General features: G+C 62.8%; 47 protein-coding genes, 2 tRNA genes, 3 rRNA genes and 1 pseudogene (1 of these 53 running past the window's edge). 14 read left to right on the forward strand and 39 right to left on the reverse strand.

Annotation, left to right across the window (positions count from 1 at the left end):
- Both NHH88_31605 and NHH88_31610 read right to left on the reverse strand, forming a co-directional pair.
- Positions 1-625, reverse strand: partial view of an arginine N-succinyltransferase gene (locus NHH88_31605; GenBank protein USX14132.1) — the 5' portion only. Its footprint begins 413 nt before the window's first position; 625 of the gene's 1,038 nt are visible here — the first part of the coding sequence; it begins with the start codon at positions 623-625; its stop codon lies off the left edge, out of view.
- 99 nt (positions 626-724) lie between these two features.
- Positions 725-1,969 carry an acetylornithine/succinyldiaminopimelate transaminase gene (locus tag NHH88_31610; protein ID USX14133.1) on the reverse strand — a complete coding sequence of 415 codons (1,245 nt, stop codon included), beginning with the start codon at positions 1,967-1,969 and terminating at the stop codon, positions 725-727.
- A 238-nt stretch (positions 1,970-2,207) separates the two neighbouring features.
- Here NHH88_31610 and NHH88_31615 point away from each other — a divergent pair, with 238 nt between their 5' ends.
- Entirely contained in the window at positions 2,208-2,933 is a 726-nt protein-coding gene (locus NHH88_31615) for a DUF1349 domain-containing protein (GenBank protein ID USX14134.1), read from the forward strand.
- A 21-nt stretch (positions 2,934-2,954) separates the two neighbouring features.
- Here the strand turns inward: NHH88_31615 and NHH88_31620 are convergent, their stop codons facing one another.
- Positions 2,955-3,905 (reverse strand): helix-turn-helix domain-containing protein, encoded by a 951-nt coding sequence (locus NHH88_31620; GenBank protein ID USX14135.1) that lies wholly within the window; start codon positions 3,903-3,905, stop codon positions 2,955-2,957.
- Between the two features lie 26 nt (positions 3,906-3,931).
- Positions 3,932-4,846 carry a DMT family transporter gene (locus tag NHH88_31625; protein ID USX14136.1) on the reverse strand — a complete coding sequence of 305 codons (915 nt, stop codon included), beginning with the start codon at positions 4,844-4,846 and terminating at the stop codon, positions 3,932-3,934.
- A 90-nt stretch (positions 4,847-4,936) separates the two neighbouring features.
- On the opposite strand from NHH88_31625, the gene NHH88_31630 reads away from it, so the two are divergent.
- The 3 genes from NHH88_31630 (at position 4,937) to NHH88_31640 (ending at position 6,642) form a co-directional block, all read left to right on the forward strand.
- On the forward strand, positions 4,937-5,410 hold the full coding sequence (locus NHH88_31630) for a MarR family transcriptional regulator (protein USX14137.1): 474 nt from the start codon (positions 4,937-4,939) through the stop codon (positions 5,408-5,410).
- Positions 5,407-5,691 (forward strand): hypothetical protein, encoded by a 285-nt coding sequence (locus tag NHH88_31635; GenBank protein USX14138.1) that lies wholly within the window; start codon positions 5,407-5,409, stop codon positions 5,689-5,691. The genes NHH88_31630 and NHH88_31635 overlap by 4 nt, the downstream gene beginning before the upstream one ends.
- A gap of 114 nt (positions 5,692-5,805) precedes the next feature.
- A complete protein-coding gene (locus NHH88_31640) occupies positions 5,806-6,642 on the forward strand; it encodes an HDOD domain-containing protein (GenBank protein ID USX14139.1) in 837 nt (278 codons plus the stop codon).
- A gap of 227 nt (positions 6,643-6,869) precedes the next feature.
- Here NHH88_31640 and NHH88_31645 read toward each other — a convergent pair whose 3' ends face one another.
- From NHH88_31645 to eat, 6 genes are all read right to left on the reverse strand, one after another.
- Positions 6,870-7,487 (reverse strand): glutathione S-transferase family protein, encoded by a 618-nt coding sequence (locus NHH88_31645; GenBank protein USX14140.1) that lies wholly within the window; start codon positions 7,485-7,487, stop codon positions 6,870-6,872.
- A gap of 63 nt (positions 7,488-7,550) precedes the next feature.
- The gene (locus NHH88_31650) at positions 7,551-8,246 is read right to left on the reverse strand and encodes a YafY family transcriptional regulator (GenBank protein USX14141.1); all 696 of its coding nucleotides are present in this window, start codon (positions 8,244-8,246) and stop codon (positions 7,551-7,553) included.
- Positions 8,247-8,252: 6 nt separating this feature from the next.
- A complete protein-coding gene (gene eutC / locus NHH88_31655) occupies positions 8,253-9,113 on the reverse strand; it encodes an ethanolamine ammonia-lyase subunit EutC (protein USX14142.1) in 861 nt (286 codons plus the stop codon).
- An 11-nt stretch (positions 9,114-9,124) separates the two neighbouring features.
- The gene (locus NHH88_31660; protein USX14143.1) at positions 9,125-10,516 is read right to left on the reverse strand and encodes an ethanolamine ammonia-lyase subunit EutB; all 1,392 of its coding nucleotides are present in this window, start codon (positions 10,514-10,516) and stop codon (positions 9,125-9,127) included.
- 173 nt (positions 10,517-10,689) lie between these two features.
- On the reverse strand, positions 10,690-11,502 hold the full coding sequence (locus NHH88_31665; protein ID USX14144.1) for a TorF family putative porin: 813 nt from the start codon (positions 11,500-11,502) through the stop codon (positions 10,690-10,692).
- Between the two features lie 17 nt (positions 11,503-11,519).
- The gene (gene eat, locus NHH88_31670; GenBank protein ID USX14145.1) at positions 11,520-12,899 is read right to left on the reverse strand and encodes an ethanolamine permease; all 1,380 of its coding nucleotides are present in this window, start codon (positions 12,897-12,899) and stop codon (positions 11,520-11,522) included.
- Between the two features lie 189 nt (positions 12,900-13,088).
- On the opposite strand from eat, the gene NHH88_31675 reads away from it, so the two are divergent.
- Positions 13,089-14,060, forward strand: a complete 972-nt coding sequence (locus NHH88_31675; GenBank protein USX14146.1) for a helix-turn-helix domain-containing protein — start codon at positions 13,089-13,091, stop codon at positions 14,058-14,060.
- 117 nt (positions 14,061-14,177) lie between these two features.
- On the opposite strand, the gene NHH88_31680 is transcribed toward NHH88_31675, so the two are convergent.
- Both NHH88_31680 and NHH88_31685 read right to left on the reverse strand, forming a co-directional pair.
- The gene (locus tag NHH88_31680) at positions 14,178-14,711 is read right to left on the reverse strand and encodes a chromate transporter (protein USX14147.1); all 534 of its coding nucleotides are present in this window, start codon (positions 14,709-14,711) and stop codon (positions 14,178-14,180) included.
- A complete protein-coding gene (locus tag NHH88_31685; GenBank protein ID USX14148.1) occupies positions 14,704-15,303 on the reverse strand; it encodes a chromate transporter in 600 nt (199 codons plus the stop codon). The genes NHH88_31680 and NHH88_31685 overlap by 8 nt, the downstream gene beginning before the upstream one ends.
- Positions 15,304-15,407: 104 nt before the next feature.
- Here NHH88_31685 and NHH88_31690 point away from each other — a divergent pair, with 104 nt between their 5' ends.
- On the forward strand, positions 15,408-16,295 hold the full coding sequence (locus tag NHH88_31690; GenBank protein ID USX14149.1) for a LysR family transcriptional regulator: 888 nt from the start codon (positions 15,408-15,410) through the stop codon (positions 16,293-16,295).
- Positions 16,296-16,418: 123 nt separating this feature from the next.
- Here the strand turns inward: NHH88_31690 and secF are convergent, their stop codons facing one another.
- The 5 genes from secF to queA form a co-directional block, all read right to left on the reverse strand.
- Positions 16,419-17,441, reverse strand: coding sequence for a protein translocase subunit SecF (gene secF, locus NHH88_31695; protein USX14150.1), 1,023 nt, complete (start codon positions 17,439-17,441; stop codon positions 16,419-16,421).
- 14 nt (positions 17,442-17,455) lie between these two features.
- Positions 17,456-19,363 carry a protein translocase subunit SecD gene (secD, locus tag NHH88_31700; GenBank protein USX14151.1) on the reverse strand — a complete coding sequence of 636 codons (1,908 nt, stop codon included), beginning with the start codon at positions 19,361-19,363 and terminating at the stop codon, positions 17,456-17,458.
- An 89-nt stretch (positions 19,364-19,452) separates the two neighbouring features.
- On the reverse strand, positions 19,453-19,785 hold the full coding sequence (yajC, locus tag NHH88_31705; protein USX14152.1) for a preprotein translocase subunit YajC: 333 nt from the start codon (positions 19,783-19,785) through the stop codon (positions 19,453-19,455).
- A gap of 126 nt (positions 19,786-19,911) precedes the next feature.
- Positions 19,912-21,051 (reverse strand): tRNA guanosine(34) transglycosylase Tgt, encoded by a 1,140-nt coding sequence (gene tgt / locus NHH88_31710; GenBank protein ID USX14153.1) that lies wholly within the window; start codon positions 21,049-21,051, stop codon positions 19,912-19,914.
- 13 nt (positions 21,052-21,064) lie between these two features.
- A complete protein-coding gene (gene queA, locus NHH88_31715; GenBank protein USX14154.1) occupies positions 21,065-22,090 on the reverse strand; it encodes a tRNA preQ1(34) S-adenosylmethionine ribosyltransferase-isomerase QueA in 1,026 nt (341 codons plus the stop codon).
- A gap of 138 nt (positions 22,091-22,228) precedes the next feature.
- Between queA and recG the strand changes: the two genes are divergently transcribed.
- The gene (gene recG, locus NHH88_31720) at positions 22,229-24,307 is read left to right on the forward strand and encodes an ATP-dependent DNA helicase RecG (GenBank protein USX14155.1); all 2,079 of its coding nucleotides are present in this window, start codon (positions 22,229-22,231) and stop codon (positions 24,305-24,307) included.
- A gap of 241 nt (positions 24,308-24,548) precedes the next feature.
- Here the strand turns inward: recG and NHH88_31725 are convergent, their stop codons facing one another.
- The 4 genes from NHH88_31725 to pyrC form a co-directional block, all read right to left on the reverse strand.
- Positions 24,549-25,766, reverse strand: a complete 1,218-nt coding sequence (locus NHH88_31725; GenBank protein ID USX14156.1) for an MFS transporter — start codon at positions 25,764-25,766, stop codon at positions 24,549-24,551.
- Positions 25,767-25,837: 71 nt separating this feature from the next.
- The gene (locus NHH88_31730) at positions 25,838-26,833 is read right to left on the reverse strand and encodes a Gfo/Idh/MocA family oxidoreductase (protein USX14157.1); all 996 of its coding nucleotides are present in this window, start codon (positions 26,831-26,833) and stop codon (positions 25,838-25,840) included.
- A gap of 52 nt (positions 26,834-26,885) precedes the next feature.
- The gene (locus NHH88_31735) at positions 26,886-27,683 is read right to left on the reverse strand and encodes a DUF3025 domain-containing protein (GenBank protein USX14158.1); all 798 of its coding nucleotides are present in this window, start codon (positions 27,681-27,683) and stop codon (positions 26,886-26,888) included.
- Positions 27,684-27,686: 3 nt separating this feature from the next.
- Positions 27,687-28,739 carry a dihydroorotase gene (pyrC, locus tag NHH88_31740; protein ID USX14159.1) on the reverse strand — a complete coding sequence of 351 codons (1,053 nt, stop codon included), beginning with the start codon at positions 28,737-28,739 and terminating at the stop codon, positions 27,687-27,689.
- 137 nt (positions 28,740-28,876) lie between these two features.
- Between pyrC and NHH88_31745 the strand changes: the two genes are divergently transcribed.
- Entirely contained in the window at positions 28,877-29,026 is a 150-nt protein-coding gene (locus tag NHH88_31745; GenBank protein USX14160.1) for a hypothetical protein, read from the forward strand.
- 42 nt (positions 29,027-29,068) lie between these two features.
- Here the strand turns inward: NHH88_31745 and NHH88_31750 are convergent, their stop codons facing one another.
- Positions 29,069-29,971, reverse strand: coding sequence for an NADP-dependent oxidoreductase (locus NHH88_31750; GenBank protein USX17491.1), 903 nt, complete (start codon positions 29,969-29,971; stop codon positions 29,069-29,071).
- Between the two features lie 30 nt (positions 29,972-30,001).
- Positions 30,002-31,054: pseudogene (locus tag NHH88_31755) on the reverse strand (alkene reductase).
- A gap of 105 nt (positions 31,055-31,159) precedes the next feature.
- On the opposite strand from NHH88_31755, the gene NHH88_31760 reads away from it, so the two are divergent.
- Positions 31,160-32,077: a LysR family transcriptional regulator gene (locus NHH88_31760; GenBank protein USX14161.1), complete on the forward strand. Its 918-nt coding sequence runs from the start codon at positions 31,160-31,162 to the stop codon at positions 32,075-32,077.
- On the opposite strand, the gene NHH88_31765 is transcribed toward NHH88_31760, so the two are convergent.
- The 4 genes from NHH88_31765 to NHH88_31780 form a co-directional block, all read right to left on the reverse strand.
- On the reverse strand, positions 32,048-32,740 hold the full coding sequence (locus NHH88_31765) for an amino acid ABC transporter permease (GenBank protein USX14162.1): 693 nt from the start codon (positions 32,738-32,740) through the stop codon (positions 32,048-32,050). The two genes, NHH88_31760 and NHH88_31765, sit on opposite strands and share 30 nt — an antisense overlap.
- Positions 32,740-33,471, reverse strand: coding sequence for an amino acid ABC transporter permease (locus NHH88_31770; protein USX14163.1), 732 nt, complete (start codon positions 33,469-33,471; stop codon positions 32,740-32,742). Before NHH88_31770 ends, NHH88_31765 begins: the two co-directional genes overlap by 1 nt.
- 14 nt (positions 33,472-33,485) lie before the next feature.
- A complete protein-coding gene (locus NHH88_31775) occupies positions 33,486-34,451 on the reverse strand; it encodes an amino acid ABC transporter substrate-binding protein (protein ID USX14164.1) in 966 nt (321 codons plus the stop codon).
- A gap of 90 nt (positions 34,452-34,541) precedes the next feature.
- Positions 34,542-35,267 carry an amino acid ABC transporter ATP-binding protein gene (locus NHH88_31780; protein USX14165.1) on the reverse strand — a complete coding sequence of 242 codons (726 nt, stop codon included), beginning with the start codon at positions 35,265-35,267 and terminating at the stop codon, positions 34,542-34,544.
- A 248-nt stretch (positions 35,268-35,515) separates the two neighbouring features.
- Between NHH88_31780 and NHH88_31785 the strand changes: the two genes are divergently transcribed.
- Complete coding sequence (locus tag NHH88_31785) at positions 35,516-36,778, forward strand: dicarboxylate/amino acid:cation symporter (protein ID USX14166.1); 1,263 nt, start codon at positions 35,516-35,518, stop codon at positions 36,776-36,778.
- A gap of 147 nt (positions 36,779-36,925) precedes the next feature.
- Here NHH88_31785 and NHH88_31790 read toward each other — a convergent pair whose 3' ends face one another.
- Together NHH88_31790 and NHH88_31795 are read right to left on the reverse strand one after the other, a co-directional pair.
- Positions 36,926-38,341, reverse strand: coding sequence for a M20/M25/M40 family metallo-hydrolase (locus tag NHH88_31790; protein USX14167.1), 1,416 nt, complete (start codon positions 38,339-38,341; stop codon positions 36,926-36,928).
- A gap of 38 nt (positions 38,342-38,379) precedes the next feature.
- The gene (locus tag NHH88_31795) at positions 38,380-40,239 is read right to left on the reverse strand and encodes an ABC transporter ATP-binding protein/permease (protein ID USX14168.1); all 1,860 of its coding nucleotides are present in this window, start codon (positions 40,237-40,239) and stop codon (positions 38,380-38,382) included.
- A 61-nt stretch (positions 40,240-40,300) separates the two neighbouring features.
- On the opposite strand from NHH88_31795, the gene NHH88_31800 reads away from it, so the two are divergent.
- Together NHH88_31800 and NHH88_31805 are read left to right on the forward strand one after the other, a co-directional pair.
- The gene (locus tag NHH88_31800) at positions 40,301-40,750 is read left to right on the forward strand and encodes an acyl-CoA thioesterase (protein ID USX14169.1); all 450 of its coding nucleotides are present in this window, start codon (positions 40,301-40,303) and stop codon (positions 40,748-40,750) included.
- An 8-nt stretch (positions 40,751-40,758) separates the two neighbouring features.
- Entirely contained in the window at positions 40,759-42,372 is a 1,614-nt protein-coding gene (locus tag NHH88_31805; GenBank protein ID USX14170.1) for an alkaline phosphatase D family protein, read from the forward strand.
- Between the two features lie 121 nt (positions 42,373-42,493).
- Here NHH88_31805 and NHH88_31810 read toward each other — a convergent pair whose 3' ends face one another.
- The 4 genes from NHH88_31810 to NHH88_31825 form a co-directional block, all read right to left on the reverse strand.
- Positions 42,494-44,170: a long-chain-fatty-acid--CoA ligase gene (locus NHH88_31810; GenBank protein USX14171.1), complete on the reverse strand. Its 1,677-nt coding sequence runs from the start codon at positions 44,168-44,170 to the stop codon at positions 42,494-42,496.
- Between the two features lie 2 nt (positions 44,171-44,172).
- Positions 44,173-45,861, reverse strand: coding sequence for a long-chain-fatty-acid--CoA ligase (locus NHH88_31815; GenBank protein ID USX14172.1), 1,689 nt, complete (start codon positions 45,859-45,861; stop codon positions 44,173-44,175).
- Positions 45,862-46,052: 191 nt separating this feature from the next.
- Positions 46,053-47,189: an aminopeptidase gene (locus NHH88_31820; GenBank protein USX14173.1), complete on the reverse strand. Its 1,137-nt coding sequence runs from the start codon at positions 47,187-47,189 to the stop codon at positions 46,053-46,055.
- 9 nt (positions 47,190-47,198) lie between these two features.
- Positions 47,199-49,277 carry a molybdopterin oxidoreductase family protein gene (locus NHH88_31825; GenBank protein USX14174.1) on the reverse strand — a complete coding sequence of 693 codons (2,079 nt, stop codon included), beginning with the start codon at positions 49,275-49,277 and terminating at the stop codon, positions 47,199-47,201.
- 160 nt (positions 49,278-49,437) lie between these two features.
- Between NHH88_31825 and NHH88_31830 the strand changes: the two genes are divergently transcribed.
- A complete protein-coding gene (locus NHH88_31830; protein ID USX14175.1) occupies positions 49,438-50,628 on the forward strand; it encodes a M20 family metallopeptidase in 1,191 nt (396 codons plus the stop codon).
- Positions 50,629-50,748: 120 nt separating this feature from the next.
- Here the strand turns inward: NHH88_31830 and NHH88_31835 are convergent, their stop codons facing one another.
- A complete protein-coding gene (locus NHH88_31835; protein USX17492.1) occupies positions 50,749-51,594 on the reverse strand; it encodes an NAD(P)-dependent oxidoreductase in 846 nt (281 codons plus the stop codon).
- Between the two features lie 172 nt (positions 51,595-51,766).
- On the opposite strand from NHH88_31835, the gene NHH88_31840 reads away from it, so the two are divergent.
- Entirely contained in the window at positions 51,767-52,309 is a 543-nt protein-coding gene (locus NHH88_31840) for an acyloxyacyl hydrolase (protein USX14176.1), read from the forward strand.
- Between the two features lie 114 nt (positions 52,310-52,423).
- Here the strand turns inward: NHH88_31840 and rrf are convergent.
- The 5 genes from rrf to NHH88_31865 all read right to left on the reverse strand — a co-directional run bounded on the left by rrf (position 52,424) and on the right by NHH88_31865 (position 57,558).
- Positions 52,424-52,536: ribosomal RNA gene (gene rrf / locus NHH88_31845) — 5S ribosomal RNA — on the reverse strand.
- Between the two features lie 133 nt (positions 52,537-52,669).
- A 23S ribosomal RNA gene (locus NHH88_31850) occupies positions 52,670-55,542 on the reverse strand.
- A gap of 232 nt (positions 55,543-55,774) precedes the next feature.
- Positions 55,775-55,850, reverse strand: a tRNA-Ala gene (locus tag NHH88_31855).
- A gap of 24 nt (positions 55,851-55,874) precedes the next feature.
- A tRNA-Ile gene (locus NHH88_31860) sits at positions 55,875-55,951 on the reverse strand.
- Positions 55,952-56,029: 78 nt separating this feature from the next.
- Positions 56,030-57,558: ribosomal RNA gene (locus tag NHH88_31865) — 16S ribosomal RNA — on the reverse strand.
- Together the 16S, 23S and 5S rRNA genes with 2 tRNA genes alongside form the textbook arrangement of a ribosomal RNA operon.
- Positions 57,559-57,671: the final 113 nt, after the last annotated feature.

Below are 57,671 nucleotides of genomic sequence, written 5' to 3' on the forward strand. Positions count from 1 at the left end.
TCAGCTCCACGATCAGGGTGCGGTTGCGGGCGCCGCCGATCACGCGTTCGGCGTCGAGGAAATCCATCTGGAAGAACTTGCGGCCCAGCGCATCCCAGAACGGCGAGCCGCCGGCGTCGTCGGTCACGCCGGCCAGCGGCACGAAGAAGCGGTCGGAGAAGCGGTGCGGCGCCAGCACGGCGAACATCAGCCGCGCGCGCGACAGCAGCGCCGCTTCCGGCGTGCCATATTCGCGCTCGCCGACATAAAAACTGGACAGCTGCGAGTAGCCGGTCAGCTCCGAGCAAAGCGTCAGCGCGTGCACGCTGTGGCTGATATTCAAGTCGCGCGACACCTGCTGGATCACGTCGTTGCGGAACGAGAAATAGGTGCCGTTGGAACCGGCGGCGGCGAAGATGGCGGCGGTGCCGACGATGGTTTTATCGCCCAAAGACTCAAGCACCAGCAGATACGCCTCTTCGCTCGGGATATCCACGTGGGCGGCGAACGACGCGATCGAACGCTCGATCATGGCGAGGATTTTCTCGCGCGTCTTCGGCAGGGTATGCACTCCCGGCATGGGCACCGCGGCCAGCGCTTCAAGGGCAGCGATATCCGCAAGTTCGACCGGACGGACTACATACATGGGAACTCCTTCGGTAATTCAACGCAAGCGACCCGGCGCATCGGAACGCGCCGGGTCACAAATGAAAAGCGGCGGAACCAGGTCCGCCGCGATTACTTCTTAGGCTGCGGCGATCATGCCGTCCAGCGACAGGCGCAGGATGCGGTCGACTTCAGCGATCTGCGCGTCCGAGACGATCAGCGCCGGCGCCAGACGCACCACGTCCATGCCCGCGATCAGCACCATCAGGCCATTGGCTTCGGCGGCCTTCTGGATATCCTTCGAGCGGCCTTTCCAGGCGTCGGTGACGACCATGCCCAGCAGCAGGCCGGCGCCGCGCACTTGGGTGAACACTTGCGGGTAGTCGGCGATCAGCTTTTCCATCGTGCCGCGCAGCTTGGCGCCGGCTTCCTTCACACGCGCCAGGAAGGCCGGCTGGTTGATCGTCTCGAGCACCGTCAGCGCCACGGTCGCGGCCAACGGGTTACCGCCATAGGTGGTGCCGTGCGAGCCGACGCCCAGCGTGGCGGCCAGTTCGTGCGTGGTCAGCATCGCGCCGATCGGATAGCCGTTGCCCAGCGCCTTGGCCGACGTCAGCACGTCCGGCGTGATCCCGTAGGTCATGTAGTGGAACAGGTCACCGGTACGGCCCATGCCGCATTGGACTTCGTCGAAGATCAGCAGCGCGCCGGTCTTGGTGCACAGGTCGCGCAGTTCCTGCAGGTAGGCCTTGTCGGCCGGGACCACGCCGCCCTCGCCTTGCAGCGGTTCGACGATCACGGCGCAGACGTCGTCGCCGATGGCGGCGCGCGCCGCTTCGATATCGTTATAGACGATATGGTCGATCGACGGCGGCAGCGGCTCGAAGCCTTCGGTGTACTTCGACTGGCCGCCGACGGACACGGTGAACAGGGTGCGGCCGTGGAACGACTGGTAGCACGAGATGATGCGCGATTTGTGCGCGCCGAATTTGGTGTGCGCGTATTTACGCGCCAGCTTCAGGGCCGCCTCGTTGGCTTCCGCGCCGGAGTTGCAGAAGAAGGCGCGGTCGGCGAAGGTGGCTTCGGTCAGCGCGGTACCCAGGCGCAGCACCGGCTCGTTGGTGTAGCCGTTACCGAGGTGCCACAGGGTGTTGGCCTGGCGGGTCAGCGCCTCCACCACGATCGGGTTGCAGTGGCCCAGCGAGGCCACTGCGATGCCGGACGTGAAGTCCAGATAGTGTTTGCCATTCTGGTCCCACAGGTCCAGGCCAGCGCCTCGGACCGGAACCATCGCTGCGGGTGCGTAGGTAGGCACCAGGACTTCATCAAAAGTCTGACGAGTCACAGGACGGGTCGTTACGGTCGTATCTAGCTTGGCGTTCATGGCATTCCCTATCAATGTTTAGTGGGGCGACCAGCAGAAATCCGCTGACGTTGCGCCATTATAGGCAGGACGGCAAAACGCTTCTTTCGGATACGCGACAGGCATTTTCAAATTCGTCACGCTTCCAAGGCTGCGCCATAGTGAAGGCGGCCGTATTTTGTTGACATCACGACACTCTGCGTGTTATTTTTCTTTTAACACTATGGGAGCGCTTCCATTCCGGCAGGCGGCCCGGGGCGTGGACACGCCAACCACCACGGAAGACATCATCATGTTGCAAAATAAGAAATTCGTCCTCGGGGCGGTTGCCATGGCGGCGGCGCTGATGGCGGCGCCAACGCACGCCAGCGAGGCCACGCTCAAGGACGGCAAGCTGGCGATCGACACGCTGCCGTTCGCGCTCGAATCGCAGCTCGACCTGGGCGCGGCCAGCGTCAAGGACAAGGCGCTGGTGTTGCAGGCCAAAAAAGGCACCGATTTGTACGCCAACACGGACGGCACCGAGATCGCCGACAAAACGCCGCGCGTGCTGTTCCAGCCGGTCGGCGACTTCATCTTCTCGGCCAAGGTCACGGCCGGCGTCAACCATGCGTTCAACGGCGGCGCGCTGATCGTCTACAACGACAAGGCCAACTGGGCCAAACTGCTGTTCGAATTCGCCAAGACGGGGGCGGCGGGCATCTCCTCGACCGTCGCCAAGGGCGTCGGCGACGACGCCCACCATGGCGTGCGCCAGGGAGGCGCGGTCTACCTGAAGGTGTTGCGGCGCAAGGACATGTTCGTGTTCTACACCTCGCCGGACGGGCGCGACTGGAGCATGGTGCGCAGCTTCAGCCTGCCGGGGGCGGCCACCGCGAAGGTCGGCTTCTCGTCGCAATCGCCGGCCGGCGACGGCTTCAGCGCGCAGTTCTCCGACATCAAGTTCCGGAGCGCGACGTTCAAGGACTTCTGGCAAGGGGAATAAAGCGCGGCCCTGGCGAGCAGCTCAGGCCGGCCGATTGGCCAGCTTGCGCTGGCGTTCCTCGCGCGGGGTGTTGCCGAACAGCGCGCCGAAGGCGGTCGAAAAGTGCGAGCCGGACGAGAAGCCGCACATCAGCCCGACCTGGACGATCGAGTGGTTGGTGTCAAGCAGGAGTTGCCGCGCGCGTTGCAGCCTGAGCTCCAGGTAATAGCGCGACGGCAGGCTGTTCAGGTATTGCTTGAACAGGCGCTCGAGCTGGCGGCGCGACAGCCCGACCAGGTTGGCGATGTCGTCGGTCGACAGCGGCTCTTCGATATTGGTTTCCATCAAAGTCACCGCCTCGGAAAGGCGCGGTTGCAGGGCGCCGAAGCGGGCTTGCAGCGCCACCCGCTGGCGCTCCTCGTGGCCGCGCACGCGCTCGATGCACAGCGCCTCCTTGATGGCGGCCTGCACCGTCGCGCCGAACAGGCATTCGATCAGGGTCAGCGAGAAGTCGATGCTGGCGGCGCCGCCGCAGCAGCTCAGGTGGCGCCCGTCGAGCTCGAACAAGTGCGGGGTCAGGATCGCGCGGTCGTTGATGTGCTCGGTATCCGCGTATAGCGCCCACGGCAGCGCGATGCGCACGCCCGCCATCAGGCCGGCCTCGGCCAGCCTCAGCACGCCGGCGCCGACGCCGCCCCAGTAGTCGGCCGAGCGGCAGCGCTCGATCACGGCGCGGCTCAGCTCGGGCGCCATCGGCGCCTGGTTCTCATCGGCCACCAGCAGCGCCAGGTGATGCTGTCCGGGCCCGGCCAACACCACCTGCGCCGGGGTCATGGTTTCCAGATGCAAGGCATCCTTGCCGAGGATGGTGGCGGCCAGCCGCAGCGGCTGCACCAGCCCGGCCCAGGTGATCGCGTCGGCCTCGCCCGCGTTCACCAGCAGCATGCGCAGCGGCCGCTGCTGGGCGAGCGTGGAAAGGTTAGCGAAGGACATCGGTGGTCGTCATGTGATTATGTTGCCTACTCTGGCGCCAGCGCGGCGGCGGGACGCTCGGTGTTCCACTGGCTGACCATCATACCGGAGATCAATAGCGCGGCGCCGAGCAGGCCGTTCCACGCCAGGGTCTCGCCCAGCCAGAAGTAGGCGAAGATCGCCGCGCAGCCCGGCTCGAAGGCGTAGATCACGGCCGCCTCGTTGGCGCTGCTGTGGCTCTGGCCCCAGGTTTGCAGCGAGATGATGGCCGCCGTCGCCACCACGCCCAGGTAGGCGATGTTGACCGCGTACGTCTCCAGTCCGGTGCGGATGTAGCTCACGTAGTTGGGCAGGTCCTCGGCCCGCTCGGCCACGCCCAGCGGCACCTCGCGCAGCAGCAGCCACACGGCCGAGCACACGGCCACCGTGACGATTTGCGACGCCGTCAGCACCATCAGCTTCTCGACCTTGCGCGTGGTCGCGGCCATCAGCACCACGTAGATGCCGAAAAACACCGCGCACAGCAGCGCCAGCGTGTCGCCGCGCCCCCAGACGAAACCGCCCTCCCAGCACAGCGCGAACAGGCCGGCCAGCGCCAGCACCAGTGCGACGACGATGCGGCGTTCCAGTATTTTGCCCATCAGCACGCCGATCAGCGGCGGCACGAGAACGTTCAGGCCGGTGACGAAGGCGTTGCGGTTGGAGGTGGTCAGCGCCAGCCCCTCGATCTGGAACACGTAGCACAGAAACAACACGCCGCCGGCCAGCACGCCCCAGCGCACATCGTTCCATTTGGCGCGCCACAGGAAGGGCAGCAGCAACAGGCTGGCGATGGCGAAGCGACTCAGCACGATCCAGCTGGCGGACAGGTAGCCGGTCATGTCCTTCATCGCCGGAAAGGTCGTGCCCCAGACCAGGGTCACGATGAGCAACGCGGCGACGCCGCGCAAGTGGTGTGGCATGGTTTTTATTGTCAACTATATTAGAAATTATTGTGGCGCATAGTGTACCCGCCCGGGCCGCAAATTGCGAACCAGCTATAATCACGGTCTATGGGTGAACGCTATCTGAAAAGTATCCGGTTGCTGGCCGAGTGCATGCAGGGCTTTGAACGGCTCTCCAGCGAACGGGCGCGCCAGAGCGGTCTGACGCATCCGCAGTTCGACATTATCGCCACGCTGGGCAACACGCCGGGCATGTCGTATAAGGAGCTGGGCGAAAAAACGCTGATCACCAAGGGCACGCTGACCGGTGTGATCGAACGGCTGGAACAAAAAGGGCTGGTGGAGCGTCAGCGCAACGACTGCGACAAGCGTTCTTTCTTTGTCCGCCTGACGGCCGACGGCGAGGCAACGTTCAACGCCGCCTTTCCCAAGATGATGGAGATGGGCAGGAACCTGTTCACGGACTATCGCGAGGAAGATCTCGCGGCCCTTGAAAAAAACCTGTCCAAGCTCAAAACTGTGATCATGGCCAGCCATCCCGGATGCCCGTCCACCCCCGACCCAACCAAGGAAAACATTTGAAAACGACTCTGCTCGAAGGCAAAAAGCCAGCCAAATTCGACAAACACATCATCGGCAACCTGCTGCTCAACGTCGACACCCCGGACGAAGTGCGCAAGGAAAAGCTGCTGATCGGCGTGCGCAACGAAGACGGCGAGATCTACCGCCTGATCGGCGCCACCAAGCACAACAGCTTTATGAACGCGATCGAGGAGCTGTTCGACCTCGGCCTGACCGACGAACTGCAGGATTCCGACGATATCGTCGAAGGCTGCGACGCCATCTTCAGCGAACAGCAGTAATCCTGCGCCCGCCCAGGCGGGCGGCGGCTGGGGGCGCGTGGCGGGTGTGGCGCGGCATGAAAGTATTTTCCGAATAAGTGCTCCATGGCAATATTCGGGAGTATAATTTTTGTGATGGACAGACTCGACGCCTTCAAAGCCATCGCCGCTCAAGCGAGCCGGGGAGAACTGACGTTCCCGACCAACGTCAACGCCTCGCTGCGGCTGCAGCAGGCGCTGAGCGATCCGGACTGCCACGTCGAAGCGGCGGCCAAACTCATCCAGGCAGACCCGTTGCTGGCCGCGCGCAGCGTCGCCATCGCCAACTCGGTCGCCTACAACCGTTCCGGCACTGAAATCTCCAGCGTGCGCGCGGCCGTCCAGCGGCTCGGCGTGCGCACCTTGCAATCGCTGGTCGCGGCGCTGATCGTGCGCCAGATCGGCAGCCAGGTCACCGAGCCCGTGCTCCAGGCCAAAATCAATCAATTGTGGGAACACACGGCGCATGTGGCCGCGCTGTCGCAGGTCATCGCGCGCCGCGTCACGCATGTCGATCCGGACACGGCGCTGTTCGCCGGCATCGTGCACGAGGTGGCCGGTTTCTACATGCTGTCGTGCGCGGGCGCGTATCCGGAGGTGATGGAAGGCGAGCCGGAGGATTGGGTCGAGCATGGCGAGGTCGAGATCGGCCGTGGCGTGCTGACCAAGCTGGGCGTGCCGGACGGCGTGTATAAATCGATCGAGGCGATGTGGCTGGGCTTGCGCGCCTTGCCGCCGGAAACCTTGGGCGACACGCTGCTGCTGGCCAATGATTTGTCGCCGGTGCACTCGCCGCTGTACCAGCGGCCCGGCGCCACCACGTTGCCCGCTGCGCGCACCATCGACTTCGTCGTCGGTGAAGGCACCTTGCATCGGATCATGGTCGAGTCGGCGCACGAGGTGCGCTCCTTGTATGCGGTGCTGATGCTTTAACCCGCCAGCCTTGCCTAGACGCTTGCTGTAACGCTTAGGGGTCGGACCCGCAGGGTCCGACCCCGCATGGCCGTGCGGGTTTAGCCAACTCTACAGGCAAAAAAAAGCCCGCTTGGTAGCGGGCAAAGTCCAAAACTAGGGATCTCCTCCAGAGGAGACAGTTCAAGAATACCCGCCCCTGCCTCGCTGCTCTGTGCGCCAATTCACATAGCGGACCTATTTCGCGATCACCATACCGGTTCGGTGTTTTTCCAGGCGTCGAGCTGCCCCACGCGCTCGTACCACGCCATGATGTTGGGATACTGCTTGACCGGCAACCGGGCCTGCTCGGTGTACATCAGCGCCGGCGCGACCGCGAAATCAGCCAGGCTGAGCTTGTCGCCGACCAGCCATTCGCGCCCGGCCAGATGGTTGTCCAGCACCGTCGCGAACTGCGCCAGCTGGATCTCGGCGCGGGCGACGACGTCCGCGTCAGGGCCACCCTGGCCGATCAGGCCCTTCCAGATCCGCTCGTACGTCAGGTAGCCGATCGCCGGCGCCCAGTGCTGGCAGGACCACAACATCCAGCGGTTGATGTCGGCGCGCACCAGGATGTTGTCAGGATACAGCGTCTGGCCCAGCGTGCGGTCGGCCAGGTATTGCATGATGGCGCACGATTCCCACAAGGTGAAGTCGCCGTCCTGCAGGACCGGCAGCTTGCAGTTGGGATTGAGCTCGGTCAACCGGCGCCGGTCGTCCGGGTTCATCAGGTTGACCTCGGTCAGATCGAGCGGCGTGCCCATGGTCTCGGCGGCCAGCATCACGCGGCGCGAGTTGGAGGAGATCGAGTGGTGGTAGAGTCGCATGGCTTGCTCCGATGAGTGGGTGGATGAGGACTTCATCGTACGGCCACCGCGCGACAGTTTTTGTCAGGAGTCTTCGGGGATCGCGTGTTCCTTGCGCCATGAGCGCAACAGGTCATGGCGGCGCGCGGGATAGCGCTCGCCCGTCGTTTGCACCTCGGCGATGCGGTCGATGCGGAAGTGGCGGAACGCCATGCGCAGCTCGCACCACGCGGCCAGCATGCGGCTGCCCTCGAAGAAGGCCAGCGCGAACGGCCACACCATGCGCTCCGACGCCGCACCCTTTTCGTCGCGGTAGCCGAGCCGCAGCCGATGCTGGTAGCGGATCGCTTCGCGCACCGGCCGCACGTGGACGTCGCTGGCCTCGGGCGCGGTTTTACCCATCGGCACCCACAGGCTGGTTTCGGCCATGTCGTCGCGCAAGTCCTTGGGCGTGGCGGTGGCGATCTTGGCCAGCGCGCTGGTGGCGGCCGCCGCCAGCCCTTCGTCGCCCTGGCGGCGCACCCAGCGCGCGCCCAGCACCAGCGCCTCGAGCTCGTCGGGGCCGAACATCAGCGGCGGCAGGAAACTGCCGGCTTTCAGCATGTAACCGACGCCGGCCTCGCCCTGCAGCGGCGCGCCAAGGCTGGACAGCGTCTGGATGTCGCGGTAGATCGTGCGTTCGGAAACGCCCAGCTGCTCGGCCAGGCGGGCGGCGGTGACGGGACGGCGGTAGCCGCGCATCGCGTCCATCAGCAGGAAAAGTCGGCCGGATCGGCTCATGTTTTGTTAGTCGTGGTCGAGCAGGAAGTTGCGCTGTGGCGCGTCCAGTGCGTGGTTGTCGGTGGCCGTTTCATCCTTGAGCGCGACGCCCGACAATTGCCGTTTGCGCGCTTCGGACAACAGATAGTGAAGCTTGAACGCTGCGTCGTCGTAGGTCAAGCCCGCCGGACGCACATTCGAGATGCAGTTACGGCTGGCGTCGGTCAATCCGGTCTTCGGCGCCCACGTCAGGTACAGGCCCATGCTGTCGGGGGAGCTCAGGCCGGGACGCTCGCCGATCAGCACCACCACGGCGCGCGCGCCGAGCAGCTCGCCCACCTCGTCGCCGACCGCCACCCGCCCCTGGCCGACGATGGCCGGCGGCGCCAATGACCAACCGTCGTCGGCCAGCCGCGCCATCAGGGTTTTGATGAAGGGAACGGCGTTTTGTTCGATGGCCAGCGCCGACAGGCCGTCGGCGATGACGATCGCCAGGTCGTAGCCGCCGGGCTCGGCCTGGCGTCGCCGCAACAGGGTTTCGCGCGAATCGTCGTCGAGGCGGCGGCCGAGGTCTGGGCGTTGCAGATAGATGTCGCGGCCGGCCGCCGCGCTGTGCAGCGGCAAGCAGCGCAGGCCGCAGGCGGCCAGCAGCGCCTCGCCGAGCGCGGCCTGGTCCAGCGCCAGGTGCACCGCGTCGCGGGCGCGCGCGTGCGCCAGCTGGAACGCCAGCTGCGGCGCGGTCGGCTGGCTGACGCCGCTGCGGCCCAGCGCGATGCGCGCGGCCGTGAAGCGCCGCAGCGACTGCCAGGGGTTGGCGGTCACCACGCCGTCGGCGGCGTCGTTGGCGGCGGGCTGGCCGACAATGATGTTGATCTCGGCATCGTCCATAGAATTCCTGTTTACGTCAAACTGGCCAGCGCGCGCTGGAACGCCACCGGCATGCCGTTGCCCAGGGTGGCGCGTTCGTCGTCGGTGAAAATGTGCATCGCCTTCAGCCACGCCTCGAATTCCGGCGCCGTCTTCAGCCCCAGCACGCGGCGCGCATACAGGGCGTCGTGGAAGGACGTGGTCTGATAGTTGAGCATGATATCGTCCGAGCCCGGAATGCCCATGACGAAGGTGCAGCCGGCCGCGCCCAGCAGGGTCAGCAGCATGTCCATATCGTCCTGGTCGGCCTCGGCGTGGTTGGTGTAGCAGACGTCGCAGCCCATCGGCAGGCCCAGCAGCTTGGCGCAGAAGTGGTCCTCCAGACCGGCGCGGATGATCTGCTTGCCGTCGTACAGATATTCGGGGCCGATGAAGCCGACCACCGAGTTCACCAGCAGCGGCTGGAACTTGCGAGCGACGGCGTAGGCGCGCGTTTCGCAGGTTTGCTGGTCGACGCCGTGGTGGGCGTTGGCCGACAGCGCGCTGCCCTGCCCCGTCTCGAAATACATGACGTTGTTGCCGACCGTGCCGCGTTGCAGCGACAGCGCGGCCTCGCGCGCCTCGTCGAGCAAGGCGATGTTGATGCCGAAGCTGGCGTTGGCCGCCTCGGTGCCGGCGATCGACTGGAACACCAGGTCGACCGGCGCGCCGCGCTCAATGGCGGCGATGGTGTTGGTGACGTGGGTGAGCACGCACGATTGGGTCGGGATGCCGTAGCGGGCAATGATTTCGTCGAGCATGGTGACGATCTTGATCACCTGCGGCACGTTGTCGGTGGCCGGGTTGATGCCAATGACGGCGTCGCCGCTGCCGTACAGCAGGCCGTCGAGCACGCTGGCGGCGATGCCGGTGGCGTCGTCGGTCGGGTGGTTGGGCTGCAGGCGCGTGGCCATGCGCCCTTCGAGGCCGATGGTGTTGCGGAAGCGGGTGACGACGCGGCATTTTTTCGCCACCAGGATCAGGTCCTGGACGCGCATGATCTTGGAGACGGCGGCGGCCATCTCGGGCGTGATGCCGGGGGAGACGGCGGCCAGGGTCGCTTCGTCGGCGGCGTCGCCGAGCAGCCAGTTGCGGAAGTCGCCCACGGTCAGGTGGGCGATGCGGGTGAAGGCGGCTTTGTCGTGGTCGTCGATGATCAGGCGCGTGACTTCGTCCTGTTCGTAGGGGATCACCAGTTCGTTGAGGAACAGCGTCAGCGGCAGGTCGGCGAGGGCCATTTGCGCGGCGACGCGCTCTTCGGCGCTGGCGGCGGCCAGCCCGGCGAGGTAGTCGCCGGAGCGGGCCGGCGTGGCTTTCGCCATCAGGTCCTTGAGGTCGCGGAACTGGTAGGTTTTGCTGCCTACCGTGTGCGAGAAGCTGCTCATTCGTGTCTCCGATGCCAATTCCAATTCCGGGTACGACATAAACACGTAGGGCGGATTAGGCGGAACGCCGTAATCGGCCATCGATGGGCCGTCGGCGACTCAACCATGGCCGATTACGCTTCGCTAATCCGCCCTACGTGTCTCCGTTGATACCGGCCATTCCAGGGTGCGATTTAAAACGTACGCGTTGCCGTTACCAACAACCGCTTCTGCACCACGTTCTTGCTGCTGCCGTCGGCGTTGAAGAAGGTCCACAGCGGCGTGCCGTTCTTGCTGGCGTCGCCGCTGTTGTACACCGCCGCCGCCGAGAACGCCCATTTGTCCATCGTCTTCGTGACGCCCGCCTTCACATCATAGAAGTTGAACTCGCTCATGTGGCGCACGTTCTGCTTGCCCGCGTGCAGGTTCAACACCAGGCCCGGCGCCAGTTCCGGATTCCAGTTCACTTCGCCATACAGGGTGCCGCGCGTGTCGACCAGCTCGCCGGTGGTGGGCTGGATCGTGAAGCCGAACCAGCGCTTGTTCAAGGACACCCAGCCGTAGGCGTTGAAGGCGCCGATGTTCACACCCAGCTTGGCCTCCTGCGTATGGTACTTGATGTCCTGGCCGCCCGTCGCGTAATGCGCGCCCGGGAACCAGTACGTGACGAGGCCGGCATCGATGACGGTGTCGGCATTCAGGCTGTAGCGGTAGCCGCCGTAGACGTCGATCTCGGCGCCGGAACCGTTGTTGTAGGCCGCGTGCGAGACGCCCGAGCCGAACAGGCCGAGGTAGAAGCCGCTCGAGTGCGTGAAGTCCAGGGTGGCCTGGATGGTCGGCTTGGCCTGCGTTTGCGAGATGCCGCGGAACAGGTAGTCGGAGACGATGGTGACGTTGCCGCTCTCGGTCCAGTCGGGAGCCGGCGCCGGCGCCGGCGCCGGATCTGCGGCCATCGCGGAACTCGAGAACAAGACGGCACACGCCAGCATGAGGATAGTTTTAGACATTGAATATGCTCCAGTGGTTAGATAGGGTCCAACGCGGCGTGCTGCTGGCGGCTGTCCTTGGTGAACAGGAAGAACACATAGCCGGCCGCAAGGAAGCCGACGAACAGCGCGAAGATCAGCGGGTTGTAATAGATCATCGTTCCCATGCAGACCACGGCGCCGGCCAGCGCGATGGCCGGGAACAGTGGATACAACGGCGCGCGGAACGGACGAACCATGTGCGGCTCGGCGCGGCGCAGCTTGAACAGGCTCAGCATGCTGATGATGTACATCGTGATGGCGCCGAACACCGACATGGTGACGATGTTGGCCGTCAAGGTCAGCCCGCCGATCTTGATCAGCTCATCGCTATAGATGGCGGCGATGCCGACCACGCCGCCGGCCAGCACGGCGCGGTGCGGCGTCTTGAAGCGCGGGTGGATCTTGGCGAAGTAGTGCGGCAGGTAGGCCTCGCGCGCCAGCGCGTAGATCTGGCGCGAGTAGCCCAGGATGATGCCGTGGAAGGAGGCGATCAGGCCGAACAGCCCGAGCCACACCAGCATGTGCAGCCAGCCGCTGTTGTCGCCGACGATCAGCTTCATCGCCTGCGGCAGCGGGTCGTTGATGTTGGCCAGCTTGGTCCAGTCGCCGGCGCCGCCGGCGAACACCATCACGCCGATCGCCAACAGCACCAGGGTGATGATGCCGGTGATGTAGGCGATCGGGATCGAACGCTTGGGGTCCTTGGCTTCCTCGGCCGCCATCGCCACGCCCTCGATCGCCAGGAAGAACCAGATGGCGAACGGGATCGCCGCGAACATGCCCGGCACGGAAGCGAGGCTGAACGTATCCGAGCCCGACCAGCCGCCCTTGGTAAAGTTGGCCATCGAGAAGCCCGGCGCGACCACGCCCATGAACACCAGCAGTTCGAAGATCGCCAGCAAGGCCATCAGCAGCTCGAAGGTGGCGGCCACCTGCACGCCGACGATGTTGAGCGTCATGAAGATCAGGTAGGCGCCCACGGCCGCCAGCTTGGGGTCGATCTGCGGGTACTGCACGTTGAGGTAGGCGCCGATCGCCAGCGCGATGGCCGGCGGGGCGAACACGAACTCGATCAGCGTGGCGGCGCCGGCCAGGTAGCCGCCGGTGGGGCCGAAGGCGCGCTTGCTGTAGGCGAAGGGGCCGCCCGCGTGCGGGATCGAGGTGGTCAGCTCGGTGAAGCTGAAGATGAAGGTGGTGTACATGGCCGCGACGAACAGCGCGGTGATGGTGAAGCCGAGGGTGCCGGCCGAGGCCCAGCCATAGCTCCAGCCGAAGTATTCGCCGGAGATGACCAGCCCGACGGCGATGCCCCATAGCTGGAAGGTGCTCAGCGTCTGCTGCAGCGCGGGCTTGCCGGCCGCTTGTTTTGCGTTCATATTTTTCCCCTAATTTAGCCGCGTCTGAGGCCCGGATGGACGCTTGGTCCGGGCGGGTATGGAAGTTGCTGCGAATTTCAGTATAGAAGCGGGGTTAGGCGGGCCGTTATCGAAAATCGGCAAACTTGAGGCCGCCCAGCCCGGCGGCGACGTGAAATACAACAGCGACAACAGCGGGAAGGAACTGATATGCACCAGACTGCAACACAGTTGTTGCACCATGCGCGCGAGGTGCGCACGGTGTTGGCGCACGACGCCGATGCGCTGGCCAGCGAACTGACCAACTGGCAGCAGCGCTACGACCAGATCAGCTCGGGCCTGTTTCGCGGTGCCCTGACGGAACGTCAGTTACCCCAGCTACAAGTGTTCCGCGAACGCCTGAGCCAGTCGGTGCGGCAGTCGTGCCGCGTGTGGCCCGACGCGATCTGGTTCGGCCTGCCCGACCACGCGGCGGCCACGCGCATCAACGGCCGCCAGACCGAGGCCGATTCGATCATGGTGCAGCCAGGCAATGTTGAGTTTGAGTTGGTCACGCCGAGTGACTATAGGATCTACGGCATCGTCGCCAGCCGTCAGTTGCTGACCGACACCGCGCGGGCGCATGGCTGCCAGATCGACTGGCAGCGCGTGCAGTCGGCCGATCTGCTGCAGGTCGACGCGGCCGAGCGCGCGGCCTTTCTGCGCACCCTGGCGCGGCTGCTGCCGGATGAAACGCAGCCGGGCTCCGGCGCGGCCGAGCCGCAGTGGCAGCAAGGCGTTCTGCTGGCGTTATTGGATATGCTGGACCACCGCTGCGTGGAGCCGGAGGTCGCCGCCAGCCTGCAACGGCGGCGGCGCGTGGTGGCGCTAGCGCGCGAGTATATCCACGCGCACCGCAGCGAGGCGATCACCGTGCCGGAACTGTGCGAGCAGGTGCACGTGAGCCGCCGCACCTTGCAGTACTGTTTCGAGGATGTGCTGGGCATGAGCCCCATGCTGTACCTGCGCATGATGCGGCTGAACGGCGTGCGCCGCCAGTTGAACGACGGCGCGCCGGGCGAAGTGGCGATAGGCGATGTGGCCGACGCCTGGGGGCTGAGTAATTTCAGCCAGTTCTCCAGCGACTACCGCAAGCTGTTTGGACACTGCCCGTCGGCGACGTTGAAGGCGCGCGCTCAGTAAAGCGCGCCAACCCGCACTGCCCGGCGGTGACTCGGCGTCCCCGTCGTACCCCACTGGGTACGACCCCTAAGTGGTGACACAGGCGTATCGCTAAAAGCGGGCGGGTTTCGACTTGGCTCAGATGATTTGAAACGCGCCGGCGGCGGCGCCAAGCGCGATCAGCACCACCGGATTGAGCTTGGTGCGCAGCAGGATCAGCGCCGACAGCAAAGTCACGACATCGGCGCGCCAGTCGGTGTTGGAGATGCCGGTGAACAGCCAGGCGGTGGCGGCCATCAGGCCGATCGACATCGGGCCGAACGCCTCGCCCAACGCGCGCGACATGCGCCCGCCCGCGCGGCCGGCGTGCCAGCGGATCGCCGTCAAGGTCAACAAGGTGGACGGCACGATCACGGCGATGGTGGTCATGATGGCGCCGGACCAGCCGCCGATCAGCCATCCGACCAGTGAGATGAACAGCAGGTTGGGACCAGGCGCCGCCTGGGCGATGGCATAGGCGGCGGAGAACTGCTCGTTGGTCAGCCAGTGCTGGCCTTCCACCACGTACTGCCCCACCTGTGGCGCCAGCAGCACCACGCCGCCGCCTACGGCCATCAGCGACATCAGCGCGATATGCAGCGACAGTTCCGCGACCGGCGATTGCTCATTCATGTTTGTCTCCCAGCAGATACGCGGCGGCGGTGCCCAACGGCGCCAGCACGCAGAACACCAGCGCCAGCTGCCACTTCAATAGTCCCAGCGCGATAAAGGCGAGCACCATCATCAACAGCTTCAGTTGATCGTGCTTGCGCCGCCAGTGGGCCTTGGCGAACATCGCCGTCGCCATCTTCGCCGCCGTCGCCAGGATCAGGCCCGCCGCGACGGCGGCCATGCCGCCGATCGCGCGCCGGATGATCTCCACGTCGCCGAACTGCTGGTAGACGACACCCAACCCGATGACGATGAAGAACGGGCCGAGAATCAAGCCACCCACCGCCGCCAGCGCGCCGGCGATGCCGGCATAGCGGTTGCCCACCATCAGGCCGACGTTGCAGACCGTCGGCCCGGGCAGCATCTGGCTCAGCGCCATGCACTTGGCGAATTCTTCCGCCGTCAGCCATTTGTGCTGCTCGACCAGGGCGCGGTAGGCGAAAGGCATGACGCCGCCAAAGCCCATCAGCGCCAACCTGGAGAAGACGAAGAAGATCGTTGATGGTGACAAGTGGTCTGTGCGCTCGGTAAGCGCGCCTGCCTGGGTGTGCATGGTGTGTACTCCTGGACTCGATGGCGGAATTTTCCTCCTCCAGCAAATATAAGTACAATGAATTTATTTAGACTATTCATTCAACAAATTAATGAAAGCCTTTGATGAAGATTGATATTCTCGGCGTGCAGGCGTTTGTCGCGATCGCGGACTTCGGCGGTTTTCAGAAAGCGGCGGACACGCTGCACGTGACGCAAACCGCGGTGACGCAGCGGCTGCGCAATCTGGAGGAATTCCTCGGCGTGATGCTGGTCGAGCGCACCACGCGCACCATCGCGCTGACCGGCATCGGCAAGGACTTCCTGCCGCAGGCGCGCAGGCTGTTGCTGGAGCTGTCGTCCACGCTGACCGAAATCCGCGAGACCGGCAAGGCACAACGCGGCGACATCTCGATCGCCAGCGTGCCGACGGCCGGCATCCAATTCCTGCCCGAGATCGTCCGCGAGTACTCGGCGCGTTTTCCCGCGAACCGCGTCAAGATACTCGATCACGCATCGGCGCGCGTGGCCGAGGCGGTGTTGAGCCGCGAGGCGGAATTCGGCATCAACCTGTCCGGCAGCACTCACCCTGATTTGGTCTCGGTGCCGGTGGTGCAGGATGACTTCGTGCTGCTGTGCCGCGACGACCACGCGCTGGCGAAACGGCGCTCGCTGACGTGGGTACAGATCCAGCCTTACCCGCTGATCTTCTCCGGCGACGTCAACGGCAACCGCGCGCTGCTCGACAGCTACCTTGGCGACAAGAGCATGAATCTGAGCCTGCAGTTCCAGTACGAGGTGCAGCGCAGCTCCACCGCGATCGGTCTCGTGGCGGCCGGCGTGGCGGCGGCGATCGTGCCCAATCTGGCGATCCAAAAAGGAACGTATCCGCGCCTGCGTGTGATCAAGCTGAAGGAGCCGACCATCTCGCGCCAGCTGGCGCTGATCACCCGCAAGGCCGGCCACCTGTCGCCGGCGGCGCGGGCGCTGTACGACATGATCAAATCCGCATGACCAACGGGTGGGGGTAGAGAGCGGAACACGCTCACCGCCCCACCTCGGTTTTTCGGCAAGCCGTGGAGATAAAAAAACCCTCCCGGCGCGAACGCGGGGAGGGTTTTGGCGGAGCGGCGGCGATTACACGACCGCGCCATCCGTTTCATCTTTTTCCTTGATCGGCTTGATCAGGTCTTCGCGCTTCACGCCCAGCCACATGGCGATGGCGGCGGCGACGAACACCGACGAGTAGATACCGAAGCAGATACCGATGGTCAGCGCCATGGCGAAGTAGTGCAAGGTCGGACCGCCGAAGAACAGCATCGCCAACACCATCATCTGGGTGCTGCCGTGGGTGATGATGGTACGCGAGATGGTCGACGTGATCGCGCTGTCGATCACTTCATGCACGCTGGCTTTGCGCTGCTTGCGGAAGTTCTCGCGGATCCGGTCGAAAATCACCACCGATTCGTTGACCGAGTAACCGAGCACCGCCAGGATACCCGCCAACACCGTGAGCGAGAATTCCCACTGGAAGAAGGCGAAGAAGCCGAGGATGATCACCACGTCGTGCAAGTTGGCGATGATCGCCGAGACGGCGTACTTCCACTCGAAGCGGATGGCCAGGTAGATCATCACGCCGATGACCACCATCACCAGCGCCTTCAGGCCGTTCTGGGTCAGCTCGTCGCCGACCTGCGGGCCGACGAATTCCACTTTGCGCAGCTCGACCAGCTCGACGTTGTTCGCTCCCGTGCACGCCTGCTTGAACACGTGCTCGCCCTTGGCGTTGATGTTGTCGATCTGGGTCAGGCCGCCCTTTTCAGCAGCGCACAAGGCCTCGTAGACCTTTTGCGACGCATCCTTGGCGGTGATGTTCTTCACCACCGGCAGACGCAGCAGCACGTCGTGCGCCGTGCCGAAGCCGGCCGCCTCCGGATGCTCGTAACCGATGCCGCGCAAGGTCGAGCGTATCGCCTCGAGGTTGGCCGGTTGCGCGTACCGCAGCTCCATCACGGTGCCGCCGGTGAACTCCACCGACAGGTTCAACGGGCGATAGAACAGGAAGAACACGGCCGCGACAAAGGTCAACGCCGAGATGGCGTTGAAAATGATCGCATGCCGCATGAACGGTATGTCTTTTTTAATGCGGAAAAATTCCATGTGATAGCCTCGAATTATTTGGTATCAGGACGCGTCGCGACCTTGCCGCCGGTCGCGCCAGCCGCGTTATCCGGCCGCCATACGGTGCCGATGGCGATCGATTGCAGCTTCTTCTTGCGGCCGTACCAGAGGTTGACCACGCCACGCATGATGAACACGGCGGAGAACATCGAGGTCAGGATGCCGAGCGTGTGCACCACGGCGAAACCGCGGATCGGACCGGAACCGAACACCCACAGCGCGATACCGACGATCAAAGTGGTGACGTTGGAATCGATAATCGTCGCCCACGCGTGGTCGAAGCCGGCCGAGATGGCCGACTGCGGCGAGGCGCCGGCGCGCAGCTCTTCACGCACCCGCTCGTTGATCAGCACATTCGAGTCGATCGCCATGCCCAGCGCCAGCGCGATCGCGGCCATGCCCGGCAGGGTCAAGGTCACGCCCATCAGCGACAGCAGGCCCACCAGCAGCAACAGGTTGCACGCCAGCGCGAACACGCTGAACAGACCGAACATCATGTAGTAGGCGATCATGAAGACGGCCACGGCGGCAAAGCCGTACATCGTCGAGTGGCGGCCCTTGGTCACGTTCTCGGCGCCCAGCTGCGGGCCGATGGTGCGTTCCTCGATCACGTCCATCGGCGCGGCCAGCGCGCCCGAGCGCAACAGCAGCGCCAGTTCGGACGAGTTCTCCATCGTGCCCATGCCGGTGATCTGGAAGCTGCTGCCCAGTTCGGCCTGGATGGTGGCGACCGACAGCACTTCCGGCTTGCCTTTCTCTTTCAGCACGATGGACATCTTCTTGCCGATGCGGTCGCGGGTGGCGTCGCGCATGCGGCGGCCGCCGTCGCCGTTCAGGTCGATGCTGACGGCCGGCTGGCCGTTCTGGTCCTGGCGCGCGGTGGCGCTGGAGATGTAGTCGCCGGTCAGGATCACATCCTTGCTCAGCACGACCGGCACGCCCTTGCCGACGGTGAACAGTTCCGAGTTCAGCGGAATCGACGACGTCAGTTCGGTACCCGGCGTGATCGATTCGTCGACCATGCGGATTTCCAGCGTGGCGGTGCGGCCGATGACGGCGCGCGCGCGCGCCACGTCCTGCACACCAGGCAATTGGACGATGATGCGGTCCGGGCCTTGCTGCTGGATGATCGGTTCGGCCACGCCCAGCTCGTTGACGCGCTTGGACAGGGTGGCGATGTTTTGCTTGACGCCTTCGTCGGTGGTCTGCTTGAGCGCCGCCGGTTTCAGGGTCATCACGGTTTTCAGGTCGGTGTCGGCGCCCGCATCGGCGAACGTCACGTCCTGCAGCTGGTCGCCCAGCACGGCCTTGGCCTTCTGGCGGGTGGCGTCGTCGCGGAAGCTGATGACGATGGTGTCGCCCACGCGCTCGATGCCGGCGTGGCGCACGTTCTTGTCGCGCAGCAGGCTGCGGGCTGACGCCTGCATGCCCTGCACGCGCTTGGTCAGCACGGCCTTGGTGTCGACCTGCATCAGGAAGTGCACGCCGCCGCGCAAGTCGAGGCCGAGGTACATCGGCGTCGCGTGCAAGGCTTGCATCCATTTCGGGGTGTCCGGCTGCAGATTGAGGGCGACCAGGTACGACGGATCGGCGGGGTCGGCGTTCAGCCCTTTTTCCAGCACGGCCTTGGCGCGGAACTGGGTGTCGGGATCGGGGAAGCGCACGCGCACCGAGGCGTAGGTGCCGGTGCCGTCGAAGGTCAGCTCGCTGTGCGGGATTTTTTCCCGGGTCAGCACTTCATCGACCTTGGCGATCATGTCCGACGTCAGCTTGAGCGTCGATTTGCCACTCGTCACCTGCACCGCCGGCGATTCGCCGAAGTAGTTGGGCGCGGCGTACAGCGCACCCAGCAGGATGGAGACGGCTATGAGGATATATTTCCAGACGGGATAGCGATTCATATTGTTCAACGATCAGGGTTAGGCGTCGGATGCAATACGGCCCGCTTATCGTGCATATCGTCGAATAAGCGGGCCGGGGCCTGGGCCGGTTACAGCGCCTTGAGCGTGCCTTTCGGCAGGACCATGGTCACGGAGTTCTTCTGCACCACCAGTTCGGCGCCGCTGGAGATCTCCAGCGTGATGTACAGGTCGGAAATCTTCGAGATGCGACCGAGGACGCCGCCGGCGGTGACCACTTCGTCACCCTTGGCCAGCGCTTCCATCATGGCCTTTTGTTCCTTGGCGCGCTTCTGCTGAGGACGAATCATCAGGAAGTACATCGCCACGAACATCAGAATCAGAAAACCGTACTGGCCCAGGAAGCCGCCGGTCGCGCCGAGGGCGTCGAGTGGATTTTGGGCATACGCATTGGATATAAACACAGGTGACTCCGATAATAGTTTGAAAAAACAGCGCTGTATTCTAGCACTGGCCGGAAGCCGAAAGGACTTCCGGCTATATGGGTGGTTGAATTCTTTTTACAAGACTTGCAACAGTTGTTGAACCAATTAGATGCCGCGCGCCCGTTCCGCATGGAATTGCAGGGTCCAGGCGTGGAAGCGGTCGTCATCCAGCGCCTCGCGCATCTGGCGCATGATGTCCAGATAGTAGTGCAGGTTGTGGATGGTGTTCAGGCGCGCGCCCAGGATCTCCTGGGTGCGGTTCAGGTGGTGCAGGTAGGCGCGCGAGAAGTTGCGGCAGGCGTAGCACGAGCAGGTGCTGTCCAGCGGCTCCTTGTCATCCTTATAACGCGCGTTCTTGATCTTGATGTCGCCGAAGCGGGTGAACAGCCAGCCGTTGCGGGCGTTACGGGTAGGCATGACGCAATCGAACATGTCGACGCCGTTCGACACGCCCGCCACCAGGTCCTCCGGCGTGCCCACGCCCATCAGGTAGTGCGGCTTGTTGGCCGGCAGTTTGGGACCCACGTGCGCCAGGATGCGCATCATGTCCTCCTTCGGCTCGCCGACCGACAGCCCGCCGATGGCCAGGCCCGGGAAGTCGATCTCTTCCAGGCCGGCGAGCGACTCGTCGCGCAGGTTCTCGAACATACCGCCCTGGACGATGCCGAACAGCGCGTTCGGGTTCTCGCCGCGATGGAATTCGTCATTGGATCGTTGCGCCCAGCGCAAGGACATACGCATCGACTTTGCCGCCTCGTCAAGGGTGGCCGGGCGGTTGTCGATTTCATACGGCGTGCATTCGTCGAACTGCATGACGATGTCGGAATTGAGCACGCGTTGGACCTGCATCGACACTTCCGGCGACAGGAACAGCTTGTCGCCGTTGATCGGCGAGTTGAAATGGACGCCCTCTTCCGTGATTTTGCGCATCGCGCCCAGCGAAAACACCTGGAAGCCGCCCGAATCGGTCAGGATCGGCTTGTCCCACGCCATGAAGTCGTGCAGGCCGCCAAATTTGGAGATGACGTCGTTGCCCGGGCGCAGCCACAGGTGGAAGGTGTTGCCCAGGATGATCTGGGCGTCGATTTCCTTCAACTCCAGCGGCGACATCGCCTTGACCGAGCCGTAGGTGCCGACCGGCATGAAGATCGGGGTCTGCACCACGCCGTGGTTGAGTTTGACTTCGCCGCGGCGGGCCTTGGTCAGGCCGCTGCTATCGGTCTTGTGTAGCGTAAATTCCAACATTGAAGATTCCTTATTATGCTCGGGCTTGCGTCGTCAGCAGCATGGCGTCGCCATAGCTGAAGAAGCGGTATTCGTTGGCGATCGCGTGGGCGTAGGCCGCGCGGATCGGTTCAAAACCGGCAAAGGCCGACACCAGCATCAGCAGGGTCGACTTGGGCAGGTGGAAATTGGTGATCAGGCGCGTGACGGTCTTGAACTGGTAGCCCGGTGTGATGAACAGCGCGGTGTCGGCGCTGCCGGCCTCCAGCTGGCCGCCCTGCGAGGCCGACTCCAGCGCGCGCAGGCTGGTGGTGCCGACGGCCACCACGTCGCGGCCGGCCGCGCGGGTCGCGCGCACCGCGTCCACGGTTTCCTGCGGCATCGTGTACCACTCGGTGTGCATCTTGTGCTCGGACAGCACCTCGGCGCGCACCGGCTGGAAGGTGCCGGCCCCCACGTGCAGGGTCACATAGGCGAAGTTGACGCCCTTGGCTTTCAGTTCGGCCAGCAGCTTTTCGTCGAAATGCAGGCCGGCGGTCGGCGCGGCGACGGCGCCCGGCACCTTGTTGAACACCGTCTGGTAGCGCGTCTCGTCGAAGGAATCGGCGTCGTGCTCAATGTACGGGGGCAGCGGCAGGCGGCCGTGCGCCTCGATCAGGTCGAACACGTCGGCGTCGAAATGCAGGGTGAAGAACTCGCCGGCGCGCTCGCCGACGGTGACGTCGAAGGCGTCGGCCAGGCGGATCTTGACGCCGGGGCCGGGCGATTTGGAGGCGCGCACCTGGGCCAGCACGGTGCGGTTGTCCAGCACGCGCTCGACCAGCGCCTCGATCTTGCCGCCGCTTTCCTTGACGCCGAAGAAACGCGCCTTGAGCACGCGGGTATCGTTCATCACCAGCAGGTCGCCGGCCTGCAGCAGGCCGACGATATCGGCGAACTGACGGTCGACAATCTGCTCGCCGTCCAGGTGCAGCAGGCGGGAGGCGCTGCGGTCCGGCAGCGGGAATTGCGCAATACGCTCTTGCGGCAGGTTAAAATCGAAATCGGAAAGCGAGTACATTTTGCGGACTTCTGGAAACTGTTGAAGAAAATCGGCTACGCCACATCGTGTGGGTAGCCTTACAATACCGGCGTTATTGCCATTGATTTGTCACGGGCAACCCTCTATTTTACGCTAGTGCCCGAAAAACGCTCGAATATGCCCGTGATTCCGTCAAAACCCGCCTCAAAACCTGCCAGGAAGACCGTCAGTCCGGAAGCCAAGCTGGCCAAACTCGGCCTGCACACGGACATGGATCTGGTGCTGCACCTGCCGATGCGCTACGAGGACGAAACCCAGGTCATCACCATCGAAGAGGCGCGCCTGCACGGCGGCGACACCTCGCAGGTCGAGGGCGTGGTGGTCAAAAACGAAATCACCTACAAGCCGCGCAAGCAACTGCTGGTGCACATCGCCGACGAAACGGGCGACCTGCAACTGCGCTTCATGAACTTCTACGGCAGCCAGGTCAAGCAACTGGCCGAGGGCACGCGGGTGCGCGCGCGCGGAGAGCTCAAGCACGGCTTCTTCGGCGCCGAGATGGTGCACCCGGCCTATAAGGTCATCAACGAAGGCGCCCCGCTGCCGACGTCCCTGACGCCGGTGTATCCGTCGGGCGAAGGCCTGTCGCAGCCCATCCTGCGGCGCGCCATAGGCGACGCGATGAAACGGGTCGACTGGACCGACACCTTGCCGGCCGAGCTGCGCGCCGAAATGCAGCTATCGGACTTCGAACCGGCGGTCCGGCTGCTGCACTATCCGCCGCAACAGGTGGACGAGCACGCGCTGGCGGACCGCTCGCATCCCGCGTGGACGCGGGTGAAGTTCGACGAACTGCTGGCGCAGCAGCTGTCCTTGAAACGCGCACAGCGCGCGCGCCGTTCCAAGGGCGCCGCCGCGCTGAAGGTGGTCGGCGCGTTGTCCGAGCGCTTCCAGGCCGCGTTGCCGTTCAAGCTGACGGGCGCGCAGCAGCGCGTGCTCAATGAAATCCGCGCCGACTTGCGCCACCCGTATCCGATGCAGCGCCTGTTGCAGGGCGACGTAGGCAGCGGCAAGACAGTGGTGTCCGCGCTGGCCGCCGCGCAAGCGATCGACAGCGGCTTCCAGGCCGCGCTGATGGCGCCCACCGAAATTCTCGCCGACCAGCACTTCCGCAAGATCGCCGCGTGGATGGAACCGCTGGGTGTGAAAGTCGCGTGGCTGACGGGCAGCCTGAAGAAAAAAGACAAGCTGGCAGCCTATGAGCTGATCGAATCGGGCGAAGCGCAACTGGTGATCGGCACGCACGCGCTGATCCAGGAAGCGGTCATCTTCGCCAATCTGGGGCTGGTGATCGTCGACGAGCAGCACCGTTTCGGCGTCGGCCAGCGGCTCACTTTGCGCAACAAGGGCAACGAAGGCGCCATCCCGCACCAGCTGATGATGTCGGCCACGCCGATCCCGCGCACGCTGGCGATGACCTACTACGCCGACCTGGAAGTTTCGGTCATCGACGAACTGCCGCCGGGGCGCAGCCCGATCGTCACGCGATCGATCGACCAGAACCGGCGCGACGAAGTGATCGAACGGGTGCACGCGGCGGCGCTGGAAGGCCGGCAGATTTACTGGGTCTGCCCGTTGATCGAGGAATCGGAAGCGCTGCAACTGCAAACGGCGACCGACACGCACGCGCTGCTGGCCGAAGCGCTGCCGGATCTGAGCGTGGGCCTGGTGCACGGGCGCCTCAAGCCTACGGAAAAGCAAACGGTGATGGACGCCTTCATCGCCAACCAGATGCAAGTGCTGGTGGCGACGACGGTGATCGAAGTGGGCGTCGACGTACCGAATGCGTCGCTGATGGTGATCGAGCACGCGGAGCGGTTCGGGCTGTCGCAGCTGCACCAGTTGCGCGGGCGCGTGGGGCGGGGTTCGGCGGCCAGCGTGTGTTTGCTGTTGTATCAAAGCCCGCTGGGCGGTGTCGCCAAGCAGCGGCTGATGACGATGCGCGAAACCACCGACGGCTTCGAGATCGCCCGGCGCGACCTGGAGATACGCGGCCCGGGCGAATTCCTCGGCGCGCGGCAATCGGGGCAAGCGATGCTGAGGTTCGCGGATCTGGAGACGGACGGCTGGCTGGTGGACCAGGCGCGCGACGTCGCGCACGACCTGCTGCACGCCGACAGCGCCGAAAAAGCCGCCACGGTGGAAGCCCACCTGGCCCGCTGGCTCGGCGGCCGCGAAGAATTCCTCAAGGTGTGACGCCGTCGTGGAGACACGTAGGGCGGATTAGCGCGAAGCGCGTAATCGGCCATGCATGCGCCCCGGTAACGCAGGCATGGCCGATTACGGCGTTCCGCCTAATCCGCCCTACGTGATTTCACTCAGAAACACATGTAAAAGCGGTTCGCCAGGTCGACCACGAACTCGGGCTGCAGGTACGCCATGAACACCAGCGCCACCACCACAACACCCGCCGCCCGAAGCGCCCACGTTTTCATCGCTACGCCGCCTTCAACACGCTGCGCACCACCGGCCGCTCGTTGATCGGCAGGTTAATCAACCCCGCCATCACGCCCAGCGCGATCGAGATGCCCCAGACGATGTCGTAGCTACCCTGCTTGGCGAACAGGAACCCGCCCATCCACACGCCCAGGAAGCTGCCCACCTGATGCGAGAAGAACACCACACCGGCCAGCATCGACATGTGCTTAACGCCGAAAATCCCCGCGATGATCCCGTTCGTCAGCGGCACCGTCGACAGCCAGATCAATCCCATCGCCGCCGCGAACACGTACACCGAAAACGGCGTCAAAGGCGCCAGCAGGAACAGCGAAATCACGACCGACCGCGTGAAGTAAATCGACGACAGCAAGTACCGCTTCGGCAGCCGTCCACCCAGTTTGCCCGCGTAATAGGAGCCAGCGATATTGAACAAGCCAATCAGCGCCAGCGCCATCACCGCCACGCTCGGATCGCCGATGCCCTTGTCCTTCAAATAGGCCGGCAAGTGCACGCCGATGAACACCACCTGGAAGCCGCAGACAAAATACCCCGCCACCAGGAACAGGAAGGAGCGGTTGCGAATCGCCTCGCTCATCGCCTCGCGGATGCTTTGCTGAGGACCGTCGCCATGGTCGGCGGCCGGCTCGCGCAGATAGAAGGTCATCGGTATCATCAGCAGGAGCACCAGCGCGGCCAGCACATAGAAGGCGTTTTGCCAGCCGACCGCGGAGATCAGCTGCTGCTCGACCGGCATCATCAGGAACTGGCCGAACGAACTGGCAGCGCCTGAAATACCGAAGGCCCACGAGCGCTTCTCGGCCGGCGCGACGCGGCCGATGATGCCGCTGACGGCGCCGAACGCGGTGCAGGACAGCCCAAGGCCGATCAGCACCCCGGTGCCGATGACGAACATCGTCGGATCGGTTACCACCGCCATCCATACCAAGCCCGCCGCGTAGCTAAGCGCGCCCACCAGCACCACGCGCATGGTGCCGAAACGGTCCGCCGCCATGCCGGCAAACGGGCCGAAGGCGCCCCACATCAAATTCTGCAACGCCTGCGCCAGCGAATAGGTCTCGCGCGTCCAGCCGTTGGCCTGGGAAATCGGCTGCATCCAGAAGCCGAAGCCGTGGCGCACGCCCATTGCCAAGGTCAGGACGACGCCGGTGGCGATCAAAACGGTTTTGAGCGAGGGTGCGCGGCTGGCGACGAACATGGTTTTTCCCGGTTATCGAAACGACATCTGTCGATTTTAACCAGTTCCCGCCAACCGCGCTTGAACTCGACTTATTCGTCGGCGCTGTAACGGAGACCGATTTGCTGGCGGATCGAGTCCAGCGTGCCCATGATGTTGAGCGTTTCCTGGTGCGGCATGATCGGGCTTTCGATCAGCCCTTCACGGATGCAGCGGCCCACTTCCTGTGCTTCGTGGGTGTAGCCGTTGCCGCTGCGGGCGATCGTCATCGTGCGCTCGCTGCGCGAGGCGCCGTCGACCAGGGTGACGGTGATGGTTTCGGTGTTGTGAAAACGGTCGCTCAGGCGCACAAAGCCCTTGGTGCCGGAGACCGTCAACTCGGTCGGCGTGCGCGAACGCAGGCTGCACGCGCAGGCCGACACGCCGCCGCCTTCGTGCGTGAGCGTGAACGCGGTCTGCATATCGACGCCGGTCGGCGCCATCTCGGCCTGCGCCTTCACGCCGGTGACGGTGCCGAGGAAGAACGACGACATCGACAGCGGATAGATGCCCAGGTCCAGCAGCGCGCCGCCGCCCAGTTCAGGATTAAAGAGGCGGTGCTCCGGCCCCGCGTCGGACGTGAAGCCGAAATCGGCGGCGACATGCGCCGGCTTGCCGATCTCGCCGCTGTCGACGATGCGCTTGGCCTCGACCACGGCCGGCATGAAGCGTGTCCACATCGCCTCCATGACGAACAGTTTTTTCTCGCGCGCCCGCGCGATGATGTCCTCGGCCTGGCGGCGGTTCATCGTGAACGACTTCTCCACCAGCACCGCCTTGCCGCCGTTCAGGCACATCAGCGCGTTCTCGTGGTGCATCGGGTGCGGCGTGCCGATATAGATGACATCGACCTCCGGATCGTCGGCCAGCGCCTGATAGCTGCCGTGGAAACGCTCGGCGCCGAACTCCGCGCCGAATTTGGTAGCGCTATCTACGGAGCGTGAACCAATGGCCGCGAGTTTTGCGCCCGGCGTATCCTGCAATGCGGTGGCGAAGGCCTTGGCGATTTTGCCCGTTCCGAGTATGCCCCAGCGAATTACCTGCGTCATGGCGTGATCTTTCTGCCGCGTCGGCGGCGATGTTGGTTTTGATATCGAGATGCTATTTTACTGCGACTGGCCGTTTGGGGCGGAACACCGTTGCGTCGGCGTAGAAGGCGTCGTCCTGGTCCGGCCACCATCCGGGCACGCCAAGCGCCTGCATCGGCGTGAAGTCGGCCGTGCTGAGACCATTTTCCTCCAGGTCCCGCGCCACTTGCCGGTCCAGCCATGCGCGCCGCGCCTCGTGCTCCATCGCGAAGAAATCGTCGCCCGCCACCACCACGCGCGTGTGCGCGGTGATTGCCTTGCGAGGTGCAACCAACTTCTCCATCAGCGCGTGGCCGAACAGCCAGACCTGCGCGTCGGGACCGAAGCTGGCGCGCCGGCCGACGAAAGCGTCGTGCCAGCGATGGTCGCGCAGCGCCTCGGTCAGGCGATGGCCGTTGTCGCAATCGCGCACCACCAGCAGCGCCGCATTCTCGTCGAAGATGGTGGCGCCGTCGCGCGCCGGCCCCCGCGATTTGCCCACGCCGTCCTGCGCGATCTGCGCCGCCTGCAGGGCGTTCAGCCGCACTTTGATCAGCGGGAAGCTAAGCCATACCAGGCCGTTGAAGAAGTCGTGGAGATTGTCGCGCGTGGGCACGCCGCCGGTGGCGCCGATGAAGGCTTCATACGCGGTGCCGTCGGGCAGCGCCTCCTGCGGCACGAACGACAGCGGCAAGCCGAGATGATTGCGCAGGCCCAGTGCGGCGGCCTGCGCGCTGAAGGCGTCCCTGAAATGGACGTCTACTGTCAGCTTTCCGGCCGCGTCCCGTACCGATTCATACCAGGGGCGCGACCAGTCGATCGATTGCTGCACTGCTTATACCATTTTCCAGTTGATGGTTTCACCGGCGTTGAGCGGCACTACCTGCTGGTCGGCCATCGGCAGCGTTTCCGGCAAGGTCCACTGCTCGCGTTTGAGGGTGATGGTGTCGGTGTTGCGCGGCAGGTTGTAGAAGGCCGGGCCGTTGAAGCTGGCGAAGGCTTCCAGCTTGTCCAGCGCGCCAGCGCGCTCGAACGCCTCGGCATACAGCTCCATCGCGTGCAGCGCGGTGTAGCAACCGGCGCAGCCGCAGGCCGCTTCCTTGGCGCCCTGCGCGTGTGGCGCCGAATCGGTGCCGAGGAAGAAGCGCTCGTCGCCGCTGGTGGCGGCGGTGACCAGCGCGAGGCGGTGTTCTTCGCGCTTGAGGACCGGCAGGCAGTAGTAGTGGGGACGGATGCCGCCCTTGAAGATATCGTTGCGGTTGTACAGCAGGTGATGCGCGGTGATGGTCGCGGCGATCGGGCCTTCGGCTTCGGCCACGTACTGAGCGGCGTGCTTGGTGGTGATATGTTCGAAGACGATGTTCAGCGCCGGGAAGTCGCGGCGCAGCGGGCGCATGACGCGTTCGATGAAGACGGCCTCGCGGTCGAACAGATCGATATCCTGGTCGGTGACTTCGCCGTGGACCAGGAACGGCATGCCGACTTCCTGCATCATCTCCAGCGTCTTGTAGCAGTTCGACAGGTCGGTCACGCCGGCGTCGGAATTGGTGGTGGCGCCGGCAGGGTACAGTTTGACGGCGTGCACGATGCCGCTCTCCTGCGCGCGCAGGATCTCGTCGGGCGGCGTGTTGTTGGTCAGGTAGAGCGTCATCAGCGGCTCGAACTTCATCCCGCTCGGCAGCGCTGCCATGATGCGGCTGCGATAGGCTTCGGCGGCGGCGGTGGTGGTCACCGGCGGCTTCAGGTTGGGCATCACGATGGCGCGGGCGAACTGGCGCGCGCTGTGCGGCAGCACGCTGGCCAGGGTGGCGCCGTCGCGCAGGTGCAGGTGCCAGTCGTCTGGACGGGCGATGGTGATGCTGTCGGGGGTGTTTTCGAAGTCGGACATGGCTGCGGGCTTTCTGGCTATCAAAGTGCGGATACCGCCATTTTACCTGCTGTGGGCCCGCATCCGCAGCCAAGACGACTTGCAGGTCGATCCCGGGCTCACGGGAGTATCATCGTATAAGTTCTACGGCTCACAAGATGGATACCATGAATGCCTTAATTTCAGCAGAAGAGTGGAGCGCGATATTGGAAACCCTTTATCTTTTGTCACTGCCTGGCATGCGTGATTCGATCCGGCTCGGGATGTCCGAGCCGTTAGACAAAGGCGCGACCGAACTCGACTGGTAAATGTCACCCCAATTGGTCGGCACAGGACGGGATCCGATTTCGTCAGAGTCGGATCACCGTCCTGCCGGCGCCGTGGCCTTGTTTGTTGCGCTCGATGGCATCGCCGGCCTGCTCCGCCGTCACGACTTCGTCGATCACCACGGTGAGATCGCCAGCGGCGACTTTGGCCGCGATCTCGGCCAACTGGGCGCCGTCCGCACGCATGCGGAACCAGCCGCCGCGCCTTCCCTCCGACAATTGCGCCGCGATCTCCGGCGCCGCCGTGGTGAAAATGCGGCCCTTCGGCGACAGCACTTGCCAGGAGCGGGCCAAGGTCTCACCGCCGACCAGATCGAGCACCAAGTCGACGTTGTTGAGCACGTCCTCGAAGCGGACGTTCCGATAGTCGACCACCTCGTCGGCGCCAAGGCGCTTCAATAGATCTGCATTCTGGCTGCGTGCGGTGACAATCACGCGGGCGCCGGCCTGCTTGGCGAACTGCACGGCGAAACTGCCAATGGCGCCGGCACCGCCGTGGATCAGCACCGTCTCGCCGCGCTGAAGTTGACCCGCTTCGAACAGCGACTGCCAGGCCGTCAGCGATGCGACCGGGATGGCGGCGGCGGTGGCATCGTCGATGGCCGCCGGAATCCGCGCCAGCTTGGCGGCGCCGACCACCACATGGCCGGCATACGCTCCCAACGCGCCGAGCGCGCCGTGCACACGGTCGCCGATGGCGTAGCCTTTCACGCCCGCACCGACAGCGGCAACCTCGCCGGCCAGTTCAATGCCCAGCGTGGCCGGCAACGGCAATGGAAAAGCGTCCTGCACCAAGCCGTCGCGAATTTTCCAATCGAGGCCGTTGACACCGGCGGCGGTCACGCGCACCAGCACCTCGCCCTCCCCCGGCTGCGGCACCGGCACTTCGTCCCATCCCAAAACCTCCGGGCCTCCATACGCGTGCACACGCAGCGCGCGATTGGCACGTTCATCATCGAGCGCCGGATAGTCGATATACCCTTGTGGACCTGGAACGTAGAACAGCGCGGGATTCGCCGCGTTGAGCGGCGCGTTCAGTTCAAAGCGGCGCGGCAGATCCGGATTGGCCAGGAAGGTGCTGCCGTAGACCACGGCGTCGGCCTCTCCGGCGGAGAGGCGCTGCTCGCCGGATTCACGGCTTTGGCCACCGCCCAGCAGATAGACGCCACCAAACAATGGCCGCAGCGCGGCGTGGTAATCGTAGTTCGCTTTGAACAGCGCCACATGCAGATACGCCAGCTTCAAATGCGCCAACTGGCCCACAAGATAGGTATAGGTCTCCACCGGGTTCTCGTCGACGATGTCGTTAAAGCCCATCTCGGGCGAGATCTTGATGCCGACGCGGTCGGCGCCCGCCTCCGCGACCATCGCTTGCAGTACCTCCAGGATGAAGCGCGCGCGGTTCGCTATCGAGCCGCCATATTGGTCAGTGCGCAAGTTGGTGCCGGACGACAGAAACTGCTCCGGCAGATAACCCGACGCCGCGTGCAGCTCGACGCCATCGAAGCCCGCCTCCAGCGCGCGGCGCGTCGCGATGCGGTATTCGTCCACCACCGCCGCCACTTCCGCCGTATCCAACGCGCGCGGCGTGACGAAATCGGCCATGCCGGACATCGTGTACGCCTGGCCAGCCGCTTTGATCTCCGACGGCGCCACGGGCAGCGCGTCTTGCGGCAGCATCGACGGATGCGAGATGCGGCCGGTGTGCATCAACTGCAGAAATATCCGTCCGCCCTCGGCGTGGACCGCGTCGGTCACCCGCTTCCAGGCCTCGACCTGGGCATCGCTGTAAATGCCGGGCGTGGCGACATAGCCCTTGCCCATCGCGCTCGGGAAGGTGCCTTCGGTGATGATCAGGCCCGCGCCGGCGCGCTGGCGATAGTAAGTGACGGCGAGGTCGGACTGGACGCCGTCGGCGTCGTTGGCGCGCGAGCGCGTCATCGGCGCCATGAAGATGCGGTTGCGAAGGTCGTAAGGGCCGATCTTGACTGCGGTGGAGAGCTGGTTCATTTCAGGTTCCTCGGGAAGTGGATGACAGTGAAGCCATCATCCATTGTTTCTCCCTGTGGATAAATAGCTTAAAATGAAATCACTGATCCACCAATGGAGCAATCGATGACACTGCTGGCGAGTATGGAATTGTTTGTGGCGGTGGCCAACGCCAAGGGCTTCCGCCGTGCGGCCGAGATGCTGGACATGCCAAATTCGACGCTCTCGCGCCGCATCTCCGATCTGGAAAAGGAAATCGGCGTGCGCCTGTTCCACCGCTCCACCCGTAAAGTGGAGCTGACGGAAGCCGGCCAGGCCTACTTCCGCCGCTGCCAGGGCATCGTCGCCGAGGCGCGCATCGCACATGAATCGCTGATGGAACTGGCCGAGCGTCCCAGCGGACTGCTTCGGGTGTCGTTGCCGGTCGACCTGGCGGTCACCTACCTGGCGCCGTCGATCAAGCGCTTCGGCGACCTGTATCCGCAAATCGATTTCGAAATGGATTTGACCCCGCGCCGCATCGACCTGGTGACGGATGGTTTCGATTGTGCGATTCGCATGGGCGCGCCGCCACCGACACCGTCCACATTAATCTCAAGGCAGATCGGCCTCCTGCCGCGCTATCTGTTCGCGGCGCCGGAGTACCTGCGCGACGCCCCGGCGCTGAAGCACCCGGACGACCTCGCGCACCACGAGTGCGTGATCCAGGCGGCGTCGGGAAGGCACTCGCGATGGTCGCTCATGTCGGGAAAACAAACCGCCACGGTCGACGTCTCCGGCCGCTACTGCGCCAACAACGTCAGCATGTGCCGTACCCTGGCGACGCTCGGCGTGGGCATCGCCATCTCGGCGGGACCGGAGATGCGCGACGACGCCCTGCGCGGCACGCTGCAGCGCGTGCTGCCCGAGTGGGATGTCTCGCCGGCGCCGGTCCACGCGATCATCGAATCGCGCCTGATTCCGTCGCGCGTGCGGCTGTTCATCGACTACATGCAGGCAGCGCTGAAGGATTACTCAGCGCACGATCGCCACGCGCTTGTGTAGCTGCCGCGCTAGCCACGACAGCAGGCAGCACAGAACGAAGTAGACCAGCGCCACAAAGGTATACATCTCCACCAGCCGACCGTCGCGCTGCGCCACCTTACTGGCCGCGCCGACGAAGTCCGGCACCGACAGCACGTACACCAGCGACACGTCCTGGAACAGCACGATGGTTTGCGTCAGCAGCACCGGCAGCATGTTGCGGAAGGCTTGCGGCAGCACGATGCGCCCCATCGTCTGCCAGTAGCTCAGGCCCAGCGCCTGCGCCGCCAGCACCTGGCCGCGCGGGATCGCCTGTATGCCGCCGCGCATGATCTCGCAGTAGTACGCCGCCTGGAACAAGGTGAACGTGATCAGCGCCGACCAGAACGTGCCGACCTTGACCGGCTCCTGCGCGCCGATCACCCACGCGGCCATGTACGGCACCAGGAAGTAGAACCAGAAGATCACCAACACCAGCGGCACCGCGCGTATCAGGTTGACGTAGGCGGCGGCCACCAGCGCCAGCGGCTTGAAGCTGGACATGCGCCCCAGCGCCAGCAAGGTGCCCAGCGCCACGCCGCCGATCATCGACAGCACCGTCAGCTCCAAGGTGAACGCCATGCCGACCTGGAACAGGTAGACCCACGAGTTGGCGATGACGCTGAAGTCGAATTGGGCGAACATCAGCGGCCTCCCAGGGTGCCGGGCAGCGCGAGGCGGTGCTCCAGCCAGCGCATGGCCGCGATCACCACCAGGTTGACCACGACATAAATCAGCGTGGCGGCGGTGAAGGCTTCAAACACCTGGAAGGAAAACTCCTGGATGGCGCGGGCGCTGGCGGTCAGCTCCATCAAGCCGATGGTCAGCGCCACGGAACTGTTCTTGATGATGTTGAGGAATTCGCTGGTCAGCGGCGGCAGGATCATGCGCACCGCCAGCGGCAGCAGCACGAAACGGTAGGTTTGCGGCAGGTCGAGGCCCAGCGCCAGCGCGGCCAGGCGCTGACCGCCTGCCAGCGCCTCGATGCCGGCGGTGACCTGCACCGCCACCCGCGCCGACGTGAAGAAACCGAGGCACAGCACCGCCGTCACGAAGGGCGCGTTGGGCAGGGACTTGAGCCAGTCGCCGCCGGCCTGCGGCAGCAGCTCCGGCATCACGAAGAACCACAGGAACATCTGCACCAGCAAAGGCACGTTGCGGAATAGCTCGACGTAGCCGGTGCCCACCATCCGCAGCCAGCGGTTGGGCAAGGTGCGCATGGCGCCGACGGCGAAGCCCAGCGCCAGCGCGATCACCCAGCCGGCCAGCGCCGTCGCCATCGTCCAGGCCAGGCCGGAAAGCAGCGTGTCCCAGTACGTTTGCACGCCGTCCGGCGACATCTCCCAGAAGATGTTCCAGTTCCATTGGTAGTTCATCGCGACGGCGCCGCTTATTTCTTGGCGTCGGTCTTCTGGGCGGGCGCCGGCGCCGCCGTGACGGCATAAGCCGCCGGATCGGGCGAATCGGTCGGCTTGGCGGCGACCGCCTTCAGCGTGGCCGGCATCGGGAAGTTCAGGTTGATGCCGCGCGGCGGGATGGCGCTCATGAACCACTTGTCGTAGGTCTTGGAGAATTCCGGCGATTGGTAGAACTGCGTCAGCGCCGCGTCGACCACCGCCTTGAAGGCCGGATCGCCGCGCCGCATCATGATCGCGTACGGTTCGACCGACAACGCCTCCGGCAGGATGGTGTACTCGGCCGGATTGCGCGCGGTGGCGACCTGGCTGGCCAGCAGGATGTCGTCGTTGGCCTCGGCGGCGGCGCGCCCGGTCTCCAGCATCAGGAACGATTCGGGATGGTCCTTGCCGACGGCGATGGTCATGCCCAGTTTGCGCTCGTTGTTCAACATCGTCATCTGCTTGAGGGTGGTGGTGCCGGCGGTGGCGACCAGGGTCTTGCCCTTCATGTCGGCCAGGCTGCGGATGTTCGACGCCTTCTTGACCAGCAGCCGGTTGGAGATGACGAACATGGTGGGCGCGAACGCCACCTGCTTCTGCCGCTCGGCGTTGTTGGTGGTCGAGCCGCATTCGAGATCGATGGTGCCGTTGGCCATGAGCGGGATGCGGTTGGCGGCGGTGACGGGATTCATCACCACCTTCAGGCCGGAAAGACCCAGGTTCTTCTCGATCGCCGCCACCGCCTTCAGGCACAGGTCGACCGAATAGCCCTGGTACTGCTGCTTGTCGTCGAGGTAGGAGAAGGGAATGGAGCCGTCGCGCACACCGAGCGTGATGGTGCCGGTGCGCTTGATCTTGGCCAGCGTGCCGCCGGCTTCCTGGGCGGCGGCCGGGCCGGTGGCGAAGACCGCGCTGGCGGCGACAATGGCAAAACGATAGAGCACTCGCGGTAACGACATGATTCCTCCTAAGAAAAATACAATGAACGTCAAAAACGACCTGCCGGCGGGCGCCGGCGCATGCTATCTGTGATGCGGGTGGATGTGAAGCTAGTGGATAATCCGCGCCAGGAAATCGCGGGCGCGCTCGGAACGCGGCGCGCCGAAGAATTCATCCTTGGTGCAGTCCTCCAGTATCCGCCCCTTGTCCATGAAGACGACCCGGTTGGCCACCTTCCTGGCGAATCCCATTTCGTGCGTGACCACCATCATCGTCATGCCCTCTTGCGCCAGGCCGACCATCACGTCGAGCACCTCGTTAATCATCTCCGGGTCCAGCGCGGAGGTGGGCTCGTCGAACAGCATCGCGATCGGGTCCATCGACAACGCGCGGGCGATGGCCACGCGCTGCTGCTGGCCGCCGGACAGCTGGTTCGGATATTTGTCCTGCTGCGACAGCAGGCCGACCCGGTCCAGGTACTGCAGGCCGCGCGCGTTGGCCTCGTCCTCGCTGCGGCCCAGCACCTTGACCTGGCCCAGGGTCAGGTTCTGGCGCACCGACAGATGCGGGAACAGCTCGAAATTCTGGAACACCATGCCGATGCGCGCGCGCAGCTTGGGCAGGTCGGTGCCCTTGGCGCCGACGGAGATGCCGTCGACGACGATTTCGCCCTGTTGAAACGGCTCGAGGCCGTTGACGGTCTTGATCAAGGTCGACTTGCCCGAACCGGACGGCCCGCAAATGACCATCACGTCGCCTTTGGAGACGCTGGTGGTGCATTCGGCCAATACCTGGAACTGGCCATACCATTTGCTCAGATTATTTATCGCTATCATATTTTTGGCAAAGTTAGAGTGCCCGCGACAGGTGTGTGGACCTGCGTCCACGCGAACTTGACAGTACCCTTGACCACAAGGATACTGCGGAACTTGCTCAATGTTTCATCAGCTTACAAAGCTGCATTGGCTGGATCATACCTCCACATTGCGGGGAAATGACATTATTTTGTACGAGATTGTGCTTTGGCGGACTAATCCCGCCACAGCCAGCGTCCATAGAGACACTACCATGGAAAACAGAGAACATGCATAAACAAAGTCGTTTGACCACATACATCCTGATCGCACTGGCGCTAGGTATCCTTACGGGCTACATCGTTCATGCCAACATGGAAAACCCCGTCAGTTTCGCCGATTCGATGTCGCTGATTACGACTTTGTTCCTGCGCCTGATTAAAATGATCATCGCCCCGCTGGTGTTTTCGACCCTGGTCGTCGGCATCGCGCGCATGGGCGACGCCAGCGAAGTGGGCCGCATCGGCATCAAGACCATGGGCTGGTTCTTCATCGCCTCGGTCATGTCGCTGAGCCTGGGCCTGGTGCTGGTCAACCTTTTCCGCCCGGGCGACGCGCTGCTGGGCCATATGGCCGCCACCGCCGCCTCCAAGGTCGAACTGGCCACGTCCAGCCTGACGTTGAAGGATTTCGTCACCCACCTGGTGCCGTCCTCCATCATCGACGGCATGGCCAAGAACGAGATCTTGCAGATCGTTATCTTCTCGCTGTTCTTCGGTTCTGCCGCCGCTGCCGTCGGCAAGAAGGCCGACATCATGGTCGACGCGCTCGATGGCGTCGCCCACGTGATGCTCAAGGTCACCGGCTACGTGATGAAATTCGCACCGATCGCCGTGTTCGCCGCCGTCGCCGGCGTCATCGCCAAGAGCGGCCTGGGCGTGCTGTCGACCTACGGCGTATTCATGGCCGAGTTCTACTTCGGCATCATCCTGCTGTGGGGCTTGCTGATCTTCGCCGGCTTCCTGTTCCTCAAGGGCCGCGTGTTCGGCCTGATGAAGGAATTGCGCGGCCCTGCGCTGCTGGCCTTCTCGACCGCCTCGAGCGAAGCGGCCTATCCGAAGACCTTGGAAGGCCTGGAGCGCTTCGGTGTGCGCAACCGGATCGCCTCGTTCGTGCTGCCGATCGGCTACTCGTTCAACCTGGACGGCTCGATGATGTACTGCACCTTCGCCACCGTGTTCATCGCCCAGGCGTACGGCATCGAAATGTCGCTGGGCCAGCAGATGACGATGATGATGGTGCTGATGCTCACCTCCAAGGGCATGGCCGGCGTGCCGCGCGCCTCGCTGGTGGTGATCGCCGCCACGCTGAGCCAGTTCAACATCCCCGAAGCGGGCATGCTGCTGCTGCTGGGCATCGACCACTTCCTCGACATGGCGCGTTCCGCGACCAACGTCATCGGCAACGGCGTCGCCACGGCGGTCGTCGCCAAGTGGGAGGGCGAGCTGCTCGATCCGGGTCAGGAAGATGAGATGGTAAAAGACGCCGCGTAAAAGAGCACGCGCAAAAGCGAAGGCCACCGCGAGGTGGCCTTTTTTTTGGTCCTCCAACCCGCACGGCTATGCAGGGTCGTACCCCTTGGGGTACGACCCTTAAGTCGCGACGCACGCGTATCGCTCAAGGCGCGCGGGTGAAGGGTCTTACTGGTTGGCGTAGATTTTTACCAGCTCGTGCAGGAAGGTGCGGCCTTCCATCAGCGATTGCACGCCGATGTATTCGTTCAGGCCGTGGATGTTGCCCAGGTCCGGCGTGAGGAAGATGCCGCTGATGCCGTACGTCGGAATGCCGGCGGCGTTGAGGAATTGGCCGTCCGTGGCGCCGGACTGCAAGATCGGCATCACCGGCACGCCCGGCCACATCTTGGCCGTCATGCGCTCGACCGGCTCAAGGATCGCCTTCGTCAATGCAGGCGGGGCGGAGTTCTCGCCACGGATTTCCAGCGTTTCCACCTTCACCGCCGGGTCGCCGATCGCTTTGACCAGGGTTTGGCGCACTTCCTCCTGCGTCACGCCCGGGAAGATGCGGCAGTTGATGTTGGCGCGGGCGCGCTGCGGCAGCGCGTTGGTGGCGTGGCCGGCGTCGAGCAGGGTCGCGACGCAGGTCGTGTGCAGCATCGCGCCCCAGCTGGAGTCGGTCGACGACAGCAGCGCGACCGCCTTGGCGTCGCCCGGGTTCTTGACCACCGCCAGCATGGCGTCGGCAACGTCCTTGCGGCCGGCCGCCGCCTGGATCTTCGACATGCCGTTCAGGTAACCACGGCTGCCGTCGGCCAGCTGGATCGGGAACTCGTAGCCTTCGACCTTTTTCAGCGCGGACGCCAGCCGGTAGATGGCGTTGTCCTTTTGCGGACGCGAACTGTGGCCGCCACGATTGGTCACTTCCAGCCGGTAGTTCTGCGCGACCTTCTCGCCCGCCTGCACCGTCATCGACACGCGCTTGCCCGCGGCATTGAGCTCGCCGCCCGCGCCTTCGTTGAGCGCGTAGCCGGCGTCGATCAGATCGCGCTTGTTCTTGGTCAGCCACTCGGCGCCGTTGAAGGCGCCGGCGGTCTCCTCGCCGCAGGTCAGCGCCATCTTCAACGTATGGCGCGGCTTGAAGCCTTCCTTCTTGAAGCGGATCAGCGAGTCGGCCCAGATGGCCGCTTGCGCCTTGTCGTCCAGCGCACCGCGCGCGTAGAACTTGCCGTCTTCCTCGATCAACGTGAACGGGTCGCGCACCCAGTCTTCGCGCTTGGCCTCGACCACGTCGATGTGCGCCAGCAGCAGGATGGCCTTGGCCTTCGGGTCGCTGCCCGGCAGGATGGCGACCAGGCCGCCCTCCTTCGGAAACTGCGGATCGGCGAAGGGATGCAGGTCCGAGTCAGGGAAGCCGGCCGCTTTCAGTCGCGTGGCGATGCGCTCGGCCGCCAGGGTGCAGCTGCCCGCCGATAAAGTGGTGTTGGTTTCGACCAGCTCTTTGTAGAGGGCGCGGAATTGCTGTTCAGTGGGGTCGGCGTAGGCATTTTGCACGCACGCCACCAGCGCGGTGACAGCACCCAGGACAAAGCGAGACTTCATGGTCGATTCCTTATCAGCGGTTTAAAAGTGGGGACAACTTACTCTGTGCGCGCCTCGTCCTCGGGCGACGCGGTCAATTCCTCGTCAGCCTTGGCCTGCTGGCGCTGCCACATCTGGGCGTACAGGCCGTCGGCCGCGAGCAGCGATTGGTGCGTGCCGCGTTCGACGATGCGGCCGTGGTCGAGCACCAGTATCTGCTGCGCGTCGGCCACCGTCGACAGCCGGTGCGCGATGACCATCGTGGTGCGGCTCTTGGCGATTTCCTTGAGCTGCGCCTGGATCGCTTGCTCGGCCTTCGAGTCCAGCGCGGACGTGGCTTCGTCGAAGATCAGGATGGCGGGATTTTTCAACAGCGTGCGGGCGATCGCCACGCGCTGCTTTTCGCCGCCCGACAGCTTCAGGCCACGCTCGCCGACCATCGTGCCGTATCCGTCCGGCAGGCTCTCGATGAAGTCGTGGATCGATGCCGCGCGCGCCGCCGCGACGATCTGCTCCTTGCTGGCGCCCGGCTTGCCGTAGGCGATGTTGTATTCGATGGTGTCGTTAAACAGCACCGTATCCTGCGGCACGATGCCGATCGCGTGGCGCACCGAGTCCTGCGTTAGCGAGCGCAGGTCCTGGCCGTCGATGGTGATGCCGCCGGCATTGACTTCATAGAAGCGGAACAGCAATCGCGACAAGGTCGACTTGCCCGAGCCGCTGTGGCCCACCACCGCCGTCGTGGTGCCCGGGGCGATGGTGAAGTCGACGTCGAACAGGATCTGGCGCTTGGATTCGTAGCTGAAGTCGACGTGGTTGAAGCGCACCTGCGCGCCGTGCGTGACCAGCGGCTGCGCGTCCTTGGCGTCGGCGATCTCGCGGTTCTGGTCCAGCAGCGAGAACAGCTTTTCCATGTCGGCCAGGCTTTGCTTGATCTCGCGGTAGATCACGCCCAGGAAGTTGAGCGGAATATAAAGCTGGATCATGAACGAGTTGACCAGCACCAGGTCGCCCAGTGTCATCGTGCCGTTGATGACGCCGACCGTGGCGCGCCACAGGATCAACGTGACGGCAATCGCGATGATCATCGACTGCCCGGTGTTCAGCAGCGACAGCGATGTTTGCGATTTGACGGCGGCCGATTCGTAGCGCTGCAGGCCTTCATCGTAGCGTTTGGCCTCGTAGTCCTCGTTGCCGAAGTATTTGACGGTCTCGTAGTTGATCAACGAGTCGATGGCCTTGGTGTTGGCCTTCGAGTCCAGATCGTTCATCGTGCGGCGGAAGTGCGTGCGCCAGTTGGTGACGACCACGGTGAACGTGATATACAACACCAGCGCGACAAAGGTGATCACCGAGAACCAGATGTCGTAGTGCAGAACCAGATAGCCCAGCACCAGCGTGATCTCCACCAGGGTAGGCAGGATGTTGAACAGCGTGTACGAGATCAGCGAGCCGACCGCGCGCGTGCCGCGTTCGATATCGCGCGTCATGCCGCCGGTCTGGCGGTTCAGGTGGAAGCGCAGCGACAGCGCGTGCAGGTGGCGGAACACTTGCAGCGCGATGGTGCGCACGGCGCGCTGCGTGACGCGCGCGAACAGGAATTCGCGCAGTTCGGTGAACAGCGTGGTCGAGACGCGCAACACGCCGTACGCCACCAGCGCGGCGACCGGCAGCACCAGCAGCGCCTGCGGATGCGACGGCGTGATCGTCAGCGAATCGATCAACTTTTTCATCACCACCGGCACGCCGACGTTGGCCAGCTTGGCGCCCACCAGGCAGCACAGCGCCAGCAGCACGCGCCATTTGTAGACCCACAGGTAGGGAACCAGGGTCTTCAGGGTGGCGGTGTCGCTGCGGGTCGGTGCGGAGGCGGCGGCTGTGCCGACGGGGTCTGGCGGGGAATTCGGGTAACGGCGCATGGCGGATGTCGGCTTTTTATGGTTCAATCCCGGTAATTGTAGCCCCTGAAGAGAATTCACGATGACCACGCCCGAAAATCCAACACCCATCGCCGTCACCACGGTCAACCGCGGCCTGCCGGCCGGCAAAATGCCTGAATTGCGCATGATGCCGTCGCCGTCCGACGCCAATGTCTACGGCGACGTCTTTGGCGGCTGGATCATGTCGCAGGTCGATATCGCCGGCTCGCTGCCGGCCACCCGCCGCGCCAACGGCCGCGTGGCGACCATCGCCGTGAACTCGTTCCTGTTCAAGAATCCGGTGTTCGTGGGCGACCTGCTGTCGTTCTATGCTGATATTGTCAAGGTTGGCAATACGTCCATTACCGTCAACGTCGAGGTGTACGCGGAGCGCAACCGGCTGCAGGCCGATACCGTCAAGGTGACCGAGGCGGTGCTGACCTATGTGGCGACCGACTCGGACCGCAAGCCGCGCAAGGTGCCGCCGATCGAAACGCTGATGCACCCGTAATCGCTCGGATGGACGCGCAACGCCGCCTCCTGTTAGCAGCACTGGCCGCGTCGGTGAGCGGAGGCGTTCAACCCGCACAGCCAAGTCGAGGGGTCGTACCCCGTACGGGGTACGACCCCGGCTCCGGCTTGGGGTTGGGTGGCGCCTATCCCTTCACCCTCGGCGTCGCCTCCGGTTCTCCCCTGCCCAACGCGGTCGTCATCTGGACCCGTATCCTGCACGATCCGCTCAACGCGGCGGCGATGCCGTCGGTGGCCTTCGCCGTGCGCTGGGAGGTGGCCGAGGATGAGCGCTTCAGCCGCATCGTCGCCAAGGGCACTGCCAGCGCCGCGCCGCAGCTGGCGCACAGCGTCCATGTCGATGTCACGGGCTTGTCGCCGGCGCGCTGGTACTGGTACCGCTTCATGCTGGGCGACGCCGTCAGTCCGGTGGGCCGCACCCGCACCGCGCCCGCCGCCGATGCGATGCCGGACCAGCTCAAGCTGGCCGTGGCCTCGTGCCAGCACTGGGAGTTCGGCACCTATGCCGCGCACCGCCACATCGCCGCCGCTTCGCCCGATCTGGTGGCCTTCCTGGGCGATTACATCTACGAGTGGGGCCCGTACCAGCTGCGGCACCCGCACAAGGCCGTACGGTCCTCCGAGTGCTTCACGCTAGCCGATTACCGCAACCGCTACGCCCAGTACAAAAGCGACCGCGATTTGCAGGCCGCGCACCACGCCGCGCCGTGGATCGTCACCTGGGACGACCACGAAGTCGCCAACGACTACGCCGATGACCGCGACGAGCGTTTGAATCCGAAGTTCTCGGAGCGGCGCGCGGCGGCGTACCAGGCCTTCTACGAACATATGCCGGTGCGGCTGGTGCTGCCCAAGCCGGGCGACTTCGCCAACATGCGCATCTACCAGCGCTACGACTGGGGAAGGCTGGCGCGCTTCCATGTGCTGGACGACCGGCAGTACCGCGCGTGGCAGGCCTGCCCGCCGGCGGGACGCGGCGGCTCGTCGTCGGTGGTGCGGCGCCAGTGCTCGGCGCTGGGCGACACCGGGCGCACGATGCTGGGCGAGGTGCAGCAGCGGTGGCTGGACGATGGCCTGAAATCCTCGCGGGCGCGCTGGAACATCCTGGCGCAGCAAACGCTGATGGCGCACAACAGCCAGGTGCCGTTCAAGAGCGAGGGCGACGCGCGCATCTGGACCGATGGCTGGGATGGTTATCCGATGGCGCGCCGGCGTCTGCTCGACGGGCTGGCCATCAGCAAGGCGAGCAATCCGTTGATTTTGTCCGGCGACGTGCACAGCTTCTTCGCCGCCGAGATCAACCGCGATCCGGCGCGTCCCCGGTCGGGCGCGAACGCGGTGCTGGCAACGGAATTTTGCGGCACGTCGATCACGTCGTCGTCGCGCCCGCAGTCGCGCACGGAGCAGTATGTGGCGATGAACCCGAGCATCAAGTACGGACGCAGCGACCAGCGCGGCTTCATGCTGCTCCACATCACGCCGGCGGCGACCACCGCGCATTTCGTCGGATTGAACGATGTGCACGACGCGGCCAGCGGCATCGCGACCGCCGCTAGTTTCGTCGTGCAAAACGGCCGGCCACGATTAAATCGCGACGACTGACGCGGACGGAGAGCTGCACCAACCCGTATGATTTTAGCGATACGCGAACATTACCGCTTAGGGGTCGTACCCGGTAGGGTACGACCCCGCATGGCCGTGCGGGTTTGCCGGCCGTAGAAAATTACGCGGCCGTCTTCGGCTTCTCGTCGCGCAGCTGGCGCCGCAGGATCTTGCCGACGTTGGTCTTCGGCAGCTCGTCGCGGAATTCGATGAACTTCGGCTTCTTGTACGCCGTCAACTCGTGCTTGCAATAATCCAGCAACTGCTCGGCCGTCAGGTTCGGATCCTTGCGCACCACGAACAGCTTGACCGCCTCGCCCGAGTTCTGGTCCGGCACGCCGATGCACGCCACCTCCAGCACGCCCGGATGTGCCGCCACCACGCCTTCGACCTCGTTCGGATACACGTTGAAGCCGGACACGATGATCATGTCCTTCTTGCGGTCGACAATCCGCGTATAACCGCGCTCGTCCATGATGCCGATATCGCCGGTTTTGAAGAAGCCGTCGGCCGTCATCGTCTTGGCGGTCTCGTCCGCGCGGTTCCAGTAGCCGGCCATCACCTGCGGACCGCGAATCGCGATCTCGCCGGTCTGGCCCAGCGGCACAGGATTGCCGTCGTCGTCCAGTATCTGCACCTCGGTCGACGGAATCGGCAGGCCGATGGTGCCGGTGAACTCCTTGATGTCGACGCGGTTGGCGGTGGCCACCGGCGACGTCTCCGACAAACCATAGCCTTCGATGATCGGCGTACCGGTCACTTTCAGCCACTTGTCGGCCACTGCCTTTTGCACGGCCATGCCACCGCCGTTGCACACCGAGTAGCTGGAGAAGTCGAGCTTGGAAAACTCCGGATTGTTCAGCAGCGCGTTGTACAAGGTGTTCACTGCCGGGAACACCGCCACGCGGTACTTGGACAGTTCCTTGATGAAGCCGGGGATGTCGCGCGGATTCGGCACCAGCAGGGTCAGCCCGCCCATGCGCATGCCCATCAGCGCGCTGATGGTCAGCGAGTAAATGTGATACAGCGGCAGCGCGGCGACGAACACGATCTGCTCTTTGTGCTCTTTGAACTGCAGCCAGGCCTCGTTCTGCAGCACGTTGGCGATGATGTTACGGTGCAGCAGCATCGCGCCCTTGGAGACACCGGTGGTGCCGCCCGTGTACTGCAGGAAGGCGATATCGTCATGCCCCTGCTTGGACGGCTGCAGGGTCATGTTGGCCGCCTCGGACAGCATCTTCTTGTACGAAATCGAGCCGGGCAGCGAGAACGCCGGCACCAGCTTCTTGACCTTGCGCACCACCAGGTTGACGATCGCGCCCTTGAGGGTGCCGAGCATGTCGCCCATGGTGGCGACGATCACGTGCTTGACCTTGGTATGCGAGATCACCTGCTCCAGCGTGGTGGCGAAATTCTCCAGGACGATGATCGCTTCCGAGCCCGAATCCACCAGTTGGTGCTGCAACTCGCGAGGCGTGTACAGCGGGTTGACGTTGACCACCATGTAGCCGGCCCGAATCACGGCGGCCATCGCCACCGGATATTGCAGCACGTTCGGCATCATGATCGCCACGCGCGCGCCCGGTTGCAGGCCCTTGCTTTGCAGCCAGGCGCCCATGCGCAGCGACAGCTTGTCCAACTCGCCGTAGGTGAGGAATTTATCCATGCACACGTAGGCGTTGCGGTCGGCGTACTTGCGGAACGATTCCTCCAGCAGATGCGTGACCGACCGGTATTGCGTCGGGTCTATCTCCGTCGGCATGTTTTCGGGATAGGACTTGAGCCAGATTTTTTCCATCTTTATGCAGCCTTTTTCTTCTCGTTGGTGTGTTCGTCCCGCAGCACGCGCCGCAGGATCTTACCGACATTGGTTTTTGGCAGCTCCTCGCGGAACTCTATGTATTTCGGTTTTTTGTAGCCGGTCAATTGCTCTTTGCAGAAGGCCATCAGCTGGTCGGCGGTCAGGCTTGGGTCCTTGCGCACCACGAACACCTTGACCGCCTCGCCCGAGTGCTCGTCCGGCACGCCGATGCACGCGCATTCCAGCACGCCCGGATGGGACGAGATCACGCCTTCCAGTTCGTTCGGGTATACGTTGAAGCCGGAGACCAGGATCATATCCTTCTTGCGGTCGACGATCTTGGTGTAGCCGTTCTCGTCCATCACGCCGATGTCGCCCGATTTGAAGAAGCCGTCGGCGGTCATCACCTTGGCCGTCTCGTCCGGACGGTTCCAGTAGCCGGCCATCACCTGCGGGCCGCGAATGGCGATCTCGCCGGGCTGCCCCAGCGGCACCTCGTTGCCGTCGTCATCAAGGATGGCGATGTCGGTCGACGGCATCGGCAGGCCGATGGTGCCGGTGAAGTCGGCGATGTCGGTGCGGTTGCAGGTGGCCACCGGCGAAGTCTCGGACAGGCCGTAGCCCTCGACGATGGGAACGCCCGTCAGCTTGCGCCAGCGGTCGTTGACCGATTGCTGCACCGCCATGCCGCCGCCGTTGCACACCTTCAGCGCCGAGAAATCCAGGTGCATGAAATCGGGGTGGTTCAGCAGCGCGTTGTACAGCGTGTTGACCGCCGGCAGCATGTGGAAGCGGTACTTCGCCAGCTCCTTGATGAAGCCGCCGATGTCGCGCGGGTTCGGGATCAGGATGTTGAGCGCGCCCACGCGCATGCCCCACATCGCGCAGGCCGTCAGCGCGAAGATGTGGTACAGCGGCAGCGCCGCCACGATGACGGTCTGTTCGGACAGGCCGCCCATCGCCGGGTGTCCCCACGCTTCCGTTTGCAGCAGGTTGGCGATCACGTTCTTGTGCGTCAGCACGGCGCCCTTGGCCACGCCGGTGGTGCCGCCCGTGTATTGCAGGAAGGCCGGATCGTCCTGGTCGACCTCGACCGGCGTCAGCTTCATGCCGCCGCCTTGCGACAGCGCATCCTTGAAGCGCACGGCGTTCGGCAGCGAAAACGGCGGCACCAGCCGCTTGACGTTGCGCACGACGAAGTTGACCAGCACGCCTTTCGGCCCCAGCATCTCGCCGATGCTGCCGACCAGGATGTGCCGCACCTGGGTCCGGCTCAGCACCTGCTCCAGCGTGTTGGCGAAGTTCTCGAGAATGATGATGGCCTCGCAGCCGGAGTCGTTGAGCTGGTGTTCGAGTTCGCGCGGCGTGTACAGCGGATTGATGTTGACCACCGTGTAGCCGGCGCGCAGGATGGCGGCGATGGCGATCGGATATTGCAGCACGTTGGGCATCATGATGCCGACGCGCGCGCCCTTCTTCATGGCGCGGCTTTGCAGCCAGGCGCCGATGCGTTTGGAATGGACGTCGACCTCGGCGTAGGTCAGGAACTTGTCCATGCAGACGTAAGCGTTGCGGTCCGCGAACTTATGAAAAGACTCCTCCAGCAACTGCACCAGCGAACGGTACTGCGCCGTGTCGACCTCCGTCGGCATGCCCGGCGGATAGGACTTCAACCAGATTTTCTCCATCCTGTGCCTCTCGTCTCATTATCATTATAGTCGCGGCGCACAGTGCCGCTCCGAGCAGGTGGGGATCGTCTGCGCGATCAAGTATGAGCCTGCTTAAGATGCGATGCTATCGGGCAGTCAGCCCGGACGCAAGCGCAATTAAGCATAATTAGAACATCGCTTCTAACGGCTATTTATGCTGCATAGCAGCATCAGCGGACGCCTTCAGCGATGGCAGCTTGTTGCTGCGGGCTGGCAACCCGCTCGGCGTCCAGCGTTGCGAGGCGGGTGAGATGGTCGAGCTGCTGTTGACGTTGAGCGAAATCAAGCAAAGCCAATTTTTGCGCTGCACCATAAAATCGCACGAACGTTCTTTCTTGTTTCATCAGCTCGCGGAAGGCGGGCAGATAATCGTGGTAAGTTCCCACAGCGCTCAGGTGCGCGTTGGTCAGCGGCTCGGCGAACCAGCGGTCATAGCCGGCATAGCCGCCCCAGCTTTCCTTGAGCTTCTGGTAGTCCGATTTCAGGTGGGCGAAGATGCGGGTCTTCTCGGCGCGACGGTGGCGGGTGCTGGTCTTGCTGGCGTAATTATCGGCCAGCATCTGCCGGTGCTTGACCAGCAGCGCCAGGAAATCCTGGCGGCGCGCGTTGTTGCGCACGTAGCTCTCGCGCATCTCGGGCGTGCCGTACAGTTCCATCCAGCGCTGCACACCGGCCTCCTCGACGGCGGTGGCGAAGCTCTCGTTGAACTGGGTATCGCCCTGCACATACACGACCTGGTGCGACAGCTCATGGAACACCATGCGCGCCAGTTCGGCATCGGAATAATTGATGAAGGTCGATAGCAGCGGATCGCTGAACCAGCCCAGGGTGGAGTACGCCGGCACGCCGCCGACCTGGACGTCGTTGCCCTCCTCGCGCAGCTCGTCGGCGTAGGCGGTGGCGTCGGCCTTGCTGTAGTAGCCGCGATAGCTGACGCAGCCGGCGATCGGGAAGCACCACTGGATCGGCCGCAGCGACAGCTCCGGCGTGGCCACCACGTTCCACAGCACAAACGGACGCGACAGCGCGGCGTAATTCTTGTAGCTGGCGTTGTTGGGAAGGCCCAGTTCCTTCACCGCGAAGCGGCGTATCAGCAGGGCTTTTTCAAGGCGGGCCTTGAGGCGGGGATCGGTGTTGGGATCACCCAGCCAATCGTCGATCGGACGGGCGTCCGACCACAGCGCGTACTGGCCTTGCGCGGCCTGTACGTAGTACCGCAACTGGGCGCAACCGGCCAGCAGAAGTACGGAGCATGCCGTCGCGAGCCAGTACTTGGCCCGCACGACACGGCGGAAAAAATTGCGCATATGCTACCTTCAAGCAACGACTCTTTCAATCTCTACGAGTGTATCGTAAAAAGTCGGTGCGCGGCCCATGTCGGTGAGGCGTTGGCTGGTGACCTCATTGGCGTTCTTACCATCCTTTGCTAGCTTCTTCCACCACACTGACAAACCGACAACCAGGCCCGGACGGGCCTTGTCCGTCACGCGCGCTTTGGCGATAAAACTGCCTCTGTCATTGTGGATGCGCACCATATCGGCGTCGAAAATGCCGCGTTTTGCCGCATCGTCGGGGTGGATGTCGAGGTGCGGTTCGCCCTCCGCGGAGCGCAAACTCTTGACGTTTACAAATGTCGAATTCAAAAAGTTTCGCGCCGGCGGAGAGATCATCGCCAGCGGATATTTTTTCGCAAGTTGAGGGTTGCTAGCAACAGATTCGTACGGAGGTAGATAAGTCGGCAACGGATCGAGTCCGTCGGCCTCCATCGCGGCGGAATAGAACTCGCACTTGCCGGACGGCGTCGTAAAGCCGCCCTGTGCGAACGGGGCCTCCGGCATGTTGAGCTTTTGCCAGCCCTTCAGTTTCAACGACTCCCAGTCGAAGTGCACGGCGCGCACGTCCTTGGTGTTGAAGGCGATCGATGCCAGCTCGTCGTCGCTGTCGCGGAAGCAGGGATCGTCGAAGCCCATGGCAGCCGCCAGCAGACGGAAGATCTCGGTGTTGGGCTTGGACTCGCCCAGCGGCGCGATCGCGGCGTTGTTGGCCATCATGTACAGGTGGCCGAACGAGGTGTGCGTGTCCACATGTTCGAGCTGCGTGGTGGCGGGCAGCACGATGTCTGCGTAGTCGACGGTGTCGGTCTGGAAGTGCTCGAGCACGACCGTGAACAGGTCCTCGCGCGCGAAGCCCGCCGCCACCTTCGACGAATCCGGCGCGATCGCCACCGGGTTGGAGTTGTAGACGATGACGGCCTCCACGGCAGGCCCGAACTCCGGCGAAGCCGGGCGCAGCAGGTCGTCGCCGATGGTGGTCATGTTGATGGTGCGCGGCATGGACTTGAGCAGGTCGGGCCGCTGCAGCGCCACCTTGTTGGACGGGAAAGAGCCGCTCGACGACAGCTGGATGCCGCCGGCCGCGTGGCGCCAGGCGCCCACCAGCGCCGGCAGGCAGGCGATGTTACGCACGGCGGTGCCGCCACCTCGCACGCGCTGCACGCCGTAGTTGACGCGGATCGCCACCGGCTCGCCGGCCTTGGCCGCGCCGCCGTACAGGCGCGCCAGGTCGACCACCTCGGCGGCGGTGATGCCGCAGGTCTCGGCGACGCGTTCCGGCGTCCATTCAGCCACGCGCGCTTTGAGCTGCTCGAAGCCGAGCGTATGCTGCGCGATGTAGTCATGATCGAGCAAGTCCTCGGCGATCAGCACGTGCATCAGGCCCAGCGCCAGCGCGGCGTCGGTGCCCGGCAGCGGCGCGATGTGCTGGTGGCATTTCTCGGCCGTCAGCGAGCGGTACGGGTCGATGGCGATCAGCTTGGCGCCGTTGCGCTTGGCCTCCTGCGCGCGCGTCCAGAAGTGCAGGTTGGAGGCGATCGGATTGCCGCCCCAGATGATGATCAGCTTGGCGTTCTGGAACTGCTCCATGTCGGTGCCGACCGACGCGCCTATCGTGTACTTGTAGCCGGTCGCGCCGGCGGTCGCGCAGACGGTGCGGTCCAGCAGCGAGGCGCCGACCTTGTTGAAGAAGCGCGAGGACATCGACTCGCCCTGCAGCAGGCCCATGGTGCCGCAGTAGCTGTACGGCAGGATCGCTTCCGGCGCGCGCGCGGCGATCGGCTTCAGCCTGGCGGCGATGGTCGCCAGCGCCTCGTCCCAGCTGATGCGCTCGAACTTGCCCTCGCCCTTCTTGCCGATCCGGCGCAGCGGGTGCAGCAAGCGCTCGGCGTGGTAGGTGCGTTCGGTGTAGCGCGCCACCTTGGTGCACAGCACGCCGGCGGTGGTCGGGTGATCGGGATCGCCTTTGACGGCGGTGGCGACGCCGTCCTCGACCGTCACCAGCAGGGCGCAGGTGTCGGGACAGTCGTGCGGGCAGACCGCGCGAACTTGTGTGGTTATCATTGTCAAAAGTCCAAAAAGCGTACACTGAAAGCAGTATCGTAAACCATTACGGGCCGGTGGATACCAAGCTTGGGGCCGCTCTGGATAAAGTCGTACGACAAGGGCTACAATGGCTATTCTCGCCCGCCCACAAGGTGAACGACCCATTTTGGAGAAGCAAATGAAACTAGTTGATCCCATCATTGCCTTTCAGTCCGAATTGCAGCACATCCGGCGCGACCTGCACGCCCATCCGGAGCTCTGCTACGAAGAGCAGCGCACTTCCGACGTGGTGGCGGCCAAGCTGACGGAATGGGGCATCCCCGTGATTCGCGGCCTCGGCCTCACCGGCGTGGTCGGGATCATCAAGAACGGCAGCTCGAACCGCGCGATCGGCTTGCGCGCCGACATGGACGCGCTGCCGATGCAGGAGGTGAACACCTTCCCTCACGCGTCGCGCCATCCGGGCAAGATGCACGCCTGCGGCCACGACGGCCACACCGCCATGCTGCTGGGCGCCGCCAAGCACCTGGCCGAGAACCGCAACTTCGACGGCACCGTGTACCTGGTGTTCCAGCCGGCCGAGGAAGGCGGCGCCGGGGCCAAGCGCATGATCGAGGATGGTCTGTTCGAGCAATGTCCGATGGACGCTATTTACGGCATGCACAACTGGCCGGGTATTCCGTCCGGCCACATGAGCGTGGTCGAGGGGCCGATGATGGCCTCCAGTAACGAGTTTTACCTGACGATCAAGGGCAAGGGCGCGCACGCGGCCCAGCCGCACAAGGGCATCGATCCGGTGATGGTGGCGGTGCAGATCGCGCAGAGCTGGCAGACCATTATCTCCAGGCAGAAAAGTCCGCTCGATACGGCGGTGCTGTCGATCACGCAGATCCACGCGGGCAGCGCCACCAATGTGATTCCGGACGAGGCCAAGATGGTGGGCACCGTGCGCACCTTCACCACGCCGGTGCTGGACATGATCGAGACGCGCATGGGCGAGATCGCGCAGCACACGGCGGCGGCGTTCGGGGCGGAGGTGGAGTACAAGTTCCGACGAAATTATCCGCCGCTGGTGAATCATGCGGCCGAGACGCGCTTCGCCGTCGAGGTAATGAAGGAGGTGGTTGGCGCGGATAGGGTCGATGACAATGTCGAGCCGACCATGGGGGCTGAGGATTTCGCGTTCTTCCTGCAGGCTAAGCCGGGGTGCTATATCTTTATCGGCAATGGCGAGGGGGATCACCGCGATGGCGGCCACGGACTGGGTCCGTGCGTGCTGCACAATGGCAGTTATGATTTCAACGACAACCTGTTGCCAGTGGGTGCCAGCTTCTGGGTACGGCTCGCTGAGAAGAGCTTACCGAGGTAACACGTAGGGCGGATTAGCGAAGCGTAATCGGCCAATGCATGTTCCGTCGGCGGCCCGGAAATGGCCGATTACGGCGTTCCGCCTAATCCGCCCTACGTGTCTCCGTGGCATCATTAACTTCTACACCTTATCTGGCCCTGTACCCACCCGCTGCCCAGGATTGAGCTGCTCCAGCCCCACCAGCGCGGCCGAATGATCCGCCTGCGGCAGCGTTTCCGCCAACACCCTATAGCGCTCCGTCACCAGCTCCGTTACCGGCAACCTCACCCCCGCCGCTTCCGCCGCCGCCAGGATATTGCGCTGGTCCTTCAGCTGCGTCGTGACCTTGCCGCCGGCAACGAAATTCCGCTCCAGCATACGCTGGCCATGCACGTCCAATATCTTGCTCTCGGCAAAGCCGCCACGGATCGCCGCGCGCATCGCCGCCGGGTCGGCGCCGGCAGCTTGCGCCAGCAGCATCGCCTCCGCGACGATATTGATGGTCGCGCCCACGATCAACTGATTGCACAGCTTGGCCACCTGGCCGCTGCCGGCAGGTCCGACCAAGGTCGGCCGTCCCATCGCCACCAACACCGGCTCCACCTCGGCGAAGTCCGCAGGATCGCCTCCCGCCATGATCGCCAGGGTGCCCGCCGCCGCGCCGCCCACGCCACCCGAGACCGGCGCGTCGATAAAGCGCCGGCCCTGCGCTTGCAACAGCGCGTGAAACGCCTGCGCCTCCGCCTGCTGCGTCGAACTCATGTCCACCCACAAGGCGCTCTGCCCCATGGCCGGCAAGGCGTCATGCATCACTTGCGCCACGATCGGCCCCGCCTCCAGCATCGAGATGACGATGGCCGCGTCGCGTACGGCCTCGTCCAGCCGCGCGGCCGGCAGAGCGCCAGCCGGCGCCAGCGCTTGCGCCTTGGCGAAGGTACGATTCCAGACCGTAACGGAATGGCCGGCCGCCAGCAGGCGGCGTACCATCGGGTCTCCCATCAAGCCAATACCGAGAAATGCGATTCGCATGGACAATTCTGCTCCTGGACTAATCAAAACAACGGTGCGCCGGAAGAAATTTGGGAACACCGGTACAATCTTGGCAGCCGTATAAAGATATATACAGCGCAAATAGAGTCGGTACAAACACAAGGATACTATGTTCGCGAAAACAATGATGGCGGCGGTTGCCGCCCTGATGGTGAGCCAGGCCGCAATGGCCCAACAACTGATCGACTCGGTGTCGGTGGACTACGGCACGGCGTCAAAGCAGCGTATGGTGCGCCTGAGCGCCGCCAATGACTGGGATAAAAAATGGTTCCAGTCGAACGGCACGCACCTGAGCGGCTACTGGGAAGGCAGCGTCGGTTACTGGCGCCAGAACCAATACCGCAACGTGCCGGGCTGGGAAAAAGGCCTGTGGGACGTGGGCTTCACCCCGGTGTTCCGCTTCCAGAACGACAACAAGAAGGGCATTTACTACGAAGCCGGCGTCGGTGTTCACCTCTTGTCCAGCCTGTACAGGAACGACGGCAAGGAATTGTCGACAGCGTTCCAATTCGGCGACCACATCGGCATCGGCTATGTGATGCAGAACAATTGGGAAGTCGCCCTCAAGTTGCAGCACTTCTCCAATGGCAGCATCAAGAGCCCTAACGGCGGCGCGAACTTCCTTGAAGTCAAAGCGGCGTACCACTTTTAATTAAGTACCTGACCAGATAAGCGCTTCTTCGGAAGCGCTTTTTTACAGCCAGTTCCAGACCTTAAACGCAAAAAAGCCCACCAGGATCACCTGGTGGGCTTCTTCTTATAACTAGCCTGACGATAACCTACTTTCACACTGGTTGCAGCACTATCATCGGCGCAGAGTTGTTTCACGGTCCTGTTCGGGATGGGAAGGGGTGGGACCAACTTGCTATGGTCATCAGGCATTGACTTGTACGAGCCGCGTTCATATGAACGTTGCTCAGAATCTGGAGAAGTAAGTAAATGGGGTAATGAAGTTGTGTATCAACGAACGTTTCAACGTACTTCTTATTCAACCATAACCTGCTAAGGTTATAGGGACAAGCCGTACGGGCAATTAGTATCAGTTAGCTTAATGCATTACTGCACTTCCACACCTGACCTATCAACGTCCTGGTCTCGAACGACCCTTCAAAGAGCTCAAGGCTCTGGGAAATCTCATCTTAAGGCAAGTTTCCCGCTTAGATGCTTTCAGCGGTTATCTCTTCCAGACTTAGCTACCCGGCAATGCCACTGGCGTGACAACCGGTACACCAGAGGTCTGTCCACTCCGGTCCTCTCGTACTAGGAGCAGCCCCCTTCAAATTTCCAACGCCCACGGCAGATAGGGACCAAACTGTCTCACGACGTTTTAAACCCAGCTCACGTACCACTTTAAATGGCGAACAGCCATACCCTTGGGACCGGCTACAGCCCCAGGATGTGATGAGCCGACATCGAGGTGCCAAACTCCCCCGTCGATATGAACTCTTGGGAGGAATCAGCCTGTTATCCCCAGAGTACCTTTTATCCGTTGAGCGATGGCCCTTCCATACAGAACCACCGGATCACTATGTCCTACTTTCGTACCTGCTCGACTTGTCAGTCTCGCAGTTAAGCACGCTTATGCCATTGCACTATTAGCACGATGTCCGACCGTACCTAGCGTACCTTCGAACTCCTCCGTTACACTTTAGGAGGAGACCGCCCCAGTCAAACTGCCTACCATGCACTGTCCCCGACCCGGATAACGGGCCAAGGTTAGAACCTCAAATGAACCAGGGTGGTATTTCAAGGTTGGCTCCACGAGAACTGGCGTCCCCGCTTCAAAGCCTCCCACCTATCCTACACAGATTGATTCAAAGTCCAATGCAAAGCTACAGTAAAGGTTCATGGGGTCTTTCCGTCTAGCCGCGGGTAGATTGCATCATCACAAACACTTCAACTTCGCTGAGTCTCGGGAGGAGACAGTGTGGCCATCGTTACGCCATTCGTGCAGGTCGGAACTTACCCGACAAGGAATTTCGCTACCTTAGGACCGTTATAGTTACGGCCGCCGTTTACTGGGACTTCAATCAAGAGCTTGCACCCCATCATTTAATCTTCCAGCACCGGGCAGGCGTCACACCCTATACGTCCACTTTCGTGTTTGCAGAGTGCTGTGTTTTTATTAAACAGTCGCAGCCACCAGTTTATTGCAACCCGTTCACCCTACTGAAGTAAATCAGCCAAGCTACAAGGGCGTACCTTTTCCCGAAGTTACGGTACCAATTTGCCGAGTTCCTTCTCCCGAGTTCTCTCAAGCGCCTTAGAATACTCATCTCGCCCACCTGTGTCGGTTTGCGGTACGGTCTCGTATGACTGAAGCTTAGAGGCTTTTCTTGGAACCACTTCCGATTGCTTCGAGACCTAAATCTCTCGTCCCACTCCCTTGAATTACGCGCCCGGATTTGCCTAAGCGCCTTCTATGAAGCAGCAACCAACTATTCCAACAGTTGGACAACCTTCCGCGATCCGTCCCCCCATCGCATCATACGACGGTGCAGGAATATTAACCTGCTTCCCATCAGCTACGCATCTCTGCCTCGCCTTAGGGGCCGACTCACCCTGCTCCGATGAACGTTGAACAGGAAACCTTGGGCTTACGGCGTGGGGGCTTTTCACCCCCATTATCGCTACTCATGTCAGCATTCGCACTTCTGATACCTCCAGCATCCTTTACAAGACACCTTCGCAGGCTTACAGAACGCTCTCCTACCATATGCTTACGCATATCCGCAGCTTCGGTGACTGGCTTAGCCCCGTTACATCTTCCGCGCAGGACGACTCGATCAGTGAGCTATTACGCTTTCTTTAAATGATGGCTGCTTCTAAGCCAACATCCTGACTGTTTTAGCCTTCCCACTTCGTTTTCCACTTAGCCAATCTTTGGGACCTTAGCTGGCGGTCTGGGTTGTTTCCCTCTTGACGCCGGACGTTAGCACCCGACGTCTGTCTCCCAAGCTCGCACTCATCGGTATTCGGAGTTTGCAATGGTTTGGTAAGTCGCGATGACCCCCTAGCCATAACAGTGCTCTACCCCCGATGGTGATACTTGAGGCACTACCTAAATAGTTTTCGGAGAGAACCAGCTATTTCCAAGTTTGTTTAGCCTTTCACCCCTACCCACAGCTCATCCCCTAATTTTTCAACATTAGTGGGTTCGGACCTCCAGTGCGTGTTACCGCACCTTCATCCTGGCCATGAGTAGATCACTTGGTTTCGGGTCTACACCCAGCGACTATCGCCCTGTTCGGACTCGATTTCTCTACGGCTTCCCTATATGGTTAACCTTGCCACTGAATGTAAGTCGCTGACCCATTATACAAAAGGTACGCAGTCACGGAACAAGTCCGCTCCTACTGTTTGTATGCACACGGTTTCAGGATCTATTTCACTCCCCTCCCGGGGTTCTTTTCGCCTTTCCCTCACGGTACTGGTTCACTATCGGTCGATTACGAGTATTTAGCCTTGGAGGATGGTCCCCCCATATTCAGACAGGATTTCTCGTGTCCCGCCCTACTTGTCGCACGCTTAGTTCCACACATCGCATTTCACATACGGGGCTATCACCCGCTATGGCTCCTATTTCCAGAGGATTCTGTTATGCGTCATGCTAAAACGTGCAGGCTCTTCCCATTTCGCTCGCCACTACTTTGGGAATCTCGGTTGATTTATTTTCCTGCAGCTACTTAGATGTTTCAGTTCGCCGCGTTCGCTTTGCATACCTATGTATTCAGTATGCAATGACCTAAAAGGCCGGGTTTCCCCATTCGGAAATCTGCGGATCAAAGCTTGTTTGCTAGCTCCCCGCAGCTTATCGCAAGCTACTACGTCCTTCATCGCCTGTAATCGCCAAGGCATCCACCATGTGCACTTATTCACTTGTCCCTATAACGTTAGCCCCTGCGACTAAACAAGGAGCGTTTATAGGAATAAGAAGTACTACGTTGTTGCGTTTGTTGATACATACAATCATTACCCATCGCACCCACCTGTCGGTGTTTGCGATCAATAAAAATTTACTTACTTCTTCCAGATTGTTAAAGAACGTACAGCACTTGATCTCTAAAAGATCAAACATAAACATACGCCGCTTGGCGTTGCTTGCATTTGAACTTTTTGGTGGAGGATGACGGGATCGAACCGACGACCCCCTGCTTGCAAAGCAGGTGCTCTCCCAGCTGAGCTAATCCCCCTGAGATTTACTACTAGGGTAAAACTGGTAGGGCTGGTTGGACTCGAACCAACGACCCCCGCGTTATCAACACGGTGCTCTAACCAGCTGAGCTACAGCCCCAAATGCTGTTCTTTATATTTACAGTCGATAAGTGTGAACGCTTGATGAGTGAATCATTACTGATTCGTGCGACTCTAGAAAGGAGGTGATCCAGCCGCACCTTCCGATACGGCTACCTTGTTACGACTTCACCCCAGTCACGAATCCTACCGTGGTAAGCGCCCTCCTTGCGGTTAAGCTACCTACTTCTGGTAAAACCCGCTCCCATGGTGTGACGGGCGGTGTGTACAAGACCCGGGAACGTATTCACCGCGACATGCTGATCCGCGATTACTAGCGATTCCAACTTCATGCAGTCGAGTTGCAGACTACAATCCGGACTACGATACACTTTCTGCGATTAGCTCCCCCTCGCGGGTTGGCGGCGCTCTGTATGTACCATTGTATGACGTGTGAAGCCCTACCCATAAGGGCCATGAGGACTTGACGTCATCCCCACCTTCCTCCGGTTTGTCACCGGCAGTCTCATTAGAGTGCCCTTTCGTAGCAACTAATGACAAGGGTTGCGCTCGTTGCGGGACTTAACCCAACATCTCACGACACGAGCTGACGACAGCCATGCAGCACCTGTGTGATGGTTCTCTTTCGAGCACTCCCAAATCTCTCCGGGATTCCATCCATGTCAAGGGTAGGTAAGGTTTTTCGCGTTGCATCGAATTAATCCACATCATCCACCGCTTGTGCGGGTCCCCGTCAATTCCTTTGAGTTTTAATCTTGCGACCGTACTCCCCAGGCGGTCTACTTCACGCGTTAGCTGCGTTACCAAGTCAATTAAGACCCGACAACTAGTAGACATCGTTTAGGGCGTGGACTACCAGGGTATCTAATCCTGTTTGCTCCCCACGCTTTCGTGCATGAGCGTCAGTTTTGACCCAGGGGGCTGCCTTCGCCATCGGTGTTCCTCCACATATCTACGCATTTCACTGCTACACGTGGAATTCTACCCCCCTCTGCCAAACTCTAGCCTTGCAGTCTCCATTGCCATTCCCAGGTTGAGCCCGGGGATTTCACAACAGACTTACAAAACCGCCTGCGCACGCTTTACGCCCAGTAATTCCGATTAACGCTTGCACCCTACGTATTACCGCGGCTGCTGGCACGTAGTTAGCCGGTGCTTATTCTTCAGGTACCGTCATTAGATCTCTGTATTAGAAAGACCCGTTTCTTCCCTGACAAAAGAGCTTTACAACCCGAAGGCCTTCTTCACTCACGCGGCATTGCTGGATCAGGCTTGCGCCCATTGTCCAAAATTCCCCACTGCTGCCTCCCGTAGGAGTCTGGACCGTGTCTCAGTTCCAGTGTGGCTGGTCGTCCTCTCAGACCAGCTACTGATCGATGCCTTGGTAGGCTTTTACCCTACCAACTAGCTAATCAGATATCGGCCGCTCCAGGAGCATGAGGTCTTGCGATCCCCCACTTTCATCCTTAGATCGTATGCGGTATTAGCGTAACTTTCGCTACGTTATCCCCCACTCCAGGGTACGTTCCGATATATTACTCACCCGTTCGCCACTCGCCGCCAGGTTGCCCCGCGCTGCCGTTCGACTTGCATGTGTAAGGCATGCCGCCAGCGTTCAATCTGAGCCAGGATCAAACTCTTCAGTTTAATCTCTGTTACTTTTGCCGTTTTACCGGCACTCTTATTGCTAAGAGGTCGCTCACTCAAAATACTGACAGGCCACTACTTTCGTAGCGCCTATTTCATTACTTCTTGTGAAC

It is taken from the genome of Oxalobacteraceae bacterium OTU3CAMAD1 (assembly GCA_024123915.1).
Lineage (GTDB): Bacteria > Pseudomonadota > Gammaproteobacteria > Burkholderiales > Burkholderiaceae_D > Rugamonas.

Coding starts and splice junctions, on each gene's coding strand:
- NHH88_31790 (USX14167.1), bottom strand. CDS start 38,341: ATGAAGTCTCGCTTTGTCCTGGGTGCTGTCACCGCGCTGGTGGCGTGC.
- NHH88_31690 (USX14149.1), top strand. CDS start 15,408: ATGAAGATTGATATTCTCGGCGTGCAGGCGTTTGTCGCGATCGCGGAC.
- NHH88_31840 (USX14176.1), top strand. CDS start 51,767: ATGTTCGCGAAAACAATGATGGCGGCGGTTGCCGCCCTGATGGTGAGC.
- NHH88_31685 (USX14148.1), bottom strand. CDS start 15,303: ATGCACACCCAGGCAGGCGCGCTTACCGAGCGCACAGACCACTTGTCA.
- NHH88_31785 (USX14166.1), top strand. CDS start 35,516: ATGCATAAACAAAGTCGTTTGACCACATACATCCTGATCGCACTGGCG.
- NHH88_31830 (USX14175.1), top strand. CDS start 49,438: ATGAAACTAGTTGATCCCATCATTGCCTTTCAGTCCGAATTGCAGCAC.
- pyrC (USX14159.1), bottom strand. CDS start 28,739: ATGTCCGACTTCGAAAACACCCCCGACAGCATCACCATCGCCCGTCCA.
- NHH88_31730 (USX14157.1), bottom strand. CDS start 26,833: ATGACGCAGGTAATTCGCTGGGGCATACTCGGAACGGGCAAAATCGCC.
- NHH88_31800 (USX14169.1), top strand. CDS start 40,301: ATGACCACGCCCGAAAATCCAACACCCATCGCCGTCACCACGGTCAAC.
- NHH88_31620 (USX14135.1), bottom strand. CDS start 3,905: ATGTCCTTCGCTAACCTTTCCACGCTCGCCCAGCAGCGGCCGCTGCGC.
- NHH88_31640 (USX14139.1), top strand. CDS start 5,806: ATGGACAGACTCGACGCCTTCAAAGCCATCGCCGCTCAAGCGAGCCGG.
- NHH88_31650 (USX14141.1), bottom strand. CDS start 8,246: ATGAGCCGATCCGGCCGACTTTTCCTGCTGATGGACGCGATGCGCGGC.
- secF (USX14150.1), bottom strand. CDS start 17,441: ATGGAATTTTTCCGCATTAAAAAAGACATACCGTTCATGCGGCATGCG.
- NHH88_31825 (USX14174.1), bottom strand. CDS start 49,277: ATGATAACCACACAAGTTCGCGCGGTCTGCCCGCACGACTGTCCCGAC.
- NHH88_31675 (USX14146.1), top strand. CDS start 13,089: ATGCACCAGACTGCAACACAGTTGTTGCACCATGCGCGCGAGGTGCGC.
- NHH88_31775 (USX14164.1), bottom strand. CDS start 34,451: ATGTCGTTACCGCGAGTGCTCTATCGTTTTGCCATTGTCGCCGCCAGC.
- NHH88_31780 (USX14165.1), bottom strand. CDS start 35,267: ATGATAGCGATAAATAATCTGAGCAAATGGTATGGCCAGTTCCAGGTA.
- eutC (USX14142.1), bottom strand. CDS start 9,113: ATGGACGATGCCGAGATCAACATCATTGTCGGCCAGCCCGCCGCCAAC.
- tgt (USX14153.1), bottom strand. CDS start 21,051: ATGTTGGAATTTACGCTACACAAGACCGATAGCAGCGGCCTGACCAAG.
- NHH88_31630 (USX14137.1), top strand. CDS start 4,937: ATGGGTGAACGCTATCTGAAAAGTATCCGGTTGCTGGCCGAGTGCATG.
- NHH88_31625 (USX14136.1), bottom strand. CDS start 4,846: ATGCCACACCACTTGCGCGGCGTCGCCGCGTTGCTCATCGTGACCCTG.
- recG (USX14155.1), top strand. CDS start 22,229: ATGCCCGTGATTCCGTCAAAACCCGCCTCAAAACCTGCCAGGAAGACC.
- NHH88_31820 (USX14173.1), bottom strand. CDS start 47,189: ATGCGCAATTTTTTCCGCCGTGTCGTGCGGGCCAAGTACTGGCTCGCG.
- secD (USX14151.1), bottom strand. CDS start 19,363: ATGAATCGCTATCCCGTCTGGAAATATATCCTCATAGCCGTCTCCATC.
- NHH88_31810 (USX14171.1), bottom strand. CDS start 44,170: ATGGAAAAAATCTGGCTCAAGTCCTATCCCGAAAACATGCCGACGGAG.
- NHH88_31665 (USX14144.1), bottom strand. CDS start 11,502: ATGTCTAAAACTATCCTCATGCTGGCGTGTGCCGTCTTGTTCTCGAGT.
- NHH88_31770 (USX14163.1), bottom strand. CDS start 33,471: ATGAACTACCAATGGAACTGGAACATCTTCTGGGAGATGTCGCCGGAC.
- NHH88_31610 (USX14133.1), bottom strand. CDS start 1,969: ATGAACGCCAAGCTAGATACGACCGTAACGACCCGTCCTGTGACTCGT.
- queA (USX14154.1), bottom strand. CDS start 22,090: ATGTACTCGCTTTCCGATTTCGATTTTAACCTGCCGCAAGAGCGTATT.
- eat (USX14145.1), bottom strand. CDS start 12,899: ATGAACGCAAAACAAGCGGCCGGCAAGCCCGCGCTGCAGCAGACGCTG.
- NHH88_31805 (USX14170.1), top strand. CDS start 40,759: ATGGACGCGCAACGCCGCCTCCTGTTAGCAGCACTGGCCGCGTCGGTG.
- NHH88_31795 (USX14168.1), bottom strand. CDS start 40,239: ATGCGCCGTTACCCGAATTCCCCGCCAGACCCCGTCGGCACAGCCGCC.
- NHH88_31680 (USX14147.1), bottom strand. CDS start 14,711: ATGAATGAGCAATCGCCGGTCGCGGAACTGTCGCTGCATATCGCGCTG.
- NHH88_31765 (USX14162.1), bottom strand. CDS start 32,740: ATGTTCGCCCAATTCGACTTCAGCGTCATCGCCAACTCGTGGGTCTAC.
- NHH88_31745 (USX14160.1), top strand. CDS start 28,877: ATGGATACCATGAATGCCTTAATTTCAGCAGAAGAGTGGAGCGCGATA.
- NHH88_31835 (USX17492.1), bottom strand. CDS start 51,594: ATGGTACGCCGCCTGCTGGCGGCCGGCCATTCCGTTACGGTCTGGAAT.
- NHH88_31645 (USX14140.1), bottom strand. CDS start 7,487: ATGCGACTCTACCACCACTCGATCTCCTCCAACTCGCGCCGCGTGATG.
- NHH88_31725 (USX14156.1), bottom strand. CDS start 25,766: ATGTTCGTCGCCAGCCGCGCACCCTCGCTCAAAACCGTTTTGATCGCC.
- NHH88_31815 (USX14172.1), bottom strand. CDS start 45,861: ATGGAGAAAATCTGGTTGAAGTCCTATCCGCCGGGCATGCCGACGGAG.
- NHH88_31660 (USX14143.1), bottom strand. CDS start 10,516: ATGAGCAGCTTCTCGCACACGGTAGGCAGCAAAACCTACCAGTTCCGC.
- NHH88_31760 (USX14161.1), top strand. CDS start 31,160: ATGACACTGCTGGCGAGTATGGAATTGTTTGTGGCGGTGGCCAACGCC.